38 protein-coding genes are annotated in these 57,671 nt (G+C 43.2%); 18 read left to right on the top strand and 20 right to left on the bottom strand.

Translation table 11 applies throughout. The features are described 5' to 3' along the window. Positions 1–139 precede the first annotated feature (139 nt). Together EQO05_RS12315 and EQO05_RS12310 are read left to right on the top strand one after the other, a co-directional pair. Positions 140–559, top strand: coding sequence for a pyridoxamine 5'-phosphate oxidase family protein (locus EQO05_RS12315; protein ID WP_128506936.1), 420 nt, complete (start codon positions 140–142; stop codon positions 557–559). A gap of 441 nt (positions 560–1,000) precedes the next feature. Then, positions 1,001–1,201 (top strand): hypothetical protein, encoded by a 201-nt coding sequence (locus tag EQO05_RS12310; protein ID WP_128506934.1) that lies wholly within the window; start codon positions 1,001–1,003, stop codon positions 1,199–1,201. A gap of 529 nt (positions 1,202–1,730) precedes the next feature. Here EQO05_RS12310 and EQO05_RS12305 read toward each other — a convergent pair. Continuing rightward, a complete protein-coding gene (locus EQO05_RS12305) occupies positions 1,731–1,973 on the bottom strand; it encodes a hypothetical protein (RefSeq protein ID WP_128506932.1) in 243 nt (80 codons plus the stop codon). 734 nt (positions 1,974–2,707) lie between these two features. Here EQO05_RS12305 and iorA point away from each other — a divergent pair. Genes iorA through EQO05_RS12290 form a run of 3 tightly spaced genes read left to right on the top strand, consistent with a single transcriptional unit; the run spans position 2,708 to position 6,508 of the window. Continuing rightward, complete coding sequence (gene iorA, locus EQO05_RS12300) at positions 2,708–4,579, top strand: indolepyruvate ferredoxin oxidoreductase subunit alpha (protein WP_128506931.1); 1,872 nt, start codon at positions 2,708–2,710, stop codon at positions 4,577–4,579. Next, the gene (locus EQO05_RS12295) at positions 4,576–5,175 is read left to right on the top strand and encodes an indolepyruvate oxidoreductase subunit beta (RefSeq protein ID WP_128506929.1); all 600 of its coding nucleotides are present in this window, start codon (positions 4,576–4,578) and stop codon (positions 5,173–5,175) included. Before iorA ends, EQO05_RS12295 begins: the two co-directional genes overlap by 4 nt. 25 nt (positions 5,176–5,200) lie before the next feature. Beyond that, a complete protein-coding gene (locus tag EQO05_RS12290; RefSeq protein ID WP_128506927.1) occupies positions 5,201–6,508 on the top strand; it encodes a phenylacetate--CoA ligase family protein in 1,308 nt (435 codons plus the stop codon). 76 nt (positions 6,509–6,584) lie between these two features. Here the strand turns inward: EQO05_RS12290 and EQO05_RS12285 are convergent, their stop codons facing one another. From EQO05_RS12285 to EQO05_RS12275, 3 genes are all read right to left on the bottom strand, one after another. Next, positions 6,585–7,658 carry a mechanosensitive ion channel family protein gene (locus tag EQO05_RS12285; RefSeq protein WP_128506971.1) on the bottom strand — a complete coding sequence of 358 codons (1,074 nt, stop codon included), beginning with the start codon at positions 7,656–7,658 and terminating at the stop codon, positions 6,585–6,587. Between the two features lie 364 nt (positions 7,659–8,022). Further along, the gene (locus EQO05_RS12280) at positions 8,023–11,148 is read right to left on the bottom strand and encodes a fasciclin domain-containing protein (protein ID WP_240664646.1); all 3,126 of its coding nucleotides are present in this window, start codon (positions 11,146–11,148) and stop codon (positions 8,023–8,025) included. 819 nt (positions 11,149–11,967) lie between these two features. Further along, positions 11,968–12,888 carry a hypothetical protein gene (locus tag EQO05_RS12275; RefSeq protein WP_128506925.1) on the bottom strand — a complete coding sequence of 307 codons (921 nt, stop codon included), beginning with the start codon at positions 12,886–12,888 and terminating at the stop codon, positions 11,968–11,970. A 300-nt stretch (positions 12,889–13,188) separates the two neighbouring features. On the opposite strand from EQO05_RS12275, the gene corA reads away from it, so the two are divergent. The 4 genes from corA (at position 13,189) to EQO05_RS12255 (ending at position 18,370) form a co-directional block, all read left to right on the top strand. Further along, positions 13,189–14,253 (top strand): magnesium/cobalt transporter CorA, encoded by a 1,065-nt coding sequence (corA, locus tag EQO05_RS12270; RefSeq protein ID WP_128506923.1) that lies wholly within the window; start codon positions 13,189–13,191, stop codon positions 14,251–14,253. 161 nt (positions 14,254–14,414) lie between these two features. Then, positions 14,415–15,164, top strand: coding sequence for a DUF432 domain-containing protein (locus EQO05_RS12265; RefSeq protein ID WP_128506921.1), 750 nt, complete (start codon positions 14,415–14,417; stop codon positions 15,162–15,164). Continuing rightward, complete coding sequence (locus EQO05_RS12260; RefSeq protein ID WP_128506919.1) at positions 15,152–16,060, top strand: mechanosensitive ion channel family protein; 909 nt, start codon at positions 15,152–15,154, stop codon at positions 16,058–16,060. The genes EQO05_RS12265 and EQO05_RS12260 overlap by 13 nt, the downstream gene beginning before the upstream one ends. A 333-nt stretch (positions 16,061–16,393) precedes the next feature. After that, complete coding sequence (locus EQO05_RS12255) at positions 16,394–18,370, top strand: M3 family oligoendopeptidase (protein WP_240664644.1); 1,977 nt, start codon at positions 16,394–16,396, stop codon at positions 18,368–18,370. 91 nt (positions 18,371–18,461) lie between these two features. Here the strand turns inward: EQO05_RS12255 and EQO05_RS12250 are convergent, their stop codons facing one another. The 11 genes from EQO05_RS12250 to EQO05_RS12200 all read right to left on the bottom strand — a co-directional run bounded on the left by EQO05_RS12250 (position 18,462) and on the right by EQO05_RS12200 (position 36,478). After that, entirely contained in the window at positions 18,462–19,070 is a 609-nt protein-coding gene (locus EQO05_RS12250; RefSeq protein ID WP_128506917.1) for a cysteine hydrolase family protein, read from the bottom strand. Between the two features lie 579 nt (positions 19,071–19,649). Next, positions 19,650–19,934, bottom strand: coding sequence for a MoaD/ThiS family protein (locus EQO05_RS12245; RefSeq protein WP_128506915.1), 285 nt, complete (start codon positions 19,932–19,934; stop codon positions 19,650–19,652). 52 nt (positions 19,935–19,986) lie between these two features. Further along, positions 19,987–21,819 (bottom strand): aldehyde ferredoxin oxidoreductase family protein, encoded by a 1,833-nt coding sequence (locus tag EQO05_RS12240; RefSeq protein WP_240664642.1) that lies wholly within the window; start codon positions 21,817–21,819, stop codon positions 19,987–19,989. Between the two features lie 289 nt (positions 21,820–22,108). Next, complete coding sequence (locus EQO05_RS12235) at positions 22,109–22,870, bottom strand: UPF0280 family protein (RefSeq protein ID WP_128506912.1); 762 nt, start codon at positions 22,868–22,870, stop codon at positions 22,109–22,111. A 321-nt stretch (positions 22,871–23,191) separates the two neighbouring features. Further along, positions 23,192–25,174 (bottom strand): DUF460 domain-containing protein, encoded by a 1,983-nt coding sequence (locus tag EQO05_RS12230; RefSeq protein ID WP_128506910.1) that lies wholly within the window; start codon positions 25,172–25,174, stop codon positions 23,192–23,194. A 384-nt stretch (positions 25,175–25,558) separates the two neighbouring features. After that, positions 25,559–26,941 (bottom strand): nitrous oxide reductase family maturation protein NosD, encoded by a 1,383-nt coding sequence (locus tag EQO05_RS12225; protein WP_128506908.1) that lies wholly within the window; start codon positions 26,939–26,941, stop codon positions 25,559–25,561. Between the two features lie 393 nt (positions 26,942–27,334). Then, on the bottom strand, positions 27,335–28,621 hold the full coding sequence (locus EQO05_RS12220) for a PD40 domain-containing protein (protein ID WP_128506906.1): 1,287 nt from the start codon (positions 28,619–28,621) through the stop codon (positions 27,335–27,337). 477 nt (positions 28,622–29,098) lie between these two features. After that, entirely contained in the window at positions 29,099–32,452 is a 3,354-nt protein-coding gene (locus EQO05_RS12215; protein ID WP_164888548.1) for a PGF-pre-PGF domain-containing protein, read from the bottom strand. A gap of 524 nt (positions 32,453–32,976) precedes the next feature. Next, positions 32,977–34,206 (bottom strand): serine/threonine-protein kinase RIO2, encoded by a 1,230-nt coding sequence (locus tag EQO05_RS12210; RefSeq protein ID WP_240664640.1) that lies wholly within the window; start codon positions 34,204–34,206, stop codon positions 32,977–32,979. 357 nt (positions 34,207–34,563) lie between these two features. Beyond that, on the bottom strand, positions 34,564–35,064 hold the full coding sequence (locus EQO05_RS12205) for a type 1 glutamine amidotransferase domain-containing protein (protein ID WP_128506902.1): 501 nt from the start codon (positions 35,062–35,064) through the stop codon (positions 34,564–34,566). A 211-nt stretch (positions 35,065–35,275) separates the two neighbouring features. Beyond that, entirely contained in the window at positions 35,276–36,478 is a 1,203-nt protein-coding gene (locus EQO05_RS12200) for a PLP-dependent aspartate aminotransferase family protein (protein WP_240664638.1), read from the bottom strand. 231 nt (positions 36,479–36,709) lie between these two features. Between EQO05_RS12200 and pncB the strand changes: the two genes are divergently transcribed. After that, on the top strand, positions 36,710–37,915 hold the full coding sequence (pncB, locus tag EQO05_RS12195) for a nicotinate phosphoribosyltransferase (RefSeq protein ID WP_128506900.1): 1,206 nt from the start codon (positions 36,710–36,712) through the stop codon (positions 37,913–37,915). A 222-nt stretch (positions 37,916–38,137) separates the two neighbouring features. On the opposite strand, the gene EQO05_RS12190 is transcribed toward pncB, so the two are convergent. Further along, the gene (locus EQO05_RS12190; RefSeq protein WP_128506898.1) at positions 38,138–40,012 is read right to left on the bottom strand and encodes a TolB family protein; all 1,875 of its coding nucleotides are present in this window, start codon (positions 40,010–40,012) and stop codon (positions 38,138–38,140) included. Positions 40,013–40,373: 361 nt separating this feature from the next. Further along, on the bottom strand, positions 40,374–41,123 hold the full coding sequence (locus tag EQO05_RS12185; RefSeq protein WP_205793807.1) for a carbonic anhydrase: 750 nt from the start codon (positions 41,121–41,123) through the stop codon (positions 40,374–40,376). A gap of 217 nt (positions 41,124–41,340) precedes the next feature. On the opposite strand from EQO05_RS12185, the gene EQO05_RS12180 reads away from it, so the two are divergent. Together EQO05_RS12180 and EQO05_RS12175 are read left to right on the top strand one after the other, a co-directional pair. Further along, positions 41,341–42,039 carry a dolichol kinase gene (locus tag EQO05_RS12180; protein WP_128506961.1) on the top strand — a complete coding sequence of 233 codons (699 nt, stop codon included), beginning with the start codon at positions 41,341–41,343 and terminating at the stop codon, positions 42,037–42,039. A 429-nt stretch (positions 42,040–42,468) separates the two neighbouring features. Next, on the top strand, positions 42,469–44,109 hold the full coding sequence (locus EQO05_RS12175) for a HEAT repeat domain-containing protein (RefSeq protein ID WP_128506897.1): 1,641 nt from the start codon (positions 42,469–42,471) through the stop codon (positions 44,107–44,109). Positions 44,110–44,490: 381 nt separating this feature from the next. Here the strand turns inward: EQO05_RS12175 and EQO05_RS15610 are convergent, their stop codons facing one another. Continuing rightward, positions 44,491–44,673: a hypothetical protein gene (locus EQO05_RS15610; protein ID WP_164888547.1), complete on the bottom strand. Its 183-nt coding sequence runs from the start codon at positions 44,671–44,673 to the stop codon at positions 44,491–44,493. A gap of 599 nt (positions 44,674–45,272) precedes the next feature. Between EQO05_RS15610 and EQO05_RS12170 the strand changes: the two genes are divergently transcribed. The 6 genes from EQO05_RS12170 to EQO05_RS12145 all read left to right on the top strand — a co-directional run bounded on the left by EQO05_RS12170 (position 45,273) and on the right by EQO05_RS12145 (position 53,714). Then, a complete protein-coding gene (locus tag EQO05_RS12170; protein WP_128506895.1) occupies positions 45,273–46,274 on the top strand; it encodes a hypothetical protein in 1,002 nt (333 codons plus the stop codon). Between the two features lie 208 nt (positions 46,275–46,482). Continuing rightward, a complete protein-coding gene (locus EQO05_RS12165) occupies positions 46,483–47,802 on the top strand; it encodes a hypothetical protein (protein ID WP_128506893.1) in 1,320 nt (439 codons plus the stop codon). Positions 47,803–48,727: 925 nt separating this feature from the next. Beyond that, positions 48,728–49,654, top strand: coding sequence for an ABC transporter ATP-binding protein (locus tag EQO05_RS12160; protein ID WP_205793806.1), 927 nt, complete (start codon positions 48,728–48,730; stop codon positions 49,652–49,654). Then, positions 49,651–51,039, top strand: a complete 1,389-nt coding sequence (locus EQO05_RS12155; protein ID WP_128506891.1) for a COG1361 S-layer family protein — start codon at positions 49,651–49,653, stop codon at positions 51,037–51,039. The genes EQO05_RS12160 and EQO05_RS12155 overlap by 4 nt, the downstream gene beginning before the upstream one ends. Positions 51,040–51,319: 280 nt before the next feature. Further along, positions 51,320–52,561 (top strand): ABC transporter permease, encoded by a 1,242-nt coding sequence (locus tag EQO05_RS12150; protein ID WP_128506889.1) that lies wholly within the window; start codon positions 51,320–51,322, stop codon positions 52,559–52,561. 496 nt (positions 52,562–53,057) lie between these two features. Next, positions 53,058–53,714 carry a YkgJ family cysteine cluster protein gene (locus tag EQO05_RS12145; RefSeq protein WP_128506887.1) on the top strand — a complete coding sequence of 219 codons (657 nt, stop codon included), beginning with the start codon at positions 53,058–53,060 and terminating at the stop codon, positions 53,712–53,714. A gap of 193 nt (positions 53,715–53,907) precedes the next feature. On the opposite strand, the gene EQO05_RS12140 is transcribed toward EQO05_RS12145, so the two are convergent. Further along, the gene (locus EQO05_RS12140) at positions 53,908–56,097 is read right to left on the bottom strand and encodes a CHASE4 domain-containing protein (protein WP_240664636.1); all 2,190 of its coding nucleotides are present in this window, start codon (positions 56,095–56,097) and stop codon (positions 53,908–53,910) included. 202 nt (positions 56,098–56,299) lie between these two features. Beyond that, entirely contained in the window at positions 56,300–57,154 is an 855-nt protein-coding gene (locus tag EQO05_RS12135; RefSeq protein WP_128506885.1) for a DUF1638 domain-containing protein, read from the bottom strand. Positions 57,155–57,671 lie beyond the last annotated feature (517 nt).

The following is a 57,671-nucleotide window of genomic DNA, read 5'->3' as shown; positions in this document are numbered from 1 at the left end:
TACTGTAATTTCTGTCCTGTCCTCAGATGCTGGCTTTGCAGAGGCTATATAAAAGCTGCCTTCGAGGAAGGTAAAACTCCGGAATAATCTGCTTTTTTTTAAAGGATGAGTGATAATACTAATGCAAAGGAGATAGAATATGCAATCAAACCTGATAGAATATTTCAACAAAGCTCCCAGGCTTGGCGTTCTCAGCACGTCCGGCAATGACGGACGGGTCGATTCGGCTGTATTCGGCTCGCCTCAGATGGTCGATGAGAAGACTGTTATAGCGGCAACTGCGAATAACCGTACCTTTGCAAATCTTCTGGAAAACCCGCATGCAATGTATACGATTATGGAGCCAGGAGACTCAATTACTGACTGGAAAGGCATCCGGGTTTACATGAAGCTGAAAGAGCATTCAACATCCGGAGAACTGCTCGAAATGATCCGGACCCAGGCTGCCAATTTCGTAGGCGAAGAAGGCGCAAAGCTGATATACGCTGCTCTGACCTTCGAGGTGTATGAAGTCAGGCCTCTGGTAGATTTCGGGCAGGGCTGGGAGAAATCGATCTGAATTCAAATCCTCCGAATTGAACGAGAAGATAACCGGACAGTAGCCGGGAAGCGGAAGGATCACAGGTTAAAATTTACAGGCTCGCTTAAAAACGTATGCCCAGCCTCCCGACCTGCAATCCTTCTCTAATTCCGGAATCGGGAAAAACGGAGTTTTCTGAAGAAACCCAGGCTGCCAGCCAGGATCAAGTTAACTTTTCCTTCAGGTTAATATTCTCAGTAAGCTGTGAACAAAATATAGGACCGCCAGTATATTCTTTGACATCCTTTCCTCTTCAAGCTCTATTTCTAATTATTATTGGATTCTTATTTATATTTCTCTAGTTATTATATGTCAGTAATAATAATCTCTTTATGATGCCAGTAGCTTTTTTCCAGTCTCTTATCTTTGTTACGGCAGCCGTTAGTTGAATCATTGCTAGGGAAAAGGGGGCAATCGAGCATGCATGAAGGTCATGAAGGAATGATGATGGAAATCTGGGAAATTCTTCCCGAAAATCAGAAAAAAGAAATCGCTTTAATGAAGATGGACATGAAGATACTCTGGTTGGAAGCCAAAATAGCTGAAATGGAAAAGATGATCGAACTAAAGAGAAAAGCCATAGAAAACACCAGAAAGGTTCAGGAAGCACTAAGGAAATAAAAATTAAGGAAATAAAAATTAAGGAAATAAAAATTAAGGAAATAAAAATTAAGGAAATAAAAATTAAGGAAATAAAAATTAAGGAAATAAAAATTAAGGAAGTAAGATTGAGGAGATTAAGGGGATTAAGAGAGTTCAATATTAAGGAAATCGAGAGCTGCACTACAAAGAACCGCATATTCTGAGAATTACAAACTAAAAGCCAGGTTACAAATCGGAAACAAAATATATTCAAAATCGGAGATGACCTGAGAAATCTGCTAGCTCTCGATTCTTAGTTCCGGTTTTTCTGGTTCAACTTTTAATTGCAACCGTTGTGCCGCGACCGTTGCGCCGGTCGATCACGCCCCGGTTACAGCGGTCTAGATAAATCAGGGTTTTTGATCAAACTTTTTTTGAAAAAGTTTGCGTATCGCCGGTCGATCACGCTCCGGTTACTCCGATCTAGATAAAGCACGCGTTTTTGATAAAACTTTTTTTGAAAAAGTTTTCGCTCAAGCCTTTTTGTAAAAGGCTTGTAGGCTTGCAATTATTTAATCATTCTGAGCTCTTCCAGTATGCTTTTCTGTGTTTCTGCGATCTCTTTTAATGTTGCATTGATCTCTGTCATGAGGTCGATCGTGTTTTGTGTTATCCTTGATTCCGGAGTTTCTGCAGGGGAGATCTCGTTTTGCTCCATCTCCTCTTTCTGGAGTTCGCGTAGGAGTTCTCCCATTGCTCCGAATTCACGGCTCTGGTCGGCGTCGCCTGTCGCTTTATCTTCGTTATTCATGTCTTTAACAATGCTACAAAATATAAAAATAATTTCCGGTGAGTTGTGGCGCCCGTTTCTTCTGGATCAGGATCAACTTTCTGCCGGGTAATAACGCGTATTTTCGGTTTGTCATTAAGACCTGCTATTCAAAACTAAACTCCTTCAAACTCTCTTTAAAAAGGAGGCAAATATAACTAGACCATTAGGCCTAAAAAAACACACAATCTTCTTTTTTGAGTCAGGTATATATAGAACTTTAGCATTATATTCTATGGGTGGTGGGGAATTAGCGTATGTAACGGGATCTCTTTAAATTGGATAAAACCTCTTTGACGATCCCCACGCCCTAGAAAATGCTAAAAAATAGTTTTCTGGAATATTTTTGTTGCTTTTCTTCTATATCATTATCTTTTATATCATTATTTTTCTTTTGGCGGTTAGTCGATAGTAACCGTTAGTGCAGCTCTGATTTTTCATAAAAGCTGGCTCAGGATAAAACAAAAACTTTATATTCGAATTTTACGTACTTCTTCCCGCAACACTGTACATAGATGGGCATTAATTTTCCGTGGCGCAAAAACGGTTAAGTGCCTTAAAGTGGTTTTCAGGTTCTCAAAATGGTTTTGATACATGGTTTTGAGAATTCAGCTAATTCAAATTCTTCTCAAGTTTACTTGTTTACTTCAGGATTTATGGAAGTTTATTAATATTATCAATTTGTTAAAATATTACCCGCGATTCGAGATGATTTATTGACTGATAAAAAACTGTTAATGGGTAATGAAGCCATTGCACTTGGAGCAATTGAAGCCGGCGTGCAGGTGGTTACGGGATATCCGGGAACTCCTTCGACTGAGGCTCTGGAAACGATTATCCGGTATGCGGACAGGTGCGGTATCTATACCGAGTGGTCCAGCAACGAAAAGGTTGCGCTTGAAACAGCGGTGGGGGCGGCTTATTCCGGGGCAAAGGCGCTTGTGACCATGAAGCAGGTAGGGTTGAATGTTGCATCCGATCCCCTCATGAGCCTGAGCTATATCGGGGTAAAAGGAGCCCTTGTCCTGCTTGTTGCCGACGATCCCGGACCTCATTCCTCACAGACCGAGCAGGATACGCGGGCATTCGGGCACTTTGCAAACATTCCTGTCCTGGACCCTGCAACCCCTCAGGAAGCATATGAAATGACAAAGCTGGCTTTTGAGCTTTCGCACGAATTCGAGATTCCCGTTATCCTGAGAACCACCACGCGGGTTTCTCACAGTTGCGGGGACGTTGAAGTTGCAGTTGCAGAACCTGAGCCTGTTGAAGCTGTTGGCGAGGGTTTTGTAAAGGACAGGCGCTGGACGATCTTTCCGAGGCTTACCGCCGAGCGGCATCCCTGGCTTGAGGGCGTGCAGGAGCAGCTTTCCGAGCGCTTTTCCGAGCTTCCTTTCAATTCGGTTTCAGGCACGGGAAAAATCGGGATTATTGCCTCAGGCGTCTCAGCGCTTTATGTAAAGGAAGCAATGGAGTCTGTCAGGTATTCTGAAGAGCTTTTTACCCTCTTCACAGTCGGGACGGTGTACCCGTTTCCTGAAAAAGCAGCCCTTTCCTTCCTGAAAGAAATTGACCGGTTGATAGTGGCTGAAGAGCTTGACCCTTATCTTGAAGAGCAGGTGCTCCAGCTCATAGGAAAAGCGCATTTACCTGTCGACGTCTACGGAAAAAAGAATGGCTTTTTCCCTGTGGGCGGGGAATACAATGTGAACCTTGTAACTGACGGCATTAATCTTGCACTCTCAGCTTTCGGGGAGAGTTTGCGCCTTTCCAGTGCCGTTCCCGCCATCTCAAAGGAAAAGCTTCCGCCGCTTCCGGTCCGGGCTCCGACTCTCTGTGCCGGCTGCATGCACAGAACCGTCTTTTACGCTTTCAAGCAGGCTGCAAAGCAGCTTAAGAAAGAAACCCAGGCTGACACGATTTTTTCCGGGGACATCGGCTGCTATACCCTTGGAAATGCCTATCCCCTTAACATGGTAGATACCTGCCTCTGCATGGGAGCCGGGGTAAGCATTGCAGGAGGGCTCTCCCGTACCAACCCGCAGGCAAAACAGGTGGCTTTTATCGGGGATTCGACTTTTTTCCACTCAGGCATCCCTGCGGTGGTAAATGCTGTTTATAACGGAGCCGACATCACGCTTGCCGTACTTGACAACCGGACAACTGCAATGACAGGTCACCAGCCCCATCCCGGCATAGGTCTGACAGCACTCGGAAGCGCCTCGAAAGCCATTGAGATTGCAGACGTGGTCCGGAGCTGCGGGATTGAGTTTATAAAGACTGTAAATACCGTAGAGGCGGACAGCCTTGGGAGTTGCGTAAAAGCCGCAAAGGAAGCCATGAATTTTAAGGGTCCATCCGTAGTAGTATTCAAAGGCAGGTGCGCAGGGATTACAAAGTCTGGCAAATATTATGAGATAAAACCTGAAGCCTGCACAGGCTGTGGTTTCTGTGTAAAAGAACTCGGCTGCCCTGCGCTTAACCTTGATGCGGATAAGCCCGTTATACAGGACAGCTGTAGCGGCTGCGGGCTCTGTGCGCAGATCTGCCCGTCGGAAGCTATCGGCATAGGAGGGGTAAAACTGTGAAATACGATATTCTGATTGCAGGTGTCGGTGGGCAGGGCGTCGTGCTTGCCTCCCGCATGCTTGCCCTTGCTGCAATGAAGTCCGGATTCCATGTAAGTACTGCCGAAACCATAGGCATGTCTCAGAGGGAAGGCTCGGTTAGCAGCCATATAAGGATAGGAGACAAAGTTTCCGGATCACTTATCCCCATTGGGCAGGCAGACCTGCTCTTAGGCCTGGAACCCGCAGAAACCATACGAAATCTACCTTTTCTCAGAAAGGGTGGAAAGGTTCTGGTAAATACCCATGCAATCCCTCCGGCATCGAGGCCTCCAGGAAGCCCTGAATATGACCCTGCCGCTTTACTCTCCTTTTTATCTGAGTGCTACCCTGAGATTCTCTGCTCCGATTTCACGGAGCTTGCAGAAGATGTGGGAACATACAGGGCTGCAAACGTAGCAATGCTTGGAGCGGCTGTGGGCGCTCGAGCCTTACCCTTTTCGGAAGAAACTTTAAAGGCAGTACTTGATGCCGAAATCCCTGAAAAATACAGGGCTGTGAACAGAGCCGCATTCGAACGTGCAATGAAGTGTATCCGATTTATCTCCGGCACCTGAACCGGGGAGCAGAAGGTGAAATTATATGTATGAAGCATCTACTGAGGCTGAACTTGATCCCAATGCCGAGCTTTACCATCCTGAAATCTCGGAAGAAGATTCCTTTGCAAAACTGAAGGCAATGCTGAAGCGCGTAGTTGAAAACAGCCCTTTTTATCAGAAAAAGTTCGGGGAAGCAAATGTCGATATTGAGAGCATAAAATCGCTTGAAGATCTGAAGCTTCTCCCATTCACGCATAAAGAAGAACTCAGGGATGCCTACCCGCTTGGTTTGAAGGCCGTGTCTGATTCGGAGGTTGTAAGGATTCATTCCTCGTCAGGAACCACAGGAAAACCCGTGATTATCCCTTACACCCGGAAAGACGTGGATACCTGGGCCAAGATGATGATGCGCTGCTACATGCTGGCAGGCCTTACCAATCTGGACAGGATTCAGATTACTCCAGGGTACGGGCTCTGGACTGCAGGGATCGGGTTCCAGCTCGGGGCTGAACGCCTGGGAGCGATGGCCATACCTACTGGTCCGGGAAATACCGAAAAACAGCTCGAAATGCTTGTTGACCTGAAATCCACAGCCCTTGCAAGCACATCTTCCTATGCGCTTTTGCTTGCCGAGGAAATTGAAAAGCGTGGGCTTAAATCTCAGATTCAGCTCAGGGTAGGAGTTATAGGCTCGGAGCGCTGGAGTGAAAAAATGCGCAGCCGAATCGAAAATGAACTCGGGGTAGAGACTTTCGATATTTACGGGCTGACCGAGATCTACGGGCCTGGAATTGCTCTTGACTGCTCTTTCCATGAAGGCATGCATTACTGGTCCGACCACCTGCTCTTTGAGATAATCGATCCTATTACAGGCGAGCAGCTTCCTGAGGGCACGCTCGGAGAACTTGTAATCACGACCCTCACAAAGGAAGGGGCTCCTCTCATTCGCTACAGGACAAGGGACCTGACAAGGATTGTTCCGGGACTCTGTAAATGCGGCTGTCCGTTCCCGAAAATTGACCGGATTCTGGGAAGGTCGGACGACCGCATAAAGTTCAAAGCTGTAAATATCTACCCCGGACAGATTGAGGATATTATTCATCGGGTTCCGGGCGTGAGCAGCGAATACCAGATCCTGCTTACACGCAGGGACGGCCGGGACAGCATGATATTCAGGGTCGAGATTGAAGGCGCAGAAGATCCCGCAATAAAAGAAAAGACCCAGAAAACCCTCGGAAAAGCCTTCAAAGACTTCATAGGCGTAACCGTGGATGTTGTGGGCGTAAAGATAGGAGAACTACCCCGCAGCATGAAAAAGACGAAAAGAGTAATTGATGAAAGGGAATTGTGAAATCCCGTCTTAACCCTTCATCAACCCATTTCTTACTTTCCGAACTGCCAGTATTATTAACTGGCTTTTACAACGATTAATCGGCTTTAACAACACACCTGATTTTATCTCCCTCGGCACCGGATAACTTTTCAGCAACTTTCTTTTCTTTCCCTGGACTATTTTTATACACAATAGTCCTATGTGGATATGGAATTTCTACACCTTCCTTATCAAAGCGCTTTTTAATAGCTTCCATGATTTCGCAGCCTGAACTGTACGCAACACTCCTGTCTTTGAACCAGACATTCATACGGAGATTTACGGAAGATTCTCCCAGTTCGACAACACTTACTTTAACTTCTCCTCTTTCCCTGAAATCCGGGTCTACGGGGTGAAGCACAGGGGAGTCAAAAAGTCCCATTCTTATGGTTTCGGACCTGATTAAGCTCGGCTTCACCACGTTATACTTAACTTCCTGCGGGGGCATGACATTGGGATGCTTTCTGGCTTCCTCGATCATGATTCCTCTTGCCTGGTCAATATCGGCATCATAGCTTATTCCTATGTCGATCGGCCAGATCACTGCAGGATCTTCTATAGTCCAGTTAATTATTGCTTCATTGCTGATTATGGAGTTAGGGATTATGAGCCGCCTGTTATCCCAGGTTATGATCACGGTATGCCTTAGATTAAGATCCGTAACTTTTCCGTACTCGTTCATAATATTCAACCGATCTCCAACCCTGAAAGGCTGAAAAATGGCAAGGGAAAGCCCTGCAACTATATTGCTGAGTGTGCTCTGGGCTGCAAGACCGATGACAATACCGGCGATTCCTGCCCCTGTAAAGAGAGCAACTGAGAGGCTTCGAAGTCCGGGAATGCTGAAAACTACAACAACAATTCCCATAAAATAGATTAATGCGACCACAATATGCCTGAACATCCGGAAAGACGTGGTATCCACATGCAGCCTGCTGTTTGCTCTTTTGAAATAACTATCCATAAGGCGGTTTACATTCCTTGCGACAAGGATAGTGATCAGGCCGATGAAAAGTATGAACAAAAACGTACCAAGGTTATCTGAAAACCAGGTAAATGCCTGTTCTAATCCTCTATCAAAATAAGATATATTTTCTGTAAAAGAGGACGGGGGTTCGGGGGTTTCCATGCCCTGAGTGATTGGCAAGAAGCTTTAAATAAATATTGATTTAAAAAGATGAAGACTGTAAAAAAGTAAAGGTTGAAAAAAAGGTTCTTCCGGCTGAACAGCAAGGAATTAAAGCAAATTTTAAGAGGATTCTTAATGTAAAAAGATTTTGAAAAATCTAAAATAAAATTTTGGTTAATCTTTAAAGTGAAACTTTCCCAATTATTTAAAAATTCGAAGAAGGAAATTCGTAAACGAAATCTCCTTCTCCGGCTTTTGAAGTTTTTTCCAAATTTTTATTACTTCCTGTTCTAATCCCTTATCATATCTTTTATTCTTTCATCTTCTATCGAGTTCTTTATATCCAGTCCCCGTATCCGGTTTCTCAGGCATACAAATCTTGCTGATCCACAAATACCCAGTACCCCTCGAAAGGCCTGACTTCGAACTCGTCAGTCCCCAGCTGGTTCTCGGTTATCGTTCCATTAAAGCCATTGTATCCGACATACTGATAATAGCCTGTAGTGTTATTGCCTGGCACCCAGGGTCCGACAACTTTTGCAAACGAGCTGTTATTCGAGCTATTGTTCGAGTTATCATTCAGGCTGTCGAGCGTTATGAACGCAAGTTCTGCAGGGACAGTAATATTTACAGGTGAGCCCAGAGCATTCCATCCAGGGTAAACCCTGAGGCTTGGCGGAACCGTAACAAGCTTCTTCTCAACTGAAGCGAACTGCTGGGAAGCATTGAACTGGGTTCCGTCAGGAACATTAATCCAGTATGCCTTCAGCGGCTCGATTCTTGAAACATTCTCAAAGCGTTTGCTTGAAGCGTTGTAATAGGTCAGAGAGTTGTAGTTTACTCCTGAAAGCAGGTAGTTCACGCTTGTATTATTAGCTTCAAACGGTATTGAGAAGAAGTGCCAGATTCCAGTCTGGTTTCCTCCGGTCTGGTTGACAACGGGAATACCTCCAGTCAGGTTATCGTCTGTCTGGTTGTCTTCTATCCCACTGCCTGGAGGAATGAGCACCCCATCAATCTCACAGATAACTCCGTTGTTTACAACGGTTATTTGCGTAATATTCACATTTTGTATCATTATATTATTCTGTTCGACATTTATCTGGAGTATACCGCCTCCAATAGTGGTGAGATTATTCATACTGACAAGCTGCTCGCTGGTCAGTGTTTCGTTTACGGTATGGTAGGAGAGAACCTCCCTGAGCAGTTCCGTATCGTTCATAAGCTCATTGCGAGTTTCCGCTGGCAACTTATTGAAGGCTTCATTGTTCGGGGCAAAGACCGTATAGTTCCCTGTGTTGAGGGTCTGGGTCAGGTTTGCAGTTTGCACGACATTTACAAAAGTGGTCAAATTTGTCTGATTCTGTGCTGCCTGAACAATAGTCTGGTTTATGGTCTGGTTCCCGCCCGTCTGGTTTGTGGTCTGGTTCCCGCCCGTCTGGTTATCTTCCGGTTCCATACCTTCTTCTACGGCAACCGTAAGATTGGCAACATAGGTTGCATTGTTAATCTCAGCTTCTCCGTTCCGTTCAGTTGTGTACCAGAAGCTGATATTGGTTCCATTGGTTACGTTATTCATTCCGAGGCTTCTGTTTGCCGGTATTCCGTCAATGTAAGTGAACCACATCTCTCCGGTCGTATTATTGTTCCTTATGCCTTCTATGCTCTTGAGCATGAATTCTGGAGTTACGTTTCCTGTCATGTCACCGGCCATATTTTCTTCCGGTGCCTGGGTAACGGTTCCTGTTTGAGTCTGGGTCAGATTTGCGGTCTGAGTTCCGGTTGTAAGATTTGCACTCTGGGACTGAGTCACGCCTCCGGTCTGGGCTCCAGTCATGTTTCCAGTCATATTCCCGGTCATATTCTGCATTACCGAGGCGTTAAAGTCAAGTTCTGTCGCATTGAGAGCCCCGAGGTCTGTGAGGTTATTCACCTGGTAGGTCCGGGTAGAGTTTTCCGGCCTGAACATGAAGGTTCCCTGAGTGAGATTTACGGTATCATTATACAGCTCGGTCAGTTCTTCCCCGCCATCGGAAGGAATTCCACTGTCCGGAGGGATGAGCACTCTATCAATTACGCAGAGGACTCCGTTGCTTGCAGGAGTTACCTGTGTGATATTTGCGTTTTCTATTGTGATATTGCCGTTTGTCGCATTTACCTCAAGTACATTGCCCTGAACGCTGGTAATATTGTCAGTTCTGGCAAGCACCTCCCGGGTAAATTGTCCCTCAGCCATATGGTAGGTCAGGACTTCCCTCAGCATTTCCGTATCATTCATCAGTTCGTTAACGGTTTCTTCCGGAAGCTCATTGAAGGCTTCGTCACTCGGCGCAAAAACCGTGTAAGGCCCTTCCCCGGTGAGGTTCTGTGTCAGGTTTGCAGCCTCAACTGCACTTACGAAAGTACTTAGGTTTTGCTGAGTTTCTGCTTCCTGAAGAATATTCGATAGCTCTTCTGCGGAAACCGTAATATTGGCAACATAAGTCGCATTCTCAATTGCGGCTTCTCCATTCTGTGCAGTCGTGTACCAGAAGCTGAGGTTATCTCCGTCAGTCACATTATTCATTCCGAAGTTTTCATCAGCGGGTGCTCCGTTTATGTATACGAACCACATCTCTCCGGTAGTATTGTTGTTCCTTATGCCCTCTATGCTCTGGAGCATGAACTCTGGAGTCACGTTTCCGGTCATATTTCCAGTCATATTCCCGGTCATGTTTCCAGTCATATTCCCGGTCATGTTTCCAGTCATATTCCCGGTCATGTTTCCAGTCATATTTCCAGTTATATTCTGCATTACCGAGGCGTTAAAGTCAAGTTCTGTCGCATTGAGAGCCCCGAGGTCTGTGAGGTTATTTACCTGGTAGGTCCGGGTAGAGTTTTCCGGCCTGAACATGAAGGTTCCCTGAGTGAGATTCACAGTATCGTTATACAGTTCGGTCAGGTTTTGTCCCTGCTCCATGCCTTCTTCTCTAATGCCTTCTTCCCTGGCAACTGTAATGCTGGCCACATAGGTTGCGTTCTCGATTGCGGCTTCCCCATTTTCTTCAACCGTGTACCAGAAGCTCAGGTTGTCCCCATCAGCTACAGGGTTCATCCCGAAGTTTTCTTCAGCAAGTTCTCCGTTTATATATACAAACCAGATTTCTCCGCTCGTATAATTGTTCCTTATGCCCTCTATGCCTTCCAGTACGGACACATTGGTCATATTCGCATCTTGCAGTACGGACACATTATACTGGAGTCCTGTTGCATTGAGAGCTCCAATATCCGTAAAGTTGTCTACCTGATAGGACTGGGTAGAGTTGTCCGGTGTGAAGGTGAAGTTTCCTTCAGTCAGGTTTACTGTATCATTGTACAGTACGGTTGCTCCTACCGATATATTTCCTGTCAGATTCGTCGTAGCCGTTGTTTCTTCATCCTGCGCAGACGCGATGCAGGCAGCCGCGCTCACCAGTAGCAAAATAGTCAAAGTATAAACTACAATATTCAATCGTGATCTAATCCTGAATTCCCCCGCTTAATCCCTTCAGCAGACAGCAATCCCTTATGTTCCCTTATGTTAGAGCTATACCCCGTTTTAATCTGCCTAAAGATTTATTTTGTGTGAATATGTATGATTTCCAACTTTATATATCATACAAAGAGTATTTGTATCTTCTTATTAATATTATTTTATAATGAATAATGTGTATTCTGTGAAATTTATTCAAACCCTTAAAATTTAAAGAGTCTTCCAGACTCTGCTTGTAGTTTCAATTTCTTTATTCGATATTGCCTGCAAAAAGAACTCTTTTGTTCGTATTTCAGGACTTAAATGCATTATTCTTTCCTGTCCGCTTATTTGCAGGCAGGAGTCAGTCAGTAAATAACTAAAAATTTTATCTGCGAAAAAGCGGATCTTAAATATAAAATTATTATTATTTTTTATTAGTATGTAAAAAATTGTCTGCTAATGTTCGAAAAAAGTCGACGATCCAAAATAAATTACATACTTTATATATTATTACTTTTGCCTTTTAAAGCCAGATCTATGGTTTTATCCCCGGCATGAATGGTCAGACAAGAACAGCTTCGATCAATCACGGCTGGTCTGATCCGTATTGATTTGATCTTTATTGATTGATCTTTATTGACTGATCTTTATTGATTGATCTTTATTGACTGATCTTTATTGATTGATCTTTATTGATTGATCTTTATTGACTGATCTTTATTGATTGATCTTTATTGACTGATCTTTATTGATTTGATTCGTATTGATCCAATCAGTAAGGATGAATAAAAATTCAAAAATTAATGAAAGGAAGGGTTACTTCCTTTCTTTGGCGTAGGCAATAAGTGCGTCTTTAACCCCATATTTGAATGCGACCACGATTGCAACTCCCCATGCCAGCGGCCTGAAGAATATATAGACGATGGTAGTGTCAATTAGCATGGTATCCAGGGCAACCAGAATCACAATAAGAAGCAGGAAGCCTCTGAGGAGTGGGATAATTATATCTGCTCCCTCTATCTTCATGCCCCTTACAGTTCCGCTCAGGTAATCCATCACTACGTCAATCGCAAGAATTCCTATCACCAGGATAAGGATAGCTACAAGGACACGTGGCAGGTACTGAGTAATATCTATCAACAGATTGGTAATCATGGTCAACTGCAGGATATCAGATGCAGCCGTGAGGAAGATCAGGTACCCGAATATCCTGACTACTCCAGCTATGACAGCTGATACTGTCAGCCCTCCGGATCTCAGCGAGGCTCCAATAGGAGTCTGTTCAAATTTCTCGTCCACTCCAGCGGACATGAGCAATCTCTGCAGTAAATCGCTGATGAAATCCACGATCAGCAAACCTATGAGCAGGACAATAATTGCCGAGATCACAAGCGGGATGTAGTATATTACAAGATTGACAAATTCATTCACAACCTGAATATCCAGGAGATCCAGAATGATTACAGCGAAGATAATGTAAATGAACCAGCGGATGAGTGCTTCAAAAAAGCCTATCGTACTCACCTGCGCCCGTCTTAACATTCCCCCAATTACGGTCCTGTCAATCAGGTCGTCAAGTCCTATTCTATCCAGTATCTTCGCACCGATCTTGCCAAGGAATTTTCCCAGTATTGTTCCTATGATAATTAGAAGAATTATAGCTACTAATGTCGGAATAAATGCTATGAACTGATCGAGCATATCGTATAAACTATCTATAACCTCTGTTTCAACCATATTAATTACCCCTATATTTTAGTTCTGAAGCTGACTATCTTTCCAAATTCCCCAATTTTTGGAAGAAATCAATTATATATTTAATACCTTATTCTATTAAATATATAATACATATATTTATCTACAGGCATATAAAAAGCTTATTTCAAGTTGAGAATCCGGTGGCATTGAGAACAATCCCATCTATTTGATAAAATCAGCAAAGATATTCAGGCTAAAAGCCGTACACAGGCTTAAATCAATGAAACTTTAATTACTGAGTAGTCCATTTTTATTAGAAAGTGAGGCAGAGATATAAGCATGGGGACTTTTGGAAGAAGAGGCTCAAAAACCGGGCTTGCACCTGGAACGCTTATCCATGTAGGGGAAAAGAAAGTCGAAAGGGTAGTAATCCGGCTCCTTGCATATAACAGTGAGAGGCTTATAGAAAGAGAGCTGGAGACTATTGAGGAATGTATTGAGTTGAAGGGACATCCCGAACTCAATTTATGGATAAATGTGGATGGGCTGGACAGGGTAGATATTATAGAAAAACTCGGAACATACTTCAATATCCATCCCCTTACCCTTGAAGACGTGCTCAATACAGGGCAGCGGCCCAAAACTGAAGATTACGAATCTTATATTTATACGGTTTTAAAAATGATGCTTCTTGACACGGATAGGGAAGAAATTATCGTAGATCAGATAAGCATCATTATCGGCCCCAACTATATCCTCTCTTTTCAGGAACGGCAGGGGGATGTTTTTGACCCTGTGCGGGAAAGGTTTGGAAATCCGGCTTCCCGCCTGCGGAAAAATGGAGTCGACTATCTCGCCTACAGCCTCATTGACTCTGTGGTCGACAACTACTTTTTGATTCTTGAGCACTTCGGGGACGAGATCGAATATCTTGAAGAGGGACTGGTAATACAGCCAAAGCCTGAAACTCTCAAAACCATCCAGAAATATAAAAGGGATATGATTACCCTCCGGAAATCCGTCTGGCCTCTTCGGGAGCTGATAAGCGGTTTGCAGAGGGTCGAGTCCGACCTTATCAAAGAAACCACCCGCATTTACCTCAGAGATATTTATGACCATACTATCCAGGTAATTGATTCAGTCGAAGATTTCCGGGATATTCTGTCTTCAATGGTTGATATCTATCTCTCCAGTGTAAGCTACAGGATGAATGACGTTATGAAGGTACTGACAGTCATAGCAACGATTTTCATCCCCCTAACTTTCGTAGCAGGTGTTTATGGAATGAATTTCAAATATATGCCTGAACTCGAATGGCGCTGGGGCTATCCGGCAGTAATGCTTGGAATGACCCTTCTCGGAGTCAGCATGTTTCTATATTTTAAGAAAAGAAGGTGGGTCTGACCTTCTTTTTTCGCGGCAGATTTCTCTTTTGTCCCCTCCCCTGTCAGCCTATTTTTTCCTCTCGACCCGGGAAAAGTTTTTAAACATGAAAATTTTTATAATGTTGCATGTCTATATTAAGAGATTCAGGCAATTATTAAAAATGCTAATTTCGGATTATTATGTACGGTTATTATAACCCCCCGTTTTCAGTTGAGAAGGAAGGAATTTCCATCTCTGTGGAAAACAACGGACAGCACTGGATGTACAGAAGGACGCTTGGAACCGATAAAGTAGAGAAGATTATCCTTGGGGATGGAAAGCGCCTGATAATAAATCCGGTAGAACCCTTAAACACGCCTAAAGAAATTACCCCAAATCTGCTGATAGAGTTTGAGAATACTCTGCTTCTTGCCGGAAGTGCAAAAAGAAGAATTTTCCTGACTTTTCCGATAGAGATAGGCGTTTTCATCTCCGATAAAGGAGAGAAAAATATCCAGCTTCTGGATGTGATGAGCCTGGCAAGGCAGAAATTCACCCTTTACGGGGAGGTTTCAAACGGAGTTCTCTGTAAGCACTGGAAAAGCAAGGTATATTCAATTTCTCCTTCTCCCAATCCTCTGGAGGAGGGAATTCTTGAACTGACCCTTCGGAATACTTCCTCGGATTGGGCGTCGATTTCAAAGGCAGTCTTCAGTGCATATGGTATGAAACTTTACTATGGAGGGGATGGTGATGCTTTCATGCGGGCACGTATGGACATTCTTAACAGGAATACGGCTGAAACAGGTTTTGAGCTACAGCATATTAGCGGGGAGCTAAAAAGCAGCCCCTTGAAAGACTTTAAAACCAGGAAAGAAGCTTTCGGGGTTTACAGCCTTCAGAAGCTTGGTTTCGTACCCCTTAAATTTTACATGGAGTGGGGCTTTTGATACTGGATATTAACCTTCTCGATATTGTCCTGTACAATACCTCCAAGGCGCCTGTAACCCTGGGAGACCTGCTGAAATTTGTGCTTATTTTGTTTCTCTCCATCTTTCTTACCAAAATTCTCACAATTTATCTTCGAAGGTCCCTGAAGGATAAAGTCAGCAAAGATGTGGGTGAGACCCTTCTCAAAATCCTCTATTACGGCATACTTATTATCGTTTCTATTTCGATCCTTCCTCTCATCGGGCTTAATCCCTCAGCACTTCTGGTGGCGGGAGGAGTCACAGGTATCATCCTCGGTTTTGCAAGCCAGAACATTGTGGGAAATCTGGTTTCGGGTTTTTTCCTGATGGTGGAAAGGCCAATAAAAATCGGGGACCAGGTGGAGATCAGCGGAATCTCAGGCTATGTGACCGATATTCGCATAATCTCGACTCTCATAAGGACCTATGACGGGCTCCTTGTCCGCCTGCCCAACCAGCAGGTCTTTACAACAAATATCACAAATATTGTCGGGCACCCTGTCCGACGGTTTGAGTATACAATCAGGATCCGTTACAGTGACGATGCAGATGCTGCAATCTTTCTTATCAAAGACCTTATCGACAAAGAACCCTTTGCTCTCCTGAATCCCGCGCCCTCGGTTTTCGTAAATGATCTCGGGGACAGTTCGGTAAATCTTACTGTCAGGATCTGGGCGCCTGTTAATGAGTGGTTCGGGATAAAAACCAGAATCCTGTGGAATATAAAAAAGACCCTGGAAGAATATGGTATAGAGATTCCTTTACCTCAGCGCATAATCCGCATTCAGAGCGATGTAAAAAAGATTCCTGAAGAACTGATACCGGGAAAAGAAATCGAGAGCGTATTAAATTATGAGGAGAGGGTTTTAGCCTGAGTAAACCTGTTAGCCTGCTCCTCAATGTCTTCATCACGTTAAACGCCACAAACCCCTCAATTGATTAAGAACAATTGATTAAGAACAATTGATTAAGAACAATTGATTAAGAACAATTGATTAAGAACAATTGATTAAGAAGCCCAATTGTTGCCATCAATGAAGCCTCTTTCCTAAATAAAAAAGACTGCGACTAATCTGAGGCAAGCTATTACTATCTGCGATGTAATAGTAGTTTTGTATAAAATAAAATGGATTTTTGCATAAGATGAAGTCAGTGCTAACAAACGGGTATAATAAACTGATATTTTATCACACAAAGGTAGCGGTCTTATGAAATCAAAATCGGTTAAAGAGTTTATAGCTTCAGGGATGTTAAAAGGGTCCCTGGCTCTAGGGGCATTGCTGTCTTTTGCAGTTTTTCCGGAAGAAAAGGCTTCCGAGAACGCAGAGAAGTCCTATGAAGTCACAAATAAGGAATCCGGATCCGGAGAGGTCAGTGCCGATAAGGTTACTACGGAATGGAATGATACGTATCTTTTCAGCAGCAGGGAAGATGCTTCGGAAGAACTTGAGAAATTAAATAAGAAATCGCAGGAGATAAACGAAACTTTCCGTCCTAAGTTTGAAAAGCTCTCCGGACATGATTTGCTCGGTTTTCTGGAAAGTGAAAAGGAGTATTCGAAATCGCTGGAGGTTCTATATACCTATGCACACACTCAGCTGAGTAAAAATGTAAATGAACCGTTTTTTATTTCCCTTGTAGGAAGTGTCCAGGATCTGTTTACCGAATATAAAAAAGCCAGAGCCTTTGCAACCGTAAAATTGACTTCGCTCGGGGAAGAGGAATGGGACAGGCTCTTCTCTGAAGAACCCGGGCTTGAGGCTTACAGGGCTTATCTTGCAGCCAGTTATATTAGGTTTTCAGAGCACAGGCCGGTGAATGAGACCCAGGCTATGTATCTTGCAGAGCTTGAAAACCAGCGCATGAAACTTGAGACTGAAGCGCTTTCTCAAATTACGAATAAAGTCACGAGAGCAGGCGAGATAACGCTTGAGAACGGAGAGAAATTTTCCGTCAATTCCCAGTCCTACAACACTCTGCTTTCCACAGATCCGAGCCGGGAAAACAGGAAAAGGTGTTATGATAAGAGGTTCTACCACCTGATAAAAGAGTCCGAATCTATGGCGTCTCTCTACTGCAAAAAAGCCCGGATTGACGATCTTGTTGCAGGGGAGCTTAAATACGCAGATTTCTATGACTATACCCTGTATAATCTCTATCTTACCCGTGCTCAGATTGATGACATGAACGCCGTTTTCAAGCAGAGAAAAGGAATATTTGAGGACTATAACGAATTCAGGAGGAACAGGCTCGGACTTGAGGCGCTCAAACCATACGACCTTATGCTGCAACTGACAAACGAACCCGGGAAAAAATATGCTTACATAGACGCTGTGAGAGAGATTGAGAAATCCTATTCCGGAATGGATCCCAATTTTAAAGAGATCTTTTTTAAAATGGTAACCGGGAGCTTCATAGATGTATATCCCGACCCTGAACACGGAAAACAGCCAGGAGGATACTGTACCGACTCCTGCGCCCTGAAAGCTCCTCCTCTTATCTTTATGAACTATGACGGCCTCATCAGGGACCAGAAAACCCTGACGCATGAACTTGGGCATGCCGTTAATTTCTACCTCATGGGCAATTCCGTGGATTACCTTTACTGCTCGGGTACGATTTACGAGATGGAGATTCCTTCAACTTTCAACGAAGAGCTCCTTGTTGACCATGTTGTCGAAAGTTCGGATAAGGATACCGCAATTGCCGTACTCTCCCAGCAGATAGATGATTACCAGAACTTTTTTACCAGGCAGCCCTTAATCACGGAATTCGAATATAGAGCGCACAGGCTCTGTGCAGAAAAAGAAACGGTAACCGGGGTGGAACTTAACGCTATCTGGACGAGCCTGTCTAAAGAATACAGGAGCCCTTCAGTTGAGTATTATCCTGAGGATTCCGCAGAATGGACTTACATCAATCATATTTACCTGACAAGCAACTACTATACCTTCAATTACTCGGTTTCAAAGGCAATAACCCTGGCTCTCTTCAAGCAGTATGGAAAAGATCCGGAAACTTTCAACAAAAATTACATAGCCTATCTCTCGGCAGGTTCGACAATGCCTCCCGAAGCAAAACTTATCAAGTACTTCGGGATCGAAATCAACAGACAGCTCTTTGAGGACGCAATGGATGTCGTTGAATCAAGGATTCGGGAGTTGTATAACCTGGCAAAAAAATAACCCTGAAAAAAGAGATCTGGAGAAAGGAGAATCAGGATACGAAGGAAGTATAGCGAGAAATGAGAAAAAGCCAGCACACGCCTGATTGCTCTTATATTCTTTTCTCAAGCGAGTCCCGGATAGTTTTGACGGTCAGGGCGCCAGGGGTTCCTTTCATGTTATGGGGCGGCCAGGCTCCTGATTTAATCTCTTCGGAGTTCTCATCGTGCTCGTCTTCGAGAAGCAGTATAACTTTTATGTCTTCCGGGACCCCGTCAACCATTTTTGCGCCGCATTCCGTAAGTTCCCTGAAAGCCTCTCTCCCTTTTGTTTCATCGAAAGGTGCTGTACACCCTTTTACGATATTCGTTTTAAAACCTCTCTCAAGGAAACCCATGCTATTAATGTATATGCAGACTTCCTCAACCAGACCTGTTATGAAGACTTCATTGATTCCCAGTTCTGCAATTTTCAACTCGAGTTCGGGATTCATAAAGGCGTTGACGTGATCTTTCGAAAGCCTGAAAACGCTGACTGTTCCCCGATTTACTGCTTTTATTACCAGCCTGGCAATATTATCAACTATAGCTTTTCCCATAGGGGCTACAAGTTTTCCCTCATATAACGTCCCTTTATAATCATATGTATCGTACACAAAATCGTTAGTCATATCTATAATAACCAGAGCTTTCAAAGTTTCACCTTTTTTCATTGACTCCATACCAGGCTCACCCCTTCTCAATCCGATCTGTATTTTTCTCTATCTGTAAATTACTGCACGAATAACATAAATCTTTTTGGAACTTCAAAATCTTTTTGGAACTTCATGTAGTCTGCTTAAGTTTAACGTTTTAGATTTCATAACTACAATCGGATTGAGAAATTCATTCAAATTGCAAATATTATAGAAAAATATTTACCTGTACCCTATGTTTATAAATATATGAACACTGTTACAAGTCCGGTTACTACAATGACTACTCAAGCGGTACCTGGAGAAATAGTAGTTTCAATTTTTTTTATTTTGACGGCACTTGTATTCATTTATTTTTACAGAAAAAAGAGTAAAATTTGAAGACAGATCGGGTCCGTTTTTTCCATTAATAATATAATTATTAATATAATTATTAATTCTTAATATAATTCTTAATCTAACTATTAATTAATAATTGTATTATTAACACAATTATTAACACAACTATTAATATAATTCTTAATATAATTCTTAATACAATTATTAATATGATTATTAATTGACAGTCATAATTGAAGTTTATAGTTTTTTGCCTGGCTTTGTCGATTATCCGCCTGCAACAGGCGGAATAAGGACTACGGTATCCCCTTCATTTAACTCTGTTTGGGGCCCTTTAAGGAATTCTATATCCCTGCCGTTAACAAGAAACATAACTCTGGGATTCTTATCCTCAAAGGGCTTTCCAACTGCTTCTTCGAAATCTGCTCCGAAGCGAGATTCCAGAATCTCAAGCAGGGATTTCACTGTATTGCCTGGACTTATTTCGAACGGGATTTCGTGCGCTCCGACGATTTCACGGATTGAAGCAAGGAATCTTACGTTTACTTTCATTTTATCATCCCGCCTGAAACCCCTTAGCTTTACTTAACCCGTAACCTGAGCCTTAAGCAACTGTACCAAGCTGCATCTTCCGATTTCTGGAGATCCCGAGTTCTTTTAACTTTTCCTCAGCAGGTCTTCCGTCAACCCAGCCTCTGAGTTCGTAATATCTGTCAATCATTTCAGGTACATGGGAAATTTGCCCTTTGGAGGGACCGCTTGAAACCGCTTCTTCGGTGAGGCGCTTTGGAAGTACATCCTCTTCTCTGGCAAGCCCATAACTGTTATTTATCAAACGCTCGAGGTTTGTGATCCTCTCTCCTATCTTTAGCAGTTTTTCAGGATCAAGTTCCATACCTGTAATCGCTTGCAGCATGCCCGCATACTGGGGAAGCCCTATTGCAAAACTTGTGAACAGACAAATTACAGTTGAGTTTATCGCAGAGACCATATCCTGCATGAAAATTGTCCATTCAGGCTTGCCTTCAGTGGAATACGGATCGAGCTTTTTCGGTAACCCGATAATCTCGGCAGGAATGGTATAGCCATAAACATGGTCGCCTCCACGGTTCGCAGTCGCATACTCAAGCCCTATCCCCTGAATCGGGCGTGGATCGTAGGCTGGCAACTCCATACCCTTGACATTTATAGAAAACTCCGAAGCATTGTACTTCTCTGCAAGCTTTCTCGAACCAAGTGCAAGGTCGGCTCCGAACCCGGCTTTATACGCTGTTCTCCAGACACAATCTACCATTGCCGCTGCATCCCCGAATTTCAGAGTCAAGCCCTGCAGACGTTCCTCAGGGATTTTTCCTTTCTCAACAAGTTCCATGGCGCAGGCAATAGTCCCTCCCATAGAGATCGTGTCGATCCCGAACTCATTACAGTAATGATTTGCTTTTATGACTGCATCAAGCTCTTTTACTCCACAGTTCGACCCGAGAGCGAAAATAGTCTCATATTCCGGACCCTCCGTGTATTTGATGCTGAAGGGGCCCTCGGGAACACTGGACTTCCTTCCGCAGATAATGGGACAGCCCCAGCAGCCAATCGTGCCTGTAAGATAGGTTGAGGTAAGCCGTTCTCCGCTTTGCTCATCGGCTTCAGGGAAATGACTGTTCTGGAAGTTTCTTGAAGAATATGCGCCATGCGCATTCACTATATTTACAAGGACCGCAGTTCCGTAAACGTGCAGTCCGCCTTTCGGACCCGTAACCGGGTTTTCCCTGATAAGTTTCATCGCCTCTGCGACCTCTTCGACAAGCATCTCAGGGTTTGCATCTTTCGGCCTTTCGTTTCCTGAAACCACTATCGCCTTCAGCTTTTTACTGCCCATGACAGCGCCCGATCCTGTCCTGCCCGCTGTCCTGTATTCGTCATTCATTATACAGGCCATGGAAATCAGGTTTTCACCGGCAGGACCTATGCAGGCGACTGAGGTTTTTCTGGGATTCTTCGTAGTCCTGTCAATGAGTTCAGCCGTGACATTAATCGTGGTCATGCCCCAGATATCAGGAGCTTCCACGAGTTCGGCTTTCCCGTCCATAATGCTCAGGTAAACCGGTTTATCCGAGATTCCGCGGACAATCACGCCGTCATATCCAGCAAACTTCAGGTATGTTCCCCACTTTCCTCCCGAATTTCCGCTCCCCAATCCTCCGGTCAGGGGGGATTTACTGGTAAGGATATGATAACGCCCGCTTGTAGGCACTCTTCCTCCTGTTGCCGGTCCGGTCATAAAAATCAGGAGGTTGTCCGGATCAAACGGCTGGATATCCTCTCTGAGCTCGTCATATATGAATTTCAGGCCAAGCCCTTTTCCTCCGATGTACATCTTCAGGACTTCTTCATCAAGCGGTATATCCTTAAGCTCTCCACTTTCAAGATTAACATCCAAAATTTTCCCTAAGTAGCCCCCTAACATAGATAACCTTCCCCAAAGATTTTATTTTCAATTTATTCAAATGACAGCCTCAATCGGTTTCTAGCCCGGTTCTCCTTCTCTCACAAAAATTTCCTGACCAAAGCTGCCCGAATAGAGTACATTTTGAGTATAATCTCAATTTTAATAGTATTTAATTATGCTAAAGTTCCTTTATAAAAGTATTCACATAAAATAAGTTCCTGTGAGTACGCAAATAAATCCTGTAAATGCGAGAAATCTCATTCAGGACATCTGTGAATATTCAGGCCTTTGTGATATGTTCGTACCTTATCCTAGCTCTTGTAATCCCTGGTATCTGCCCCCACACGCCGATATATTCTCCCTGGATTACGAGTGCCCCCTTTATTCCCGGAATTCCCTTTACGGCTTTGAAAGAAGCTTCTACTGATTCTTTTCCTGTACCCACCTCGTTTCCAAGAGCCGTTGCAGCCGCATCTGCCAGGGACACGTCATCCGAGAATACAGCAGCTGCATCTGCAATCCCGAAACTGATTGAGGGCCCAACCGTACCGGCTGAAGTGCATACGCCTGTAATCGAATCTCTGGGTTCGAAAACCAGGCCCAGATTTTTAACGGAGGACTGTCCGGCGTAGATCCCAACCACTACAGGCCTGTCATTAATGAGTGCAATATCCCCACCATTATCCACAATCGCATACCTTGCCCCTGCATCAACCATAGCTTCCACTGCAAGCGCAGAAATCGTACCTGCAACCGCACTCATCGGACCTATTCCCATAGTGTTTCCGGCTTTTACCATCCTTTTTACAACTTCAGGCGCATTTTCCGGACATTCGTAAGGTTCGAGAGTAAGCTGAAAATAAGGATCGGAAAGAATGAAAGTCTCAAGGGCTGCCCTGTGGGTGCGAATTGCTTCTTTTGCAGCCTCGATATGAGCCTGCCTGTCAGCCGCAATCGTAACTATGGTTTCCCTGAGCTGGAAATGTTCCTTGATCGGGCCACCGTCAGGTTCTTTAGCGGGTTCTTTCATGGGATCTGGCATGCTGATCCAGATAGGGTTTATTGCTTAAAAAAGGTATTATCCAAATTCCATAAATCCTTTCAAAAAAATCCTTGATCGCAAGCCTTTTCAAAAAAGGCTTGAGCGAAAACTTTTTCAAAAAAAGTTTTATCAAAAACGCGTGCTTTATCTAGACCGGAGTAACCGGAGCGTGATAAACTGGCGCAACGCAAGCCTTTTCAAAAAAAGTTTGAGCAAAAACTCACGATTTATCTATACTGGTGTAACCGGAGCGTGATCGACCGGCGCAACGGTCGCGGCACAACGGTCGCGGGTCAACGGTTTGTTTGAAAAAGGGGCTTTTTAAACCAGGCCCCTGCGCCTTTCACTTTTATATTCTTCAAAGAGGCTTTGAAGTTCGTCCTGTTTGGCTTGGTGGCGTTTGTCATCGGCTTCTTTTTCCCAGGCTGCGATTGCGGCTTTGAGGGTTTCGGGTTCAGCCATTGCAAAGTCTTCAGCCCTTTCGAGCGGGATGTCTTTTAAAACCGGCACATCTCCTTTGAAGAAGGTTTCGTTTGCTGCGTGCGAAATGTCCTCCGGAATAAGTACGGCGCGGACTCCGGCTTCTACAAGAATCTGCGCGGTTGCAGCCCCTCCTCCGCTTGGGTTTTCGAGGAAAACCACGTCGCCTGTCTTAAGCCCGTATTTCTCCTTTGTTTCTGCAATGGATTCCTTCGTAAAAGCGGCAATAACCTTGACAGCGGTACCTTCGCCGCGGACCTCCATCTTCTGGATTTTACGTAGCTTGTTACTTCTGCGCCGCAGTTCCTTTACGGTTTTATTCTTATTGCTTACCTCTTTTTTCAGGCTTTCAATCGTCTCGTCCCTTATCCGGATTTCTTTAGATTTCCGTATTTCCCCGTAGGCTTCCTTCTTGAAACTATTCAGCCTTGATTCAAGCTTTGAGATTTTCCTGTCTTTTGCGATCAGTTCTTGCTTTAATTCCTCAAGATATTCCTGCAGGTTCTGTATCTGCTCGCTCTGCCGCTGGGCAGTTTCCCTCATTTTCAGGAGGGTCTCATCGACTGGTCTGTCTTCCTGTTTTTCAGCACGCTCTCTTGATTTTGGTTTTTCAGGCTCACCTGAAACCCGAACTTTTTCAATTGCAGCCTCTATCGAAGCTCCGCGGATTACATGCAACTTTATTAGCTCAAGATCTGCGTTTTGAGGAGCTTTCTTTTCAATCCGGGTAAAAATATTCTTATAACTTCTGTAGGTGAGAAGAGCCGCAGTCAGTGCATCCCTTTCATGGTCATTGGAGTAACCGAAGGTCTTCCCAACTGCAATTTTTTCCTCGGCAGAAACCTCGATCCCCGGACTTGCAGGCACGGCATTGAAACTCCTTCTTATTTTCTCAACCGAGCCCGGCATGGGAGTCACATCACTGGCTATTACTGCAGGTTTTCCGTATTCTGCTATAAGTTTGACCACTTCGTCAGGAGCAATTCCCCTGAAGCTTTTCAAGTACAGAAGGTCTCCGTCAAGTGAGAGAATAGCTATTCCTACGGTTGTTCCTGGATCGATTCCCACGATTGTAAATTTACGCCTCGTATTCTTCGGTTTTAGGGGAACGTATCGGATTTTATCGCGTTCAACGCTTCTTACGCTTACCTGAGCATCATTGCTTGCCATTGGATGTATCGGGATCTCTCCGCGTTTTGCATAAACAGTGAATTCGGACCTGACATACCCTCCGAAGCCTTTTACGTTTACGGCTTCGAACCTGATGCCTTTTTCCCTGGAGAGATCTTTCAGGGCATTTTCAATTTCTCTGCTCCTTTGCAGCACAGCCCCATGTACCTTCCTGCGGTACCGGTTCTGGCTCCAGCCTCCCCTTCCCAGAGAGCGGGCTCTGCTGACTTTAATCTTTGTGATGTCTTCAAAGAGGGAAACCTCATGCCCAACCCCCATTTCCGCAAGGCGGGCACATGCTTCGGCTTCATCATTCGGGTTTTCGGGATCAAGTGAAAGCCCGTGTTTCCGTGCAAGCCTGACAAGCGGTTCAGGGTGCAGCCCACCTGTGACCTGAACAAGTTTAACGCCTTCAGGCAGCCGTTCCATAAGAGAAAGAAGTTCGTTTCTGTCGGCTGCAAGCTCGAAAATATTGTCAACAGCTATTATCTCCGGCTTTTCCCTCTGGATCATGTTGAAGATCTTCTGGCGACGGAGCATACTTTGATGGGAAACTTCGCCGTCCTTAAGGATAGCAAGTGCATATCTGGGAAGTTCCCTTGCCCTGGGAGAGCCCCGGGCAATATCGATTCCATAGATAATCCTTTTTTGCATGAGCGTCTATATTTTATTTTTTATAGAATATATATTTAACTGCACTCAATTTTATTATTTAAATCTATTTATTAATATGATCTCTAAAGTCATTTTATACGAAAAACCCATTTTACATGAATCTCAGGAATACGGAGCAATGCTCAGGATAACTTTCCAGCCGTCTCAAAGGGAGCAGGTCTCGGGAGCCTGTAAATAATAAACCTGTTCAGGGTTGCCTGCGATCATTCGGGAAATATGCAAAAAATAAGATGAAAGGATTAGTAGCCTTTCATACATTGTTTCCATATCAGATTTAAGTCTTCGGTTTCATACGCCAAAGTCAACACTCTTTTTTATAACTTTTTATTATTGCCGCTAATTTTTCCTATTTTTTGAGGCGGTTCATAACCTGTGATAGACAGCCTTTCCGGCACTGTCATTGTTTAAGCTGCCTGCAGGTCCGGAATTCTCAGTTGTCTTTGAGGCAGTAAGGTCAGTAAGTTCATCAGGACTGGAAGTTTCAAGCTCTGCACCGGAGTCTGCAGGATTTATACCTGGATTTATAAAATCTGTACCCGGATCTGTAACAGGAAGCTCCTGCTGCGGATCGGATACGGGCACAAGAGGCAGGTAATCCGTAACGTTCGTTCCATTATACTTCATATCTGCGATGCCGTTTTTGTCCCTGTCCGGTGCGGTCTGGGAGAAGCCTGTCCCGTCTGGGCTTGCCCAAAAGTTGCCTCCCATATAAGGTCCCCCTACAATGTTTGTGCCTGTCTTCTTTACCGTGTTCCAGGTATTTCTCCTGTTTCCTACATGTACATTCAAAGTATTATTGAGATAATTATTGAATATAGTGTTATTGTCACAGGCTGGACACATTGAAAGACCTGAAACATAATTGAAAGCAAGAATATTTCCTGAAAGCGTACTGTTATCCGTATAGTTCAGGCGAATACCCCAGTTGCTTTCTTTAACGGCATTCCCAGAAATTAAGCTATAGTTTGAATGTGATATCCACATTCCATACCTGATATTCTCAAAGAGACTGTTCTCTGAGATTATACTCAGGTTTGAGTTTGTCAGGTAAATCCCCATATCGTTCCTGCTTATAGTATTATTGCTGAGGTTGTTGCTGCTCGAATTTATTAGATAAAAACCGAATCCCGCATTCGAACCTACAAGGTTCCCGGTAAGGTTGTTGTCACTGCAATTATTCTCCAGGACAACTCCGTGATGGTTTGAATCAACACTGTTGTTTGAGAGTACATTTCCTTCCGAATGCATGAGCTGGACCCCGTATTTCCCGCTCAGGTTCATTTTATTGTCCGAAATCGTGTTATTTTTTGAATTACTCAGGTACAGCCCGAGATAATTCTCTGAAAGGTCATTATTGCATATATCACAGTAGCTGCACCCGGTTAAATAAATCCCTGTTACGCGAGCGTGCTGGGCTGACCGGACTTTAAACCCGCTAATTGTCGTATTATTTGCCCATATGCGAAATACGTTTGCGCCCGGATTGTTTGCTGTAATTACCGTATCTTCGGGATTTCCGGAATCTGACATTATTGTCAGGTTTTGTGTGCCGATTACAATATTCTCGGTGTAATTGCCTGGTTTCACAATTATTACATCACCTGAACTTGTATTGTTTACCGCAGCCTGTATAGATTCTCCCGGCTGGACAAGGATTTCAACCGCAGTTCCAGTACTCGAGCCTAATATGAAAATAAGAAAAGCTAAAAATAAGCTGATAAACCTGTTTATGTAAATCCCCCGCATTAAATATAAATTATTAATTAAACTTTTATTAATAGGCTAGAATTTAAACATTAAATAATATTAATATATTGGATTACAATAATATCAAAATAAAGAGATAAAACTATAAAACAAAGGGTAGCCAATAGATAGTATACTGCTAATTAACCGTGAAATTTTTCTTTTCGGTATTGAATGCCTCTATAATGAATCTCAACACCTGGCTCACGCAAAAACTACCTCTGTACTTAACATGAAGTGTTACAATTGTTAAAACAGGAAGGGTTAAGGTAAGTAAAAGGTATAAGCGTAATGAATCGAAAAAGGAATAAAATGAATCAAAATTGAAAATAAGATGAAGCCAGGAAAGCTTCATCCCATTTACTTAATACTGAAATTTTTTCCTTCAACTTCTCAGTTCTTTATTTTTCTTTTATGCCTGAATACCGTAAGGAAAGAAGCTAAAACGTAAACCGCTTCAAATCCGGGTATGCTAGCGATTTTTCCTGTCTCAGGTTTTTGTCCTTCCTCATTTCCTGGTGCTCTATTGTCCTGTTCAGTATCCTGGGCATCGTTTGCAGGCTCATTTTCAGTTCCTGCTTCTTTCACTATGGCTTCTGAAACAGTACACATGTAGATATCCGGGTTTCCGTTACGATCATCCCACCATACAATTTTGTCATCGTAGACGGCAGGGGTTGATTGGTTAGATTCATTTGCTGTAATCCGGGTTTCCACGGAACTGGAAAGGTTGTACATATAAATGTCAGTGTTTCCATTACGGTCATCCTCCCATACTATTCTGTCCCCATATATGGGAGTTGACCACTTCTGGTTTGACTCATTAGTGGTGATTTGAATTTCCTTTGAAGCAGAGAGGTCGTACATGTAGACATCTGCATTTTTGTCCTCAAGTTTGTTTCCATTGCGCCAGTCCATCCAGACTATCCTGTCCCCGTAAATAAAAGGAAGTTCCTGATTTAATTCGCTGGTAGTGAGCCGGGTTTCCGTGGAAGTGGAAAGATCATACATATAGATATCGTGGTTTCCGTTGCGGTTATCCTCCCAGACTATCCTGTCCCCGTGGATATAGGGATAATACTGACCGAATTCACTGGTCGTGATCTGGCTTTCTTTAGAAGTAGAAAGGTCGTACATAAAGATGTCCCAGTTCCCTTCGTACTCCTCATCAGCATTTATACTTCCTCCGCTGCGACCGTCGTTGTAGACTATCCTGTCGCCGTAAATAATGGGGTACTCCTGATCCGACTCATTTGTAGTAATTTGAGTTTCTCTGGAAGTGGAGAGATCGTACATGTAGATATCGAAATTTCCATTGCGGTCATCCATCCACACTATCCTGTTCCCGTGGACGGTAGGCCAGGTCTGGTTTGACTCACTGGTAGTAATCCGGGTTTCAGTGGATGTAGAGATATTATACATGTAGATATCGGAATTTCCATTGCGTTCATCTGTCCAGACTATCCTGTCCCCGTAAATAGCAGGATACGATTGATCGGATTCATTAGTGGTAATAAGGGTTTCATTTAATTCGCTAATATAAATCTTAGATTCGTTTACCGTATGTGCATTATTTTGTGCAGAGGCTGCCAGTGCCGCAGGCAATATGGATATCAATAAAATAAAAACCAGAATCATTGAAGCAAAAGCCGTTGAGCGCAGCTTTTTTTTGTCTCTCATTTATTCTACCCTCTATATCTTTTACCTGTTTTTCTATAAAAAAATGCTAATATTGTCTACTCTCTAATAAATTTTAAAGCTTTCTTTAAAATCCGGATTTCTGGAGTTTTCCTGAACTGTAATAATTCATTCTGAAGCAGGAATAAATTGAATCTAACATCCGTAAAAATATACATTAAAATATATATTAAAGGCAAAAATCGAATCCAATATTTGCAAAAATCAGATTGGAAGTAAAATCAAAACCTATATTTTAAAAGACAGATTAGAAATAAAAAATAAAATCTAGAGTCCGGAGACCCAAATGAGCTTAAGAAGAGTTAAATCATGAATTCGATTTGAGCTTGTTGAAATTAATCTGGACTCTCTTAAGCCAGTGTTTAACGAGTGACAAAAAAGGGAATAAGATGGATATTCCAATATCTTTTATTCTTTATCTTAAGCTCTTTATCCATTTATTCTCTTAATCAACTATTTTTACTTTCTCTTATACCGAAACACAGCAAGCAGGCAGACTACTCCGCATACCACTTCAAATCCAGGCATATTTGTGCTCTTACCTGTTCCGGATTCCTTTCCAGTTTCGGCTTCCGGCTCAGTTTCCGATGCTTTGCTGTCCTGTAAGGGGTTCCGGGTGTCAGTTCCGGTTTCGTTTTCGGCTTCGGATCCTTTCTCCGCGGCTTTACCTGTTATTGCAAAGAATGAGAATCCGGGTGTTTTGGCTGTAAAGTACAGGTACCTCTTGTCTTCTCCTGAAAGGGATACCGGCAGTTGTACCCATTCTTTGCCGCTGTACCTGCTGAGCGTGATTGAATTTCGGTCAATTTTTCTGTCATGCAGCCAGGTTTTTTCAATCTTGAAACATACCACGGGATCTTTTACATCCTTTGAGGTTATTATTCCGTTGTTTCCACACCAGATATTAAAGAACCTGTATACTTCACCTGAAGGCGTTTCGGGGACCAGATCGGATTTCTTTTTCAGCATTTCGGCAGTAGCCTCAGTTTTTCCCGGGCTTTTCTCTGCATCGAAGCTCATATACACAACACAGGTTGAATTCTGAGTAAAATTGAAGCCTATCTCTTTTCCAGCAGTAACCAATGCCTCTGATATTTCTTTTACATCAACGTTCGTTGCCGGTTCAGGAGATGCACGTGTGCTGGCTTTATGGCCGCGACCGGAGTTTTCTCCAGCCAGTACGGTTATCGTAACCTTTTTTGAATCAATTCCGATCTCGTTAACCGCAGTGAGCCTGACTGTATAATTCCCGGGCTTTGGGTAAACATGAACAAAACTCGCATCCGTGGAATCTATAGTCCCATCACTGTCAAGATCCCAGCTTCTTGATTTCACGTTCTCGGACAGGTCCGTAAAAAGGACAGAAAGAGGTGCATCCCCGCATGTGACATTGGTGTTTAATTTTGCAACAGGAAATTCCGATTCAGATCTTTTCTCCAAAAAAATGCATATGTAGATATCGGAATTTCCATTGCGTTCATCCTGCCAGACTATCCTGTTCCCATAGATAGCAGGCGACTGCTGATCCGACTTATCTGCAGTTATCCGGGTCTCTCTGGATGTAGAAAGATCATACATATAGATGTCGGAGTCTCCATTGCGTTCATCCTGCCATACTACCTTATCGCAGTAGATATCAGGATTTTGCACTCTTACACTACCTTTTGTGAGCTGAGTTTCCGTAGATGTTAAGATGTCGTATACGCAGATGTCAGAGTAGTCAGTATCGACTTCGCTTACTTCACCGCGTCTGTCTACCCATACTATTGTGTTGTCATAGACTGCGGGAAACTCCTGATTAGAATCATCAGTGGTGATCCGGGTTTCCTTACTTTCAGAAAAATTATACGTGTAGATATCGAAGTTTCCGTTACGCCTATCTTCCCACACTATTAGATCCCCATAGATTCTAGGAAGAAAAGCTTGTCCGCTGTTACTTATTCGGGTTTCCCTGGAGGTAGAGAGATTATACATGTAGATATCGTAATTTCCATTGCGATCCTCCGTCCAGACTATTCTGTCCCCGTAAATTTCGGGGTAACCCTGCCATAAATTTAAACCGCCGGTGGAGATCGGAGTTTTTGTTAAGCTGGAAAGATCGTACATGTAGATATCCAGGTTTGAACCATAACCGAGAACACGCGTCCATACAATCCTGTCATTGTAAATCCTGGGGGATATATTGCTTATATACACGCGATCTACGTGAGGATTCGTATTATACTTATTATGTATACTCGCATCTAAGCCGTCGGTGGTTATCTGGTTCTTCCCTGAGGTGGACAGATTGTAAATATAAATATCCGAATAAAAGTAATGGTCCTGGGTCACCTGGGGTCCATCTATCCAAATTATCCTGTCGCCATAGATATCAGGTAATGTCTGATCGGATTCATTGTCAGTTATTTGAATTTCTCTTAGAATGAGCTCACTGTCTGCATGCTCTACAGGAAATGAGCTTAGTGGAAGGTAGTCAAAATCACTCTCATTAATATTATAGGGCAGGTCGCAAATCCCATCCTTATCCGAATCAACGCAGGTCCGCGAAAAACCGGTTCCATCAGGCTTCGCCCAGAAATTGCCTCCAGAATAAGGACCTCCGACAATACTGGTTCCCGATGTTTTTGTGATATTAAAGGCGGCATTATGAATACCCCACTCGTAATTTGCTTTTTCAGTGTAATTAAAAAAGTTAATTGTATTGTTGAAAAAATTGTTGAATATGAGGCTCTTTCCTTCTAAAAAAACCTCACCAGGGGTCTGGTCAAGATAAATCCCACACTTTTTATTTAATTCTATTACGTTGCCCACAACATTGATCCCGAGGGAAGAGCTGCCTGCCGATATTCCAATCTCGTTTTTTGAGATTGTATTATTTGTGATATTTGCTGTTGAGGATTCACCTATCGATATTCCGATATTATTTTTTGAAATTGTGTTACTTTTTATGGTTCCGTCAGAGAGATAGGCAAGTTGTATTCCCACGGTGTTTGAAGTTATTGTATTATTAGTTACGTAATTGTGACCGCAGATAAAAGGCATAAAAATGGCGCAGATAGTGCTGGAAATTGAATTATTATCTATAGTATTGCCGCCGGATTCAGAAAGGACAATTCCGTAACCATTATCGATTCCGCTAAAAATGTTGTTTTTGAGAATCCTGTTTTCATCCGAACCCGCCAGGCTTATACCGCCCTTTAAAAATGTGTTATTAAGGATGATATTACACGTCGGTTCTCTGCCTGCATATATAGAAATGTTCCCTTTAAAAAATACATTATCGGAAAATGTACAATTATGAAACTCGGAACTGATGCCTGAACTGTCCCCAAGAAATATATTCCTCTCAACAGTAGCATTATAACATTGATTACCGTCGATGCCGTGTTTCAGGAACTTATTGTTCTTAACAGTACAGTTTTTAACCGGATAGTGAGAACCGGAGTTACCAGGGTGCGCGTATCCTGTTAAGGTTAAACCTTCCTGTATACTGAATCCATTCACAGTAATATTATTTTCATTGATTTTGAACGCCTTAACCGACGTGTCCTCAGGATTTCCGGATTGTGAAAGGATGCTTATATTTTGCGTTCCGACATACACAATTTCATTATAGGTGCCAGGCAAAACAAAAATTATATCCCCTGGAAAGGAATTATTTACTGCATCCTGAATCGATACAAAATCCGCTTCTCCATTATCATCTACCTTACTTTCCTTCGCCGACGCAATAAAAGAGATGGAAGTTAAAAATAAAAAAACAAGAAATGTTGAAATTAGAACCATCCTGAATAGCTTTTCGTTACTTTCCATTTCCTCTCCGTCCTTATTTATCTGCATAACAATAATAATAGAGTATCTCCAATACTTTAATAATTTTCTTTAACGCTGGCTCCAGGGAAACTCTATATTAAAGGAACGATAAGGGATGAAAACCGAATTGGAAAAATCCGAGAAAAATACCGGATATAAAAATATAAATTAAAAAGAAAAGTAACAGAAAATTTTAGAAATCTCAAATGGGCTCGGAAATGCATTTGTCAAAAATGCATTTGTCAAAAATACTTTTGTCAGAAATACTTGTGTCAAGAACACTTTTGTCAAAAACACGTTTGTCAAAAATGCATTTGTCAAATGTTTCTTTCCCGAGCAATCCGGGCATTCGAATGTGAGAGCGAATAACTTTCAGATATATCACAACTAAAGAATAAATATTCTAAATCCATTAACAGGGTCAAACGGTTGCTGTTTGAGGAATCTGTTGTTTGAAGTGGACAGAACTTAATCTCTATCTTAAGACTATTTTTTCGAGGCAATTATTTTGAAATCCTATGCTTTCAGGTTTCCTTCTCTGTATCTTCTTCAGTTTTTTCGGCTTCGGTTTTTCCAGTCTCAATTTTTTTGATCTCTATCTCTTCAGCTTCGAATTTTTCGGCTTCTATCTCTTCAGCCTCAAATTCTTCGGCTTCGAATTCTTCGGCTTCAATCTCTTCAACCTCAAATTCTTCGGCTTCGAAGTTTTCGGCTCCAAAGCCCTCCTCCTGAAGTATATCCTCTTCAAAAATTTTTTCTTCCGGCTCTTCCTCAAGCTCCCATTCTTCTGCATTACCGCCGACCCTGTTCTCTTCGCCTTCTTTTTTGTCTCCTGCATTTCGGGGCGCCTGACTCTTAATTTCACGGATCGTTTCTTCAAGCTCCCTTTTAATTCCGTATTTCCGGTAGAAATGAGTCAGTACATTCGAAACGTCCCTTTCGAGAATTTCATCAGCATGAGGGTGCTCAGGCGTGATATACTGAGGCCAGTCAATTAGCTGGACACCTTCTTCGGAAGCAAAAATATTGTACTCACTTAAATCGGCGTGGATGATTCCCAGCGAATAGGTAATTTTCACCTGTTTGAGAATCTCATCAAGATACCATTCAGGGTCAAGAAGTTTTGTTTTTGAGAGAAGGCTGCCTTTCGCAAGTTCCATGACTATTGCATGCCTGTTATGGTCAAAAGGCTTCGGGATTGAGACTTTGGGATACAGGGCAGCCATGATCCCGTACTCCCGCTGGGCGGCAAGCCTGGCTGCATAGATCCAGGAAAAGTGTTCCCTTTCCCCCAGATGCTCACGCACCCGCTTTATCTGCTTGAAACTGGTTCGCCCTTCCCTGTGGAACTTGATCACGACCGGGACAGGCTCCCCAATCGCGAGCTCGGGAGGCAGGATCGCTTCATAAATAACCGATTCCTTTCCTACCCCGACTTCGTCCCCGATTGCACTGATACTTTTTCGCTTGACAAAGGCATTGAGGGCAAGGACATCATATCCTTCGAAGTAAATCTGATAACCTTCATATGGCTGCGTTGTCCTGACCACAAGCTTATTCCGGACAAGCTTCTTCAGCCTGTACTCCAGCTTTTCAAAAGGCAGCCTGGTGTATTTATTCAATTCGTCAATAGGCACCCATTCAAAATGCTTCATTCCGGTCTCAATGCCAGTCAGGATCCTGAAATCCTTTGAGTCAAGCTCCTTAAAAACCCTCAGCGCTTCGTCGATCATCTTGATAGTACTATGATCCACGATATTTAAATAATGACTCCTCACGACCTTTTATAATCTGGATTGAATTCTCTGCGCCCGATATGGTATGGAAAGCGAGACAGCGTGGGGTTCTAGAAGATACTTGCAATCTGAAATGAAGAAATAGAATTAGCTTTTCTGCATGTCGGCGGCATTTATAGAGTTTGAGTAAACTATTGTAAATAGCTTCGCTAAAACATATGATTTCTGTCAAGCTATTCTGCGGGTTTTAAAGAAAATGCCGGAAAAAGCTAGAAACAGGGACGAATTGAAAGTAATAAACTTAAAAGTTAAGGAAAGATTCTGAGATTAGAAGTTAGATCTCAGATTTGTATTTCCTGTTCAATTGTTGATCATTTACTCCAGCAGCTTGATCATTTCTCTCCCAAAAGCATACAGGTCAGCAGGGCTTCTTGAGGATACAAAGTTTCCGTCTATAACAACTTCCTTGTCCTCGTAATGCGCTCCTGCGGCTATAATATCGTCCCTTATGCCAATCCAGCAGGTTGCTTTCCTTCCTTTTATAAGGCCTGCGGAGATAAGAACCTGAGGACCGTGGCAGATTGCAGCAACAGGCTTGTTTTCCTTGAAAAAATGCCTTGCAATCTCAAGGGCGCTCTCGTCTAGCCTCATTTTTTCAGGACCCTTTCCTCCGGAAATTACGAGAATATCGTAATCTGCAGGGTTTACATCCTTAAAAGCAACGTCAGCCTCAATCTCATACCCCTGCTTTCCTTTTATCGGTCCCTTTTTCATTGAGGCTATATGCGTTGTAATTCCTTCTTCTTTCAGGCGGTGGTAAGGATAGAAAAGTTCAAGATCTTCAAAACCATCGGCTCCGAATACAAGTGCTTTCATATGAAACTCCCCCAGTTTTATGTTACGGTTTAAACGTATGTCTTTAATTTACAGGATTAATTTACAGTTCAATTTACAGTTCAATTTACAGGTTTAATTTTCGTATCTGATTTTCAGATTTAATTTGCGAATGAAAGATTATTCCTGAAGCACATATACCTTGTCTGACTTCGAAAATAAAACAGGTAAAGCCCGGCCCTGTCTGGCAGGCTTAAATTGCTTCCAGTGCCTGCTCAAGATCCGCAATTATGTCTTCGGAAGCCTCGATCCCTACCGAGAGCCTGACGAGCCCGTCAGTTATGCCTACGCTCCTTCTCACTGAACATGGGACACATGCATGGGTCATCGATGCAGGATGCTGGATCAGGGTATCCGTAGCCCCGAGGCTTACGGCAAGAGAGCAGAGTTTTACATTATCCATGAGCTTCCTCCCTGCTTCGATTCCGCCCTTTATTTCAAAAGAGAGCATACCGCTGAATCCGCTCATTTGCTTGCTTGCAAGTTCGTGCTGGGGATGGCTCGGAAGTCCGGGATACCTGACCCATTCAACCTCGGGGCGGGATTCTAGAAATTCCGCAATTTTCATGGCGTTTTCAGCATGCCTTTCCATCCGGATGTGCAGGGTTTTAAGCCCTCTGATACAGAGCCAGGCTTCATGGGGACCCATAATGCCTCCCGTATACCCGACAATTGAAGACATGCGATTCATGAAATCCTTGCTTCCTGCAGCAATTCCGCCAAGCAGGTCCGCGTGCCCGCCTATGTATTTTGTACAGCTACTCAGGGAAAGGTCTGCGCCAAGCTCAAGAGGTCTCTGGAAATAAGGGGTTGAAAAAGTGTTATCCACGACGCAGAGAGCCCCGTTTTCCTTCGCCATGCCTGCGATCTCCGTGATATCGCATACAGTGAGTGTGGGATTGGCAGGGCTCTCAAGAAAGACCATTTTTGTTTCGGGTCTGAAAGCTTGTCTCACATTTTCGGTTTCAGAGGTATCTACAAAACTGACCTCGATCCCAAGCCCCGGCAAAACCTGGGAAAAGAGGCTGTAAGTGCAGCCGTATACCACATCCGTTGATATAAGGTGGTCTCCCTGCCTGAGGGAAGTGAGTGCGATTGCGGTAATTGCTGCCATTCCAGAGGCAAAGGTCTGCCCTGTTTCTCCACCTTCAAGCTCAGCAAATTTTTCAGCCAGAACTGCATGTGTGGGGGTATTAGGAGGAATTCTGGCATACACGTATCCTGCTTCCTCTCCTGCAAACCTTGCTGTCCCCTGACTGACATTTTCAAAAATAAACGTTGAAGTCTGGAATATAGGAGTCGTATGCGCCCCGAATACCGGATCCGGCTTTTCTGCTGCGTGTACACATTTTGTTGCGAACTTCACTTTTCTTTCCATCTCCCCAAGCCCCTTCAAAATCAATCTCCAGAATAAGTATTTGCTTTTCGGGTAATTATTTGTTTGGCGGGAAGAAATATCCGGCTTTCGGGAGGTTAATAAAGAAAATTTGATTTTATCTTCAGGCATTATTACGCTGTGTCAGAAATTTTAAAAATATAGCGGGTATATATGTGGAGCAAAAGGTACGATTAATAAAAAGACAGATTTGCTCTATATGCAGTTTAAAACGATACAGGAAGACCTTCAGTGATAAAATCCATACTCGATAACGACCTTTATAAATTCACCATGCAACTTGCAGTGCTTGAACTTTTTCCCAGAGCTGAAGCTGAATACCGGTTTACCAACCGGGGTCCTCAGCGCTTTTCTAAGGAATTTGTAGAAGAACTGGAGAGGATTATAAGAGAAGATATCTCAAAGTTAGCATTGACGGAAGAAGAATACGGCTGGCTTTCCGGGCACTGCCCTTACCTGAAACCCATGTACCTGGAATATCTTAAAAATTTCCGCTTCAAGCCAGATGAGGTAAAAGTCTGCCTTACCGAAGAAAAAGATCTCGATATTCGTATAAAAGGCCCGTGGCACAGTACTATTCTCTGGGAAATTGTTCTTATGGCTGCGGTTTCCGAGCTCTATTTCACAACCCTGGAAAAAGCATGGAAAGAGGACTCGAAAAATAGCTGCACTTCCGAACCCGTACTGGCTGCTTATGAGAGCACAATCTTTGAGATGGGAAAATCCCTTGAGGAAAATAACTGCCTCTTTTCGGAATTCGGAACCCGCAGGCGAAGAAGTTCCGAGCTTCACGACCGTGTGATGAAAATCCTCACTGGAATGAAAACCCTTATGGGAACAAGCAATGTTTATTTTGCAAAAAAATACGGCCTGAAACCGATCGGGACAGTCGGGCACGAGTGGATTATGGGCACCTCGGCGCTTGTAGGGCTAAGGTATGCAAACCGGTTTGCTTTTGAAAACTGGATAGAAGTTTATAACGGAGACCTGGGAATTGCTCTTACGGACACTTTCGGCTCGAATGCCTTTTTCAAGGACATGGATCTGAAGCTATCGAAAATTTACGATGGTTTCAGGCACGACAGTGGAGACCCTTACGACTTTGTGGATACTGTGATAGAGCACTACCGGAAAATGGGTATTGACCCCATGAAAAAGTTAATCGTTTTCAGTGATGCCCTCAACGCGGATACAGCAATTCAGCTCAAGAAATACTGCGAAGGCAAAATCAATTGCAGCTTTGGCATAGGCACGAGCCTTACCAATAATTCCGACTTCTTCCGCGAAAGCCCCCCTCTTAACATGGTCATAAAGCTGCACAGCATTGACGGCATTCCTGTCGTAAAACTGAGCGACTCTCCGGAAAAGGAAACCGGAGAAAGAGATGCCATAAGGGTTGCAAATTATATTTTCGGAAGAAAAGGTCTCGATGAATGAGTAAAAAATTAAAATCACGTATAAAACTTCTGGAATAACCTGCATTAAACCGGTTTGCTTTTGAAGGTACGAAGTGGATAAAGATTACACAGGGCAATAAAAAATGGGAAAATTGACAGCATTAATAAAATTAAAAAAATAAAAAAATGAAAAACGGAAAAGAGGTTAAATAAAGCAAAAAGTGAAATGAAAAATCGAAGTTCAGCACGATATTTCCGGTTTTCATGACACAGATACAGAATGTGTATAGACCTCCAGACCCTGCTGGTCGAGATCCTCAGAGAATTGGGGATCTCTTGTGTAAGCGTCTGTAAGGTCATTCTTCAGTGCAGCCCGCACAAAGAATCTAATTTCTTCGGTTTCATTATTCAGTGTTTCACTACTTATTGTTTCATTATTCAGGGTTTCGCTACTTATTGTTTCATTATTCAGGGTTTCATTCTCGGTTATTAGTGTCAGATTGAGGTTTTCTTCCTGTCCCTTAACCCATTCGTGTTCGACAAGTTCTACAAGTATATATTGCGCAGGAAGCTCCCCAGCTTTCCCCTGAATCGGGCTTCCTTCCGGATATATCTTTATATCGTCGCCTGTTCCTTCCGCTTTTACCAGTTCTCCGCCATCAGGGAAAGAAACCGAAATGTAACCCTCACTTGCGTTTCGCCCTTCATTTTTTACGGTTATGGAAATATTGACAGCTCCACCTTTAGAAATCTCGTGAGTAGTGTTGATTTTGACACCTGTAACTTTCGGTAAAGGAAAAGCCGCAGATACGGGACCGAGTTGTATAATAGCAATGTCAGAATTGCCTGTTATTGAATAATTCGAACCATTTTCCGGCATGGAACCTGAATCGTGTGTTAAAGGATTGTTTGCTATTAGAGAATTATCTTCTGATATAGAATAATTTTCTGCTGTAGAACTATCTCCTGCCTCAAAGTTGTTTACTACCGTATTTTCTGCTTCGGAGTTATTCTCTGCCGTGGAATCGTTTGTTACTGCAGGGCTATAACTGATTATAGAGTTATCAGAATCACCTGATAAAGCAGAAGTCAAGCTATCCATCGTGGAATTGCCTGAAATGTTCTGTCGGCTATGCGCAGCAAAAACGATTTTTGAGCCGTCAGGGCTCCATCTGGGGATCGAATCAATCATTCCGGCGCTGTTCGTAAGCCTGGTCCTGTAATTTCCTTCTATATCCCTGAGCCAGATTTCAGGCTTACCTCCTTCGTCCGAAACGTACACTATTCTTTTTCCATCAGGGCTAAAGGAAGGATTCCATTCCCCGTATGGAGTATCCGTCAGCTGAGTCTGGTTTGTGCCATACCAGTCTATTACCCAGAGATCAGGCTTTTCCTTTGAGTTTTTAGCGCTGTACAGGACCTTCAGGCCGAGAGGGCACCAGTCTTTTCCCATTCCAATATTTTCGGAATTGCCGAGCCTGTGCTTGCTGCTCCCATCCCTATCAACTATCCAGAGCTGGGAAGGTGAATCTCCCGATTTTTGCGTGTATACGATTTTCCGTCCCAGCCGGCACCAGGCTCCCCAACCTTCGGACTTATCGGGATCGTCTGCAACAGGGCTTATTGTTCCGTTCTCAAGATTTACAAGGTAGAGGCTAGGCTGGGAATCAATTGACTTTGTTATAACCAGCTCTGTTCCATTGGGATTTATATCGCTAAAGCCAGTAAAGTTTCCTTCCGCTATGCCTGTTCGCCTTATCTCGCTTCCGTTTGCTCTCATTGTATACGATTCGGAATTTCCGGGTCCGTTTCTCTGAACCGTGTACATAATATGATTTCCATCGGCAGTCCATACCGGGAATAATTCCGGTTCCGGGCTGTCAGTAAGAAAAGTAATGTTTTCCACAAGATCTTCCGGGTAAATTTCTTCTCCATAACCTTCGACCTCTCCTGTAACAACACAAATCAAGCCCGAATCGGAATAAAAATAATTCTGTGAAGTATTCTGCGTTACGTTCCATCCAGGCTCCCCCGTAAAATTACCGTATCCGGATACGGTCTCAGGTTCTGCACCTGCAGGTAGGGTAAGAAATACAAGAGATAAAAATAAGGATAGATACCTGCACATTATTCTCATGAATTATCACCGTTAACTTAAAAAAATTGATTCTATGAATATAAATTATTAATTATATAATATATAGAAACCATGGTTCATATTATACATATCGAGCTTAATTCAGGATCATGTTTATAAATTAAACTTGAGACAATGGCATAATTAGCCAAAGGCTTACATTTTTGTCAGGCAAGGGAAGAAATTCGAAAGCAAAATAGAAATTTACCCGGAGAGAAAAAAATCCGAAATTCCGGGTAAACCTCAGGTTAAATAAGGTTCAACTTTATCAGTTGGCTCTCCTTATCGCATTATTTCCTTTCTTTATTTTTATCGATTGATTTTCTTTATCTTAATACCCTGGGCTGCAGGGTCATCTCAATTACGAAGCTTTATTATACCCTTCGGCGAGGTTGACGTTTACATATACTACGGCCTCGTTAGTGTGCCTGTATGCGTAATCGTCAGTAACCTCTGGCAGTTTATCGGCTTCGGCCTGGGAAGTGACAACCGTGCCTGCCGGGATATACCTGCCGTCAGGAATGGTTACGCCAATTGCTGCCGATCTCGGCTCAAGCACGCAATTATTTCCTACCTTTGACTTGAAAACGAAAGCCTGCATTCCGATGAAGGTATCACTGCCTACCGACGCCGGACCATGAACCTGGGCCTGATGGGCAAGCGAAACATTTTCTCCTATATATACTGCATATTTCTTGCCTTCAATCTCAACAAGGTTCTTTTCTACGGTTTCTCCTTCCTCGTCAATTGTTTCAAGGGCGTGGAGCACAACTCCGTCCTGGACATTGGTCCTGTTTCCGACGAAAATCGGCATTCCTTCATCGCTCCGAATTGATGCCATGGGGGAAACCATAACGCTAGCGCCTATTGTAACATTTCCTATGACTGAAGCCTGGGGGTCAATACAGGCTGTAGGTTCAATCACAGGCGCTACAGGTTCGGGATTCCACGGTGTTACCGGATTTTCCCTGATATTCGAAAACTCACTCTCGGTTGTTTCCTGTGCAACATTGTCCTCTGCTCCTTCACCTTCGGAGATGCACCCGCTCCCTGCAAGGGCCAGTGAAAGAGATAGAATAAGGATTGTAAAGATCTGCTTGTTGAATCTCATAGAGGTCCTCCATTAACAGTATGAAGATTATAAAATATATAGACATTTCTATTTTTATTTGGAAAAAGATAAAAATATAAAAAAAGGTGAATGATTAGCCCACAAAAGTCGTTCTGTAATCAAACTTGTAATCCGAAAACTCTTTCTGATGGATTTAACCAGGGAGAACTATGACAGATTCAAAAAATTCTTATATTTAAATGATATGGAGTGTGTTATGGAGGCTGTGCTTCAAATCTCATTGGAATCCATACTGACAGACCTGCCCGTATTTGCGGTACTTTCAGTCTGGAATCTGTTCGTGATTCTGGTTCTCTCAAAAAAAGTATATGAATTTGCTTTAGAAAAGGGCAGGTCGGTTAATTCTTCAATATATTTTTCAAGAAAAGCAATCCATTTCCTGGCGGGCGGATTGACAGCAATGCTGCTTCCCTTTGTCGCCCATGAGCCTATTGTGCCGGCAGCTACTGCTTTCGGTCTTGCTCTTATAACCTATCTGCCGCATAAACTCAACAGGAGGATGTACTGGTTTCAGGACCCTGAAAATCTCTATGATGTGGATTTCTCATTGAGCTGGGGATTGATAGTGCTTTTTACCTGGTACATTGACAGGAGCTTCTGGCTTGGAGTGGTTCCGGTGCTTTTTATGGCGTACGGGGACGGGATTACGGGTGTAATAAGGAACCTTAAATATAATAAAAGGACAAAAGCCTGGGAAGGCACTGCAGGCATGCTGGTGCTGTGTATAATCATCGGCGCAAAGATGGGTCTTGCTGGAATTTTTGCAGGAATAATATGTTCATTTGTGGAGAGGATAGAGAATATAGATGATAATGTTACTGTGCCGGTATCCGGCCTGTTAATCTTGCTCGCAGCTCATTATTATCTTCCTTCGCTTACGGCTTCCCTTTATTGAGCTTTCTGGTGAAGCTACTGACTATCTTTACTTTTTCAATTTATAATTTCATTTCAATTAAAGTTTTTTTAAATATTACTGCAACCTGATAGTAACCTGACATCTACATATTATTTATATTATCAATCTAAAAGTTCATATATCTTAGGATGTAATATATTTAAAAATGCAAAATGTCATGGGTTAAATTCCAAAGTGTGAGGAGGGGCACCTGTGTCTTTTTAGGCACGAAGTTAAATATTTGGGTTAAATTATGTCCGGATTATGCAGCTACTATATAAGGGGTTCCGGGTTGAAAGTTCCGGGATCAAAATTCAAAGAGTTGGGCACATTCTATTTATTTTAAGCCCATTTAACTGCATCCTACTAAATATTTTGTTTTGAAATAAATCCGGATAAAGTTTTATACTGATGGGGGATAAAAGGAAAATGGATGAAAGTATAAAAGATTTGATTAAGAAATTGGAACGTTCGGTTTTTGCAGGAAATCGAGCCGCTGCTGCCGAAGAGCTTGGAAAACTAGGAGACCCTTATGCTTTACCCGCGCTAATTGAAGCGCTGGAAGATTCAAACCCGAAGGTAAGAACAGCCGTTGCAGAAGCTCTTGGAAAATTTAATCTTCCGGGAGCTGTGCCTGGCTTAATAAAGGCACTAGATGACCCTCAAAGCCCCGTTAAAAAAACTGCAATCGCCTCTCTTGAAAAAATAGGCACACCTGAAGCGATCTCAGGTATTGTCAAAGGATTTGGGGACGCGGACAGGTTTGTTCAGAAGGAGGCCGTGAAAGCCCTGATGAGGATAGGTTCCAGAGAAGCTGTTTACGGTCTTGAGAAAGCCCTGAATTATCCGGATGACTCGCTGAAAAGGATCTCAATAACGGCTCTCGGAAAAATCGATACTTATGAAGCTGCTCTCTTGCTGGTAAAGGCAATTGAGGATTCCGATAATAAAGTAAGGAAGCACGCAGCCGAAACCCTCGGCAAGAGGGGCAAATCGGATGTACTTGACGAGCTAATGGAAACCCTCAGGGACCCGAGGCAGCCTGTACAGGAAGCTGCGTCCGAAACCCTTTGTAAAATCATAGGTTCGTCGATATCTATACCTGTGCTCATCAAGGCACTTGGAGCTTCAAGCAGGGATGTGAGAAAAACTTCAATTGAAACCCTCTGGAAGATGGGAACGCCTGAGGCAGTTTCGGGGCTTTTGAAAGCCCTGGACGATCCGGACTGGTACCTGCGAAGCAGGGCTGCAGATGCCCTGGGAGATATCGATTCTCCCGAAGCGGCTCGGGGACTTGTTAAAGCCTTCGATAGATATGAAAACTCCGTAAGAAAGACGATTACCTGCGCTCTCGGAAAGAACAGGTCCCCTGAAGCTATAGAAGGGCTGCTGAAAGCTCTTAATGACCCTGACAGTTCTGTAAGGGAATCAGCAGTTGTGGGACTTGGAAAAGCAGGCACTCCTGAAGCTATCTCAGGGCTTTTAAAAGCACTTAAGGATAATAAAGCTGCAGTCAGAGAACCTGCGGCTTCAGCACTCGGCGACCTCAGAGCACAGCAGGCTGTTCCGGAACTGGTAGGCATTCTTGAAGACCCTGAAAGCCTGATGCAAAAGGCCGCAATCGGCTCACTTGAGAAAATCGGTACCCCTGAGGCAATTTCAGCGCTTGTCAGAGCCAGTGAAAATTCAGACGCCTGCGTACGAAGAACCGCATTAAAAGCTCTCGAAAGAATTAATAAATCAAATCCGCTATCGGCAACCTCTCCGTCAGAGGCTGAAATTCCTGATGCGGAGCCTGCCCAGAAGGGTTGTCTGTCAGGCGGTAATTCTGAAGTTCGGGTTGAAATTTCAAATCTCTCAGGTGGTATCCATAACATGACCTCTCTTAAGGAGCTTGAGCTCTCAATATCTGCTGAAGAGACTGAGGAATCCAGAGCCCATCAAAATGCAAGTACGGGAGAAAGAAAGAGTGTCGGGCTGACATGCCCATACTGTTCAAGACGTTTGAATCTTCCCACTGCTCCTAATTTCTGCCCTTTCTGCGGGATGAAGTTGAAACTGAAATATTAAAAACACCGATTTCACTGTAAGTGAAAAAAATTAAAACCTTATAAAAGCGCAAGAGGAAAGAGAAGAAAAATCCTTCCTTTGCGGTCTTTTTTAAATTCTAAGCTTATTTTTCTCAGGTTAGTTAAAAGGATTCAAATTATTCCCTGGTCTGCCGAAAAAAAAAGTCTTCACTTTGTTCAGTCTCGGAAGAAAAGCGCCTTCTTCGGCAGAACTGCAGTTCTTCAGTGCGCTGGTTCTCCCTTATTAGCTTCAGGCGCTGTTGTCGGTTTTGTTTTCAGTTGAATTATCCTGTACTCGGCAAGGCTGACTCATTGGGCAGCAACCCCCCTGGCGCGCAGGACTGCTAGCGTACATTACATCCATCGCAGTATCTCTGGCTGATTATATTATTTCCTTCAGTTCGTTAAAGGATTCGGCTTCCTCGATTTTTTCCATCAGGGGCGTGAGTTCCGCAATCCTGTCCGTTGTGTAATTGAAGTCAGGAATGTGTTTGCTTAAATTAGGGACATAGCTCAAAATAAGATAAAATTGTTCATTAAATGCCTTTATATGAGATCCGGGCACCTGGAATTTGATAATTAAGGCATATAAAGGATTAAATCCAGAAAGAATCTCTCTTAAAGTGTTAACCGTAAATTCAATCCATTAATCTTACTGAAAAAGTAAGTATTCTTTTATTTTTAAATCCAGATATAACATTTCTGTCAGGAACATATCGGGCAGTATCATCCACCCAGGAACCCGGAAGTATGCTCCAGAATATAGCCCTTTACTGTGCAAGTAAAAACGGGTAAGGCATTGAGGAAACCATATGTGTATAGCCCTGCGATATTAGTCCGATAGTTCCTGACAGCTCTTTAACCTTTTAATGGACTATTTTAATAAATTTTTAAACATCTACCCTGAACACGAGAAAACTGCAAAAGGATGCAGATGCCGTATAACCCGGAGGAAAAACTGCTGTTTCTGCAGCCTTCCGAAGGCTCCGGTAAAATTCGTAGAAACAGCAAAACCCGGAACTTCCTGGAGTTAATATACGCCTGACATTATTCGGAAAAATTCCATTTTACCAGAAAGACATTGAAATAACCAAACATTAAATACAGGAACTTGAATAAAAAGTACAGTCCAGCAATCAGTTCTTTCCACAGGACGTGCCCAGTATGAAAATCAAATCTCTGTTCCTCCTTATAATTGCAGGAGTTATTGTGACCTCAGGCTGTGTTGATGAGGAGACTCAGTTTTCTACTTCCAGGGCTCCAGAAGGCCTTTACAGGACTATTTTTTGCCCGTATGCAGGGCTCATGGACTGTGAAGGACCCTTAATGCAAGGCATGCATCTCCCTGATTCACTTCCGAGAGGGCCACATCCAGGCTATGAATCCATAAATGATCTGAGAGAAGCAACATTCCTTCTTGACAGCAATATCGAGAAGGCGGAAATCATTTCAATACGGCTTGAAAGCGGGATTGAACGCTATAAAGCCGAAGGGGAAGACGTCAGCAGACTTGAAGTATTGCTTGAAGAATATAACCTTCTTGTAGAAGAGGCGAAGCAATACCGAGCCCTTGCAGATACAGCCGCAGGCGGGAAGAACAATAGCTCAGTTACGGATTCCGATGCATATAATGGTTTATCCGGAGACATGCAGAGGGACTACCTGATCAGGTCACAGGAAAGTATGATCCAGGCTAATTATGTGCTGAAAGATATTTTCGATGAGGTTCAGCTTCTGATGCCTGGAAGCGAAGAACTCAACAGAACATCCCGGCTCAGTGCAGCAGGAAAAGGAAAGGCTATCCTTATGGGCAGTTTCACCCTGAACCTGCACCTGGAAGAAGGAAAGATGGCAATTGGGGATCTTTCCAGGGACTCCGAAATTGATATAGAGGGGGACTACACATTTGAAGAGAAAAACGATATGCATGATAGGGTTCGCCTTTACCATATAAATTCTGCCGATATCAGGGTTTCAGGCTCCGGTAAGACAGTAATGTTAAGCAGTGAAAACATTACCCTCACTGCAGACGGGGAAGGTTATGTAGCTTTCCAGGGAAACGGCACATACAGCGTTCAAGAGGAAGATGGAGCAGTAAAAGAAGAGAACTGGGCGAAACCTCTCTTTGAAGAAAAAATGGGTCACGGAGAACACGGGCCTGACTGAAAGGACGATAATACAGGGTACACACGGACAGGGTAATAAAAGGTAATCGGGGACAGGCCAGGAAGTAATATTACAGGTATTGACCGAACCAATCCGGAAATCAAAAGCAATAGACGCCTTATCCCGGTGAGCCCTCGAACCTTGAATATAAGAATCAAAAATGCCTGGAAGAATATAAAATCAAAATGCAACTCTGGGTTTATAAAAAATGAATCTGAGGCTCTTTATTATTTGTATCACGGCTGTACTTGCTTTAGTTGGACCTGCCTTAGCAAACAGCACGGCCACAGTCCACGGCGCTGTATATGGCTGGGATACCTTCGAGCCCCTGGAAAATGCCGTAGTTGAGGTAAATTCGACTCCCTCGCAGTCCATGGTAGCAAAATACGGCCTGTATTCTTTTGATCTGGTGCCTGGAGATTACACTATTAAAGCGAGTTATTATCAGAGCAGTACTCTTATTTATTCGGCAGAAGAGACTCTCAAAATCCAGGACGAAGGAAAATACGTACTCGACCTTCTCCTTCTTCCGGTCTATTCCAAAGAGCTAATGGACGGCTCTGAAGTAAACGGATTTTCCGAAACCCCGAACGAAAGTGAAGAAAACTCATCAGCGAATAATGTAAATCCCGTAACCGATGCTGATACAGGTCAGATGACCAGCTCTGAGACAGATAATTCAAGCAATAAGGATTCAGCCGATCATAACTGGGCTGGTTCTTTAAATTTGAACTACCTGTCGGCAGCCCTTCTACTCTTTCTCCTGCTTGCAGCAAGCTACAGGCTCGCCAGAAAGGATAAGAAAATAGAAGAAAACCAGCCTCAAAGAAAGGAGCATATTACCGAGAAAGGGCATACGGCCGGAGAGCCTTCCGAACCCTTCAAGGTATCCGGGCTTTCGGCGAAAGCTCCTGATAGAAAGGTAGAGCTTTCCCATAAAAACGTAGAAAAAAGTCTAGAGGTTCCTGATAACCTGGAATCCGAACCAGATGAGGGGTCTCAGATAAAGGAATCCCGGGTAAAGCCCTCAATTGCATCTGCAACAGAACCGATAACAGTCTCTGTAAAAGAGCCTGTGATAGAGTCTCTCAAGGAACCGGTAATAGAGCCCGTGGGAGAACCGGTAAAAGTGCCATTAAAAGAGCCAGCATCCGAAACCACGGAAAAGCTGCTGCAGGGGGAGCCAGCAGAAATTAAAACGGATATTCAGGCGAATGGAATGGAATTGGCTGGATCCGAGCTGCAGGAAGTTTCCTCTGAGAAAGTTGCAGATAACCCTTCAGAGAGCCCTGAAACTGAGATTCCCGCTTCCAGAAAGAAGCTTCCGCTTCCCACAGACCTCCAGGAGGTTATGGATATAATTCGGGGTCAGGGAGGCAGGATTACCCAAAAAGACCTGCGCAGCAGGTTGAAATACTCCGAAGGAAAAGTCAGCCTCATGCTTGCGGACCTGGAAAGAAGAGAACTGATCGAAAAGTTCAAGCGGGGGCGCGGGAACGTTGTGATCCTGAAAGATGAAGAGCGCTAAACTCAGGATACGATACCTCTCGATTTAGTTTTTCAAATTCATGATTTCCGTGTAATCGGGTATGCTTACTTTTTTCTATGGGATGTGCCTGTTTTCCTCTGTTAGAAGTGCCTATCTCTTTTTTGTTATTTTCCCTGTTATACGCTTGTTTTCCTCTGTTTGCTGTGGCGGTCTGTTACGGGTAAGATCTGAACGGGTTAAGACCAGATTGCCTCAGAACTGTTTAATGGAAAAACTGGCAGCTAGAAATAATGTATTTTTTGCAACTCTTTCGTAAATTAACCCTTTAAGAGATACATAATAATTTTTTAGAGGGCTTCTAAAGAATTAATTGGTGATATAACTCACGGAAAAGCTTCACTGATAAATTCATTCCCTAATCTTCCCCTTCGTGGTTAAGTATGCTTTTATTATTAAATACCAATGAAGGGGTTGACTGCCTTCTCCTGTAAGCTGGGAGATAGATCTACTGCATCTCGCAGATGCCTCAATCCGTCAGCGTTCAGTAGAAAAACATGCAGGCACGAACACCTCTCAACCTGAGTCAGGGGTCCTTCAATCGACATTCAGTTTTCCCATTTGATGAACGAATGAAGGAAGCAGTTAAAACTACACTCCATAAAATGGGGCATTTCGCATTTGCAAATGCCCCAAAAACGCGGTTGGCTTTCAATCTGTTTCCGATCAGTTATCAGCCCTGCCTTTTTTAATCTCGGCGATTAAAGGCAAATAATAGTGACAGGAGAAATTTCGGGTTAACGGTTGTAAAAAATTTAACATTATAATATTTCGGCCAATTGCAATAGTAAAATTTCAGGCTAAAGCGGTAAGGAACTATCAAACTGACATTCAGGCGGAGTATGGACAAAAAAACCGAGTTCTTGAAATTGCCCTGAAGAGGCGGGATATGATTTAGAGGGTGTATATGGCACTTACTGAAATTATAGAGATATTTAAAACGAAATTAAATGTCTCAGGTATTCTGAATTCGCTCGATAAAGCCGCAGATTTCTACGGTGAGTCGGATATTTATTCTGAGATGGACGATCCCGGGGAGACTATAAAAAACAACCCTTATAACGGTCCAGGCGGTGCTTTTGTCAAGAATGTTGATGCAGGGAAGCTTTCCGGGAAGAAGGAAGTTCCGCTTATCAAACTGACCGATGTCTGGAAAACCTACCAGATGGGGGAGTCTGAATTTGCAGCCCTCAGGGGAGTAAATCTTGAGATCTACGAAGGAGAATTCCTTGTAGTTCTTGGCCCTAGCGGGAGCGGAAAAAGCACACTTATGAATCTGCTGGGTTGCCTGGATTTACCTTCGAAGGGCACGGTCTTCCTGAACTCAAGCGATATCTCGGAACTTGACGAATCCGAACTTGCCAGAATCAGGGGGCAGATGATAGGTTTCATATTCCAGAGTTTCAACCTTATTCCCACTCTGAATACTCAGGAAAACGTGCTCCTGCCTCTTGAATTTCTAGAAGAGGATGCACGTACGGCCCGGGAAAAAGCGGCATACCTGCTTGAGATTGTCGGACTTTCAGATAAAAAATATAACCTTCCTTCCCAGCTTTCAGGCGGGCAGAGGCAGAGAGTTGCAATAGCTCGCTCGCTGGCTGTGAACCCGCCTGTAATCCTGGCGGATGAGCCTACCGGAAACCTTGACAGCAAGACCGGGAACTATATTCTGGAATTTCTTTACGGTTTGAACAAAAAAGAAGGCAAGACAATAATCATTGTGACCCACGACCTGGAACTCGTGAAATACGCTACAAGAATTGTGTACATCAGGGATGGCCAGATAGAAAAAATTGAAGAATACACGCAAAATAAACCGGAGGGAATGATATGAAAAAATTTTCTTTATTAACGCTTTTGATTCTATATTCATCAATGCTGGCGCTGGGAGCGGGAACGGCTTTTGCTGCGAGCGGATTGATAGATTCCTCGTCCGTTCAGGCAAACGTGACTAACCAGAATCCCGATGCTGCACGCCCTGGGGAACCGGTCGAACTTACTGTCAGCGTACAGAATGTGGGGAGTAATGACCTGAAGAATATTAATGTCGCAATCCAGCCTCAATATCCTTTCAGCAAGGTGTCCGGAGAATCGCTTGAAAAGCAGGTCCCGTACCTGAATGCACGGCAGGAAGATAATGATGCAGCCGCTCTTAAATTCAAGCTAATGACCGACCCGAATGCTTCCGAAGGCACATACGACCTCCATATTATCACAACTGCGAGAGAGGACGGATCCTCGTCAAAAACGGTTAAAACCACAAAGACCATCCAGCTCGAGGTAAGGGGCAAAGAGTACGCTCAAATCGTTACCATTAACAAGGCAAATATTGACCTGGCAAAGGAAGAGCCTCTCGAATTTATAATAACGAATACCGGAAATTCGCCCCTGAAAAATATGGTTATTTCCTGGAAAGACCCCAAAGGCGTTATCCTGCCGGTATATTCGGATAACACAAAGTATGTCAAATATCTGGAACCTGAGGATTCCGTAACAGTTGCTTATTCGGTCATGGCAGATGTAAACGCTAACCCCGGACTTTATACCCTTGATGTAAATCTCAGCTTTGAAGATTATGGATCCAATGAGAAAAGTATCCAGACAACTGCAGGGCTCTTTGTAGGCGGGGAAACCGATTTCGATGTTTCCTTTTCGGAAAGCGACCCGGGAGAGATTTCCCTTTCAGTCGCAAACGTGGGCAACAATATGGCATATTCCGTGAAAGTGTCCGTTCCTGAGCAGGAAGATTTCAGGGTAACAGGGAGTTCTTCATCGATTGTTGGAAACCTTGAGAAGGGAGACTACACGATTGCGTCCTTTAATGTTGCGAGCTCACAGGCTGCAGATAAAAAGGAGACTCCAGGCACAGCAAAAGCAGATGAGGTTATAGCCGAAGGGAATAAAGGTTCGGTTTCAACGGCTTCTCCTCCTCTAAAAGTCCAGATCGAATATACCGATGCCAGAGGGGAAAGAATAACGGTTGACAAAGCTGTTGCAGTTCAAATGGCTTCATCCGCAGCCACTGGCACAGAATCCGGGCAGAGAGCGCGCAGCAGCAATAGCCTCAGTTCATACGCACCTGATCTCATTTTAGTAATAATAGTTGCAGGAGCGGGGTTGTTCATATACCGCAGGAAAAGACAGGCAAGAAGTGAAAAAAAATCCGGAAATAGAGGAACTGAAGACCAGAAATACGACTCCGGAGTAACAAGAGACTAAAAGAGAACTATTGATATGGAAGGGAAGGATGCGGAATTAGAAACGCAAAATTTTTCAAAAAAAGTTTGATCAAAAACGCAAACTTTTTCAGAAAAGTTTGATCAAAAACGCAAACTCTTTCAGAAAAGTTTGATCAAAAACGCAAACTTTTTCAAAAAAAGTTTGATCAAAAACGCAAACTCTTTCAGAAAAGTTTGACCAAAAACCATGCTTGATTGATAACGGCATGGTCGGCGTGATGAAACTGAGCAACGGTTTTAAATGAAAGGAAGGATGCGGAATGAGAAACTCAACCTACGTGAAAATGGCCCTGAATATGCTTCTGCACAGCAAACTCCGGAGCTGGCTGACCATTATAGGGATTGTTATAGGGGTCGGGGCGGTTGTCGGCATCCTCTCTCTTGGGGATGCTATGGAGGAACAGGTCCAGAGCAGGCTTGCCGAGATGGATCTGACGAAAATAGCCATAAGCCCCGGATACACCAGGGCGATGTCAAATATGCCCGGCCCACATGGGGAGGGTGGCAATACAGCTAAGGATTCTGAATTGACAGATGACGATATCGATGCACTTCAGGGTGTAGAGGGCATACAGCATATCGCAGGTGAGATCTCCGGCAGTGAAGAAGTGGATTATGCAGGGGAGAATGCAACCCTCTCGATTACAGGTGTGGATCCCCAGGTCTGGAAATACATGACTACCCTGGAGACGCAGTCCGGAAGATTGCTTGAGCCAGCTGATAAATACGTAGCAGTTATAGGGAGCGATGTCGCCAGTGGAATTTATGATCAGGACATAGGAATTAACCAGGTAATAAAAATAAAAGGTAAGTCCGTGCGCGTTGTTGGCATCCTGACTGAAGAAGGCGGGTTTGGGGACAGCAGTGTTTATATACCTATTGACGGGGCAGTAAGCCTGATCGAGGATGCGGAAGAAGGCGTCTTTGATACGATTATGGTGAAGGCGCAAAGTGAAGACCTGGTGGATACGGTAATGGAAGATATTACGGATAAGCTCATGATTTCAAGGCACATAGTACGGGAAGACGACATGGACTTCTCCGTGACCGCATCGAAATCCATGGCTGAATCCGTTACCGAAATGACCTCCTCCATGACGCTTTTCCTGGGAGCAATCGCTGCCGTGTCGCTGATTGTAGGAGCTGTGGGAATTGCAAACACGATGTTTACTTCGGTCCTTGAAAAAACAAAAGAGATCGGCACTATGAAAGCTATAGGGGCCAGGAATCGTGATATTCTTATGATTTTTATCTTCAATTCCGCAATGGTCGGTTTTGTCGGGGGGATTTTTGGAGTTATGCTGGGGGCATTCATCTCAACGCTCTTTCCCATGCTTGGTATGACCATGATGAGATCTGAAGGTGATACAGGTATCTTCCTTTCCCCCCGCCTCATGCTCTTCGGACTTGTCCTGGCAGTTGTTATAGGCGTTGTATCCGGAGCCATCCCCGCATACAGGGCTTCCAAACTCAAGCCTGTGGATGCCTTGAGGTATGAATGACCTGTTAACTGAATACAGATAATTTTCGGCTGGGAAACTGAAATTTTAAATGTTCCTCCAGGTCCTATTTTTGAGCCGGATTTCATGCTTAATTTTTAGGCTCTTTTTTTCTTTTTTCCGTTATTCCTGAGTTATGAAAGCTCCTTTTTCGACAATTAATTAGTCCTTTACTTTTTTCTAAAGATGCCATAAAAAAAATACCCAAGTTAGGGCAGAATTTGTTTCCTGTATATCCAGTAAAAATATAAATGATGTTCAGGCAGGATAAGCTGTTTTTTATTCATTCTATTCAAAACTGAAAAGCCAGAAAAACATTGTAAAAACTTTATTGTATATACATCTTTCGAAGGCGAAAACTAATTATTACTCTTGACTTAAAGCCTGACTAGTTCCTATTTTTTATGCCTGGCTAAAAAACGTAAATTGGGCATAAATGTAAATATTACTTGTAAAAAATTATTTATTAAGCCTAGCTCGGATCCCAGAGGTTTTCAGGTTGATTCTCAAGAAAATACCCATGCAAACATATGAAAACTTCCACAAGATGTTTAGTGGGAGTAATCAAAATACTTTCAATATTTGCAGAGAATGCGGAGGAGCCTGCGAACACAATAAGATCGGTACCCTGCTGCCCGGGGAAGAAGAGTATATGGCAGAGAAAATGGGTATAAGCGTTTCGGATCTTAAAATCCGGTATCTGGATATGCTTAAAATGGATGACGGGACTCAAATACAGGTGTTAAAACTAGGAAGATTATGCCCTTTTCTAAATGAAGACGAAGTATGCAAGTGCGGGGATTTTAAGCCGATATTCTGTAAAATCTATCCTGTAATTTTGACGATTGAGAATGAAAAAATAAATTATATTATTGATGACTGGTGTAACTTATCAAAAAAGGAAGCATGCAGGCTTTATTTTGAGACCGCTATCCCGCTTTTATCAAACCTTGCAATTCCGATAGAATGGTTAAGGCATGTAATCAGCTATGATAATCTCTGCTTTGATTACGATGAGCTGGAAAAATGCAGACGCGGAAAAAACAAGTATGCGATTTTTTCGCTGGACGAATTGTTGAGTTTGCAGAAAGCCGAGCTCGAGACCTCTAGGCTGTGTATCGACTTTGGTCAGAAGGCTGAAGAGCTCATTTTTTAACTTACGCCGGAATAATTGAGCCAGATCACCGACGGGAGACTGGGTTTACTTACTGGTGAAAAGGCAAATAGCTTAAACAGCTTAAATAGCTTAAACAGCTTAAATAGCTTAAGTAGCTTAAATAGCTTAAGTATTTTAGCGGCTTCTGTTTTAACCTGCGTTGTTCGTCTGCTTTTCCAGCTCCGCTTAAGTTTCAGTCCTGTATTTTATTCCCTGATTCGGGTGCTTCACTACTGCCTGTCTTACCCTTTATCGGAATTGCGAAAGCAAAGGTGCTTCCTTCTCCCGGATTGCTGTTGAACCAGACATATCCGCCATGAAGCTGGACAATCTGCTTAACCAGAGAAAGACCAAGTCCGGTTCCCTGGAATTTTTTGGACAGAAAGGAATCAACCTGGCTGAAGGGCTTGAAAAGTTTGCCCTGATCCTCAGATTTAATGCCAATTCCCATGTCTCTGATCGTTATTTCCACCATATCTCCTTTCTTTCTTGCTCCGATTTTTACATTCCCGTTTTCATAGGAGAATTTTATAGCATTGTCCACAAGATTGTACATTACCTGAACGAATCGGGATTCGTCAGCACAGATTGTGGAAAGGTCGCTATCAGTGTCGATCTCAATTTGAATATTTTTTCGGTCGGCTATTGGAGATACAAGATTTTTTATCATGCTAAGCTTGCTGGCAAGCTCAAACTGCTTATAACTCAGCTCCAGTTTTCCGGCTTCTACTTTAGACAGATCCAGGATGTTATTTATCAGGCTAAGAAGATGCTTTCCGCTCTTTGAGATGTTCCCGACGGACTTTAACTGCTTTTCATTCAATTCACCATATATCTGCTCATAAAGCAGGTCCGAAAATCCTATTATCGAGTTAAGCGGGGTTCTCAGTTCGTGGCTCATATTTGCCAGAAACTCGCTCTTTGTATGGTTTGCAGCTTCTGCGATTTGTTTTTCCTGAAGAAGCCTTTCTGCGGCTTTTCTTTCCGTAATATCTCTAAAGGTTTCGAGAACTCCTATAATCTTTCCGCCCTCTTCGGTTACAGGAATAGCCTGAACAAACCAGACCCTGCCGTCTATGGAAGTAAATTCTCCTGATCTTTTATTACCTGTTACGAATATCTGCTCAAGCTGCAGATAATCGGACAGCGGGCAGTTTACATCCGAGATATTCTCAAGGCATACCCCAACCGCCTTCTCGAGATCAAGCTTCAAATATTCAAGGGCAGCCTTGTTTGCCCAGATAATCTTACGTTCAGGGTTTACGAAAATTGCCAGCTCATTCAGGGAATCGAGCAGGACCTTTTTTTCCCGTTCCTGTGCTTTTAATTCCTGTTCTGCAAGATAAATCTCGTTTAACATCCCGTTGATCTCTCTTGAGAGGCGGTAGAGCTCGTCATTATCTTTAAGCGACAATCTTCTTGAAAGATCCTTTTCCGACCTGACCCGGGTAACGAAATCGTCAACTTCTATTAATCTTGAGACGAACAGCCTGTCAAGCGCAAACTTGACTCCTATGCCTGTCATAAGTCCGGTTAGCAAAAGGAAAAAATACATATTATTCAGGGTCTTCTTGCCATTCGAATAGAGCTTTCTCGGGAAATCCGCTTTAATAATAAGAGCAGGCTTGCCTGAAATGTCTTCTAATTTAAAGAAACCTGCTATTTCTTCATTGCTGTAGGGCTCAATAACAGGTTTATCCGGAAAATCCGAAAAGCTTATGGACTCTGGTTGAACTTCATCAGGGATTTTCTTATCGACCCTGTACATTTTAAGGGAATAGCAGGTAGTATCCTCAAAAGAAGTCAGAAGAGCATTGTCAAAGTATTTCCCGAAAATCAAAGTTCCTTTAACAGGTCCTTTAGAATTTGTTGTAAGGATGGGATGGCAGGAGACAAACATTGGATCTTTCTCAAGCAGAACAAGACCGCTCAGGCTATCATTTTCCGTTTTTGTGAGGAGAGTTCCGTCTTTAACCAGTTTGAGCAGGTCTTCAGGAATAGACGCTTCTTCTTTAGTGTCCAGATTTACTGCTTTTGCATAGACTACAGATCCGGATTCATTTACAAAAATCATAACATTAACGTTAATTCCTACAAGGGTCTGATCTTGAAGATTTGCAGTTATATACTCCTGGTTTTTGTCTCCTATGAATTCATAAGTATTATCCCAGCAGGCCCAATCCTGTACGTTATAATCAAGATACCTCTGTTGAGTTGAAACGGCATTCCTTACTCTTTCTAGATTCGCCAGTGTGTCCTCATGTTCAAGCTCCAGAAAGCTGGAAAGCTGCATGCTATGGGTAAGCGTAAATGCAGCCGTAAGAACGGCAAAAATTAAAAGGGTTACTAGAAAAACCTTTTTACTGATATCTATCCTGGACACCCCAAAGAAGTTAGATACTAGAAACAGGTTGAATGCAATAGATTAGTATATTAAAAAGATGAAGAAGTATATAAATTTTAGCAGTCCTTACAGGCGGTTCAAAACTGATTAAAGCCCTTTCTCTGTATTCGATCCCGTGATCCTGCCGAAAAAGCTAATCTGGATTTAAACGGGCTTTTAACAAAAATTTAAACACACTTAGTCACCGTTTTTCAGCTGCACCATTTCGAGCGTTCAAATAGGACTGTTCGGTAATTTCCACATTGCCTTTGAGATTTACAACTTTCATGTCATAGGTGCAGGCAAATTCTTTAACGTTTACATGAAAATCCGGATCACTCAGAATCCCACTATCGATTTTTGCTGCCAGGCAATAAAGTGGATTTTTCAGGTAATGTTTATTGAAATCACGGCTTCCGGCTTTATTCTCCAGCCGCTTCCAGCTCGAAGCCCACATGGGGGTCAGGTAAATTGTTCCCATGCCCTGGAATTCGGCCATGGCTCTGGCATAAGCTTCATTCCCTCCGAGTGCTAAACTTATGCAGTCTTCTATGGTTTCCCCGTTCCTGTCTTTAAGGAAAAAGAGCGGACACTGGAGGTCTGCGAGATCTTCTTCCAGCCTTCCCAGTGCGTGCCCGCAAGTACCGTAAAAAATAAGGATCCTATCCGAGAACGGAGCCATCTCGCGGATATTTCTATATACTTCAGCCTTCAAAACCTCAAGATCGGTATGCAGGTCCAGGCTTAGCAGATTCACAATAACGCTTACCTCTTCCCTGAAATCTCTTCTCCTGCAAAACTTTTTGAAGAAAGGAAAGCGTGAGAGAAACCCTGCAGAAATTCTGGAACCATGGCTGTGTCGGCCCTGAAGGAGCATTGGAACACGGTCCAGGAAAACTGTCCTTGGGATGCAGTTTGTTGATCTGAGCTTACGAAGAAAGCCTGAGCTGTCGCGGTTTTCCACAACGATTAACTGCTTCAGCTTGCGGTCTTCAGATAATACATGTACAAGCTCATCTTCAAGCATTCCGCAGGCAATAATGCTCAGTACAGGCATATCTCAGGTATCCATTTTCGTAAATCTTTATTTTAAATCTTTCTTCGTAATTTTTATTTTTTTCAATGCTCTGCAGAAAGTAAGGTACTGGCAGATCTGCTTCAGGAATTCAAGTGAGAGATTTGCCGGTACTCAAATATAAAATCAACAGCAGAATTGAGAAAATTCTCAAAAAAAACCTCAAAAGAGAATAGGTGCAAACAGGACGGGATAAGTTGTTCTTTCCTTAATTCCGTTCTTCCCACTTCTCTTTATGGCAGTATTGATTAAATAATTAAATTATAAATGATATGGCTATAAATGGTCCTATAAATATTCGGCTATATATAATCTGGTTATAAATTGCTCAGGATTTCATCCATTTTTAGCATTTATTTCCTGAAATTGCTATTATAAGGGATTCAATTCATCATAGTATCAGTTATGGCAATTTATAGCATTTTATTACTATGGGAGCGCAGAGGGTCACGAATACCCCGTCCTTCAGGTCGGGGATGAAGTGAACCCTCGCCTCTTC

It is taken from the genome of Methanosarcina sp. MSH10X1 (assembly GCF_004099695.1).
Classification (GTDB): domain Archaea; phylum Halobacteriota; class Methanosarcinia; order Methanosarcinales; family Methanosarcinaceae; genus Methanosarcina.
This window is presented reverse-complemented; position numbering and strand designations above follow the sequence as displayed.

Excerpts from the sequence above, each read along its gene's own strand:
- EQO05_RS12170 (WP_128506895.1), top strand. The coding sequence starts at position 45,273 with ATGAAAATCAAATCTCTGTTCCTCCTTATAATTGCAGGAGTTATTGTG.
- EQO05_RS12135 (WP_128506885.1), bottom strand. The coding sequence starts at position 57,154 with ATGCCTGTACTGAGCATTATTGCCTGCGGAATGCTTGAAGATGAGCTT.
- EQO05_RS12160 (WP_205793806.1), top strand. The coding sequence starts at position 48,728 with ATGGCACTTACTGAAATTATAGAGATATTTAAAACGAAATTAAATGTC.
- EQO05_RS12220 (WP_128506906.1), bottom strand. The coding sequence starts at position 28,621 with ATGAGAGACAAAAAAAAGCTGCGCTCAACGGCTTTTGCTTCAATGATT.
- EQO05_RS12215 (WP_164888548.1), bottom strand. The coding sequence starts at position 32,452 with ATGGAAAGTAACGAAAAGCTATTCAGGATGGTTCTAATTTCAACATTT.
- EQO05_RS12165 (WP_128506893.1), top strand. The coding sequence starts at position 46,483 with ATGAATCTGAGGCTCTTTATTATTTGTATCACGGCTGTACTTGCTTTA.
- EQO05_RS12285 (WP_128506971.1), bottom strand. The coding sequence starts at position 7,658 with ATGGAAACCCCCGAACCCCCGTCCTCTTTTACAGAAAATATATCTTAT.
- EQO05_RS12235 (WP_128506912.1), bottom strand. The coding sequence starts at position 22,870 with ATGCCAGATCCCATGAAAGAACCCGCTAAAGAACCTGACGGTGGCCCG.
- EQO05_RS12315 (WP_128506936.1), top strand. The coding sequence starts at position 140 with ATGCAATCAAACCTGATAGAATATTTCAACAAAGCTCCCAGGCTTGGC.
- EQO05_RS12275 (WP_128506925.1), bottom strand. The coding sequence starts at position 12,888 with ATGGTTGAAACAGAGGTTATAGATAGTTTATACGATATGCTCGATCAG.
- EQO05_RS12180 (WP_128506961.1), top strand. The coding sequence starts at position 41,341 with ATGGAGGCTGTGCTTCAAATCTCATTGGAATCCATACTGACAGACCTG.
- EQO05_RS12175 (WP_128506897.1), top strand. The coding sequence starts at position 42,469 with ATGGATGAAAGTATAAAAGATTTGATTAAGAAATTGGAACGTTCGGTT.
- EQO05_RS12190 (WP_128506898.1), bottom strand. The coding sequence starts at position 40,012 with ATGAGAATAATGTGCAGGTATCTATCCTTATTTTTATCTCTTGTATTT.
- EQO05_RS12310 (WP_128506934.1), top strand. The coding sequence starts at position 1,001 with ATGCATGAAGGTCATGAAGGAATGATGATGGAAATCTGGGAAATTCTT.
- EQO05_RS12265 (WP_128506921.1), top strand. The coding sequence starts at position 14,415 with ATGTACGGTTATTATAACCCCCCGTTTTCAGTTGAGAAGGAAGGAATT.
- corA (WP_128506923.1), top strand. The coding sequence starts at position 13,189 with ATGGGGACTTTTGGAAGAAGAGGCTCAAAAACCGGGCTTGCACCTGGA.
- EQO05_RS12245 (WP_128506915.1), bottom strand. The coding sequence starts at position 19,934 with ATGAAAGTAAACGTAAGATTCCTTGCTTCAATCCGTGAAATCGTCGGA.
- EQO05_RS12305 (WP_128506932.1), bottom strand. The coding sequence starts at position 1,973 with ATGAATAACGAAGATAAAGCGACAGGCGACGCCGACCAGAGCCGTGAA.
- EQO05_RS12150 (WP_128506889.1), top strand. The coding sequence starts at position 51,320 with ATGAGAAACTCAACCTACGTGAAAATGGCCCTGAATATGCTTCTGCAC.
- EQO05_RS12250 (WP_128506917.1), bottom strand. The coding sequence starts at position 19,070 with ATGGAGTCAATGAAAAAAGGTGAAACTTTGAAAGCTCTGGTTATTATA.
- EQO05_RS12225 (WP_128506908.1), bottom strand. The coding sequence starts at position 26,941 with ATGCGGGGGATTTACATAAACAGGTTTATCAGCTTATTTTTAGCTTTT.
- EQO05_RS12230 (WP_128506910.1), bottom strand. The coding sequence starts at position 25,174 with ATGCAAAAAAGGATTATCTATGGAATCGATATTGCCCGGGGCTCTCCC.
- EQO05_RS12205 (WP_128506902.1), bottom strand. The coding sequence starts at position 35,064 with ATGAAAGCACTTGTATTCGGAGCCGATGGTTTTGAAGATCTTGAACTT.
- EQO05_RS12155 (WP_128506891.1), top strand. The coding sequence starts at position 49,651 with ATGAAAAAATTTTCTTTATTAACGCTTTTGATTCTATATTCATCAATG.
- EQO05_RS12290 (WP_128506927.1), top strand. The coding sequence starts at position 5,201 with ATGTATGAAGCATCTACTGAGGCTGAACTTGATCCCAATGCCGAGCTT.
- EQO05_RS12255 (WP_240664644.1), top strand. The coding sequence starts at position 16,394 with ATGAAATCAAAATCGGTTAAAGAGTTTATAGCTTCAGGGATGTTAAAA.
- EQO05_RS12185 (WP_205793807.1), bottom strand. The coding sequence starts at position 41,123 with ATGAGATTCAACAAGCAGATCTTTACAATCCTTATTCTATCTCTTTCA.